Genomic DNA, 54,364 nt, shown 5'->3' with positions numbered 1-54,364 from the left:
GCGCGCAGCCGCTCCACCTCGTGCGCGTGCATCGCGGCGAGTTCCCCGGGCGTGCACCCGACCGCGTTGCCCGAAAGCGCCACGCCCACGGTGACGCAGCCCGCCGCCACGCCTTCGGCGATGCCGGGCGCGGTGTCGTCCACCTTGATCACGGACGCGGGCGGGTAGACGACGAGGTCGATGAAGCACTGGTACATGCAGAGCGGGCCGGGCCGCCCCTCGGGCAGGTCGTCGGCGCAGACGAGATTGTCGGGGGCGTAGCCCTGTTCGGCCGCCTTCGGCAGCACCCGCTCCATGATCGAGCGGGTGTAGCCCGTGGTGGAGCCAATCTTCATGCCGCGCGCCCGCAGGTTTTCGACGGTCTCGACGGTGCCGGGCACGAGGGTGGCGTAATCCGCGACGACCTCCTCGTTCATCGGCACGAAGACCTCGTAGACGCTGTCGACGTCCGCCGCCCGCGGCGCGTGGCCGAAGCGCGCCTGCCACTGATCGGCGATCCCGGGCATCTCCAGCATGGCCCGGACATGGTCCCGCTTCGCCGCGCCCATGGGTGCGCGGGCCTGTGCCACGCTCGCCTCGATCCCGAAGCGGCGGAACGCCTCGACGAAAACGGCCATCGGCGCGAAGGACCCGAAATCGATCGTGGTGCCCGCCCAGTCGAATACCGCCGCCTTGAACCGTGCCATGAATCGCCCCCCTCTCGGCCCGCCCGGCGCGTGCGACGCGCGGCCCTGAACGGCGCATCGCGCGCCACGCCCCTTTTCCTGCAACACTTCGCAGGCCGCCGCCACCATCTCGTGTATCGCCCCGGCATCGAGCGGGCCGATGCCGCCGCCTGATCGACCACCGCCGCCTTGACCCGGGCCCCGCCGGGCCTTGGAGGGTGGCTAGAAGGCGGCACGCCGCCAGGACGCGTGTCGCCGCCGGGCGCAGGGGCGCGGGCGCCACGCCTGCCGGCGCGCACCGGCGCAGCGGAATTGCCGCGTGTGCTGCGCGGTCACGAAAGACGGCCGGCCCGCCACGGGACCAAGCCTTCGCAGGCGCCGCGGGGCGCTTGCCGGCGACGGGGCGGGCCGCGCCCGGCATTCGGGGTGCCCGCGGCCCGGGGTCAGCCGCTGTCGGCCTCCCGTGGTGCGCCGAAACGATGCCGGCCGCGCCCTGCGTTCTTCGCGGCGTAAAGCGCGGCATCGGCGTCGGCGAGCATCCGGGCAGGCTCCGGCCGGGGATAGTCCCCGGACATGACAGAGCCCGCACTGGCCGCGATATGCGCCGCGCGGCCGTCCACGACGATGGGCCTTGCGAGGCGATCGATGATGCGCCGTGCGACACCTGCGACGGCGGCGCGGTCCTTCGGAGCCTCGAGCACGAGCACGAACTCGTCGCCGCCGATGCGCGCGACCGTATCGCGGGCGCGCGTCTCTTCCACCAGGACACGCGCCACGACCTGAAGCACCTGGTCCCCCGCCGGGTGGCCCAGCGTGTCGTTGACGTCCTTGAAATGATCGAGGTCGATCTGCGTGAGCGCGAAACGCACCCCGCCCGCGGCCAAGCGTTCCAGCACATGCTCCAGCGCGCGGCGGTTCTTCAGGCCGGTCAGGGTGTCGGTGAAAGCCTGTTCCTCGGCCGAGATGCGCGCGGCCTGAAGGCGCAGGTTCAGCCTGCGCGACGCCTCCATCGCCGCGGATTTCGCCTCGATCAGGTAGAGCATCTCCACCGCGAGATCGGTGCCCGCGAAATCGGCGCTGGTCAGCGAGAAATCCCGCACCCCGTCGAGGATCGAGATCCCGAAGGACAGGTTGACGACGGCGCCATCGCCGGCCGGCAGGGCCACCAGCACGCCTTTCAGCTTGGTGTGCGGCGCCGCGCAGCGCCGCAGGTGCAGCTTCGTGGAGGCCATGGCCATGAGTTCGTCCATGTCCTGCATGGCGCGCGGGCGGGTCACCTCGAAGAGGTCGAGAAAGCGCCGGCCGGCCAGCGGCGCGTCGGGAAAGAGCTTCGCGAGGGTCGGGCCGGCATGCGCGACGCGCCCCCCGGGGTCGAGCCGCGCGTGCATCGGGCAGAGCGCATCCAGTATCCCGTCCGGAAACCGCATCCGTTTCAGAGCGCTTGCGCGCCGAGGTCGAAGCGCCGCCCCTCGGCGAAGGAGGATTCGTAAAGCGTGATGTCGATGATGTCCTCCTCGTCGGATGCGAGGGCGAGTTCGAGGTAGGCGAGCGCGCCGTAGTCGTCCGCCATGGCGCGCAGAAGCCCGACGAAAACATGCCCGACGCCCGCAGGCCCGCCGCGGCAGGACAGGCGGAACCGGCCGGATCCCCGCTCGGCCAGTTCGAGTTCGGGCAGGTCGAGGTCGGCCACGGCGAGGCGCGCCCGCTCGGGCAGATCGTCCAGCGAATGGAGGAAGTCGAGAAAGCTGTCGCCGCCGAAGCGCATCAGCCGGCGCAGCGCCTCGGTGTTGCGGTGGGAGACGAGGTAGGTTCCCAGATCCTCGAGCAGCGCCTCGCGCGGCTTGTCCAGCACATCCTCCGCCGCGGAGAGAATGCGCGGCGCGAGCGCCGGATCGTAGCTCAGCATCGCCTCGAACCCGGCCATTTCCAGCCCGGCGCGGTGCGCGATCCCGTCCCACCGCGATGCGCCATAGGTGTCGATGATGAACGATTGTATCGCCCGGTTGATCAGACCATGCATTCCGCGTCCCGCGCCGGTGAAACCGCGGCGAGGATGCCGCTCGCGGCTTAAGATTTCCCGAACGCGTTCAATTGTCCGGAACGAGGCGTCGGCCGCCGATCGACAGGGCGCGCGCACCGCTGGGCACGAGCTCGAAACGGCCCTCCCGAAGGGCTTCCAGCGCATCGGCGGGAAGAATGGCGGGTGTGCCGGCGGCAAGATCCCGCGCCGCACCGGCAGGCCGCAACCCGCCGTCGTGAAGGTCGTAGGCGCGCACCTCCACAGGGCCGTCCGCGCTGCGAAGGAAGGCGAGCACCTGCGCGGGCCCCTCGCCCGCGCGCAGCCGCGCGGCCAGCAGCGCGCAGCCCGGCCGGCCCTCGGCGTCGCGCCGGGCGCAGGCGTCCTGCCAGTCGCGCAGCACCGCGGACGGAAGCGCCGCGAGCGCGCCTTGGGGAAGCTCGGCGTCGCCAAGCACCGGCATCACGCCCGCCAGCGCCGCGGCGAGCGCCTCCGCCTCGGCGCGTTCGATCGTTCTCGCGAAGCCGCGCGGTCCCTCCGCCTCCTCTAGCGCGGCAAGCCTTGTCCGGAGCGCCGCACCGTCGCGCTCCTCCGCAAGCGCGGACAGGTGCGCGACCGCCCGCGCGCCGGGTTTTCCCCACTCATGCGCCATCTCCCACAGCGGCACCTCGTCGAGCGGCAGGCGCGCTTGCTGGTACCGGACGAGCTGGCTTTGCGCCGACCACCGCTCGGGCGCGACAAGCGGGGTCAGCCAGAGCGCGCCGATCACCGCGCTTGCGGGCATCAGCACGACGGCTGCGCGCCGAAGCCGTACCGGCCAGTCGCCGCCGGGCAATGCGGCAAGCGCGAAGGCGAGCGTCCAGGCCAAAAGCAGCCCCGCCCCGAACGCCGCGGTCACGCGCGGCGGGGTCCAGCCATAGGACCCGACCCGCTGCGCGATCGACAGCGCCGCGGCGCCGGCCAGGATCGGCAGCAGCAGCGCCAGCATCCGCGTGGCGCCCCGCATCGCGGCGCCCCGCACCTCATCCTGCGGGCCGCGATCCACCGCCCCCGCGACGAGGACCAGGCCCGCCGCCGCCATCGACATCAGCACCGGGGCGGGCGACAGGCCGCCCAGAAGCATCCCGAGCCCCCGCAGCGGCAGGGCGAGCACGAAAACCGCCACCACCGGAAGAAGCGCCGGGACGAGAAGCCGCAGAAGGCGCAAGACAAGCACGGGCGACAGAAGCGCCGCGTAGTCCTCGGCGACGGCAAGGCCGAGCCCGATCGCCGCGCCGCTGAAAATCCACGGCACCGGGTCGATCTCGAGGATCCGGTCGATCGCATCGACGCCCACGAGACCCAGAAGCGCGTCGGACAGGCCGATCACCGCCCAGGCCAGCCCGAGGAACACCGCCGCGGCCGCCGTCCGCATCGCGATCGACCAGACCGCGTCGAAGACCGCCGCGGGATCGCGCCAGCCGCCTGGCGCCGCGAGCCCGGCCAGCGCGACCGGCGCTCCGAAGCCGCCGTAAAGGCCGAGCGCGACGAGCGGATGGCCCGCCCGCAGGGTTTGCGGGACGGAGACGAAACCCAGCGCCGCCCACCACATGAGCGCCGCGGCCGGGACCGCGAGCGCCGCCGCCCCCGCCGCGGCGCGCCGAAATCCCAGCGGGCCGGTGAAGAGCAGCGTGAGCCCGAACCAGCCCGCCGCGGCGATGACCGACACGAGGTGCAGCCGGGGTTCGGCGAAGGCGTCGCGGAAGACGTCGAGCAGAAGCCACCCCGCGACGCCCGCCGCGCCCCCGAGGCCCGCGAGCGCGACGCGCCGGAGGCGCCGGTCAGCCGCCATCGGCACGCCCCAGCAGATCGTCGAGGACCTCCGAGAACAGGGCCACGCCCTCGGCGATGAGCGCGTCGGGGAAATCGTAGCCCGCGTCGTGAAGCGGCGGCTGGTCTGCCCCGGCGCCCAGCAGCAGAAGCGCGCCGGGCGCCGCCGCGCCGAACCGGCCGAAATCCTCGGAAAACCGCATGGGCAGCCCGTCGTCCGAAACCGAGAGGCCTGCGGCCGCCGCGCCGCGCGCGAGGGCCCGGGCCGGTTCCCGCGCGTTCACGCAGGCGGCGAAGACATCCTCCCACCCGACATCGAGGACGAGGCCGTGCCCCGCGGCCGCCGCCTCGGCCAGCGCCCGGGCCTCGTCCACGAGCGTTTGCATCGCGTCGTCATCCCGGGTGCGAAGCGTGGCGAAAAGCTCGGCCCGCCCGGGGGAGATGCCGAAGGCGGGCGCGCCCATCCGCGCATGGGTGAGCGTGACCATGCGAAAGCCCGGGTCCGCGGGGCCTGCCCCGGCGCAAAGCGCGGGCAGTTCTTGCAGCAGGCGCGACAGGGCCGGGGCGGGTGACAGGCCGGTCTCGGGGCTGGAGGCGTGGGCCTCGCGGCCGCGCAGCCTGATCCGCATCCCCCGCGACGCGCAGCAGGCCGGGCCGGGCGCCACCCGGACCGCGCCGCGCGGCAGGCCCGGCAGGTTGTGAAGCGCCACCGCCATGTCCGGCGCGATCTCGGCGAAGCGCGGATCGGCGAGCACGGCCGCCGCCCCCGCGCCCGTCTCCTCGGCGGGCTGAAAGAGAAGGATCGCGCGGCCGCTCGCGGGACGGACCCGGCCGAGACGCCGCGCCAGCCCGGCGAGGATCGCCATGTGCCCGTCATGGCCGCAGAGATGAGCCCGCCCCGAGAATTCCGAGACATGCGGCACGCTGCTTTCCTCGGCGATCGGCAGCGCGTCGAGTTCCGCGCGGACCAGAATCGCGGGGCCCGGCGCCGCCCCAGCCCACGTCGCGGCCACGCCGTGCCCGCCGAGCCCCGTCCATATCCGGTCGGGCCCCTGCGCGGCGAGCATCCGGGCCACGGCCGCGGCGGTCTCCGCCTCCGCGCCCGACAGTTCCGGTCGGCGGTGAAGGGCGCGGCGCCAGTCGGCGAGCGCGCCAAGGTCTTCCGGGCCGAGATCGCTGGGGTGCACGGTCATGGCCGCCACTCCGCCCCGCCCCCGCGGTGGTGTCAAGCCCGGCGGCCGCGCGCCGCCGCCGGGTCAGAAATCGGTGGGCGCGCCGCCCTCGGCCTTGCGGAGGCTGACGAAGGCCTCGAGCTCCTCGCGCACCGCCGCGTCCATCGGCGGGGCCTCGAAGCTGCCGATGATCTCCTTGAAGACGCGGTGCGCGCGCTCGGCGGTCCAGACTGCGCCCGCGGCTTCCCACGCCTCGTAATTCTTCCAGTCCGAGACGAAGGGCTGGTAGAAGGCCGTGGTATAGCGTTCCTGCGTGTGCTGGATACCGAAGAAATGGCCCTGGTCGCCCACCTCCGCCACGGCGTCGAAGGCGATCTCTTCGGGTCCTGTGGCGCAGATCTCGGGCTCCATGTAGCGCTGGATCATCTGCAGGATCTCGCAGTCCATCACGAATTTCTCGGGGCTCGCGATCAGCCCGCCCTCGAGCCAGCCCGCGGCGTGGTAGACCATGTTGGCCCCCGACTGCACCGCCGACCACAGGCTGTTGGAGGTCTCCCACATCGCCTGCCCGTCGGGCACGTTGGCCGCGCAGACGCCCGAGGCGCGCATCGGCAGGCCGTAGAACCGCGCGAGCTGGCCGGTCATCTGGGTGGCCCTCATGTATTCCGGCGTGCCGAAGGCGGGCGCGCCCGACTTCATGTCCACGTTCGAGGTGAAGGTGCCGATCGCCACGCAGGCGCCGGGGCGGATGACCTGCGCCAGAACCACGGCCGAAAGCGCCTCGGCGAGGCTCAGCGACACTGCCCCCGCCATGGTCACCGGCGCCATCGCGCCAGCCAGCGTGAAGGGCGTGACCACGAGGCCCTGATTGCGCCGGGCAAGGCGCATCCAGCCATCCATCATCGGGTGGTCATGCTTCAGGGGCGAGGTCGAGTTGATGTTGGTGTACATCTTCGGCCCGGACTCGAACGCCTCGTGCGAGTGACCGCCGGCGATGCGCACCATCTCCATCACGTCGTCCACCCGCTCGGCGCCCAGCGCATACGCATGCATCGCCTTGTCGGTGAGCGTGAGCTTGTCGAAGAGCACGTCGAGGTGGCGCACCGACGCGTGCAGGTCCACCGGTTCGACGGGATAGCCGCCGGCGAAGTGGATGCAGTTGAAGTACTGCGTGAGCTTCAGCAGGTTGGCGCATTGCTCGCGGGTGCCGGGCACCTTCCGGCCTATCTCCATGTCCCAGTAGTTCGGCGGCGAGGAGACGTTGCCGAAGAGGATGTGCTTGCCGCCCATGGTGATGCGCCGCTCGGGGTTGCGCGGCGTGATGTCCCACTGGCGGGGCGCTCTCGCCACCATCTCCATCACCATGTCGCGGCCCATGCGCACGTTCTGGCCGTTCACCGTGCAGCCCGCCCGGGCGAGAATGTCCACCGCCTCGGGATTGAGGAAGGTGATCCCGATCTCCTCGAGGATGCGCATGGCGCCGTCATGAATGGCCTGAACGCCGTCCTCGCTCAGCGGTTCCGTGGGGCGGTCGATGTTCACGGGCAGCCGCCAGGGCATCTGCTCGATCACGGCGGTGCCGCGTCGTGCAGCGTTGCCCGCGCGCCCGCCGCCGCGGCGGCGGCGCTCGGGCGCGAGGGTCTCGCTGGGTCTGGGCATGCTCGAGGCCATGGGTCCCTCCTGCCGGTGTCCGGGCCAGAAGAAACGCCGCGCGCGGCCCGGTCGTGCCGGTTTGCGACGGATATGGTCGCGATTCTTCATCCCGCTCCGGAATGCGGCGATGCCGTGACGCAAGGGCACCCATCGCGCGGGCGCGTGCCCGGAAACGCCCCCGGACGGGCGCGATCCGATCATCCTTTCGCCGCAACGGGCGGCTATCGTTCAGGTTGGGAATGACCGGGAAAAGGCGCACGGATCGTGACGGTGGTCGTCGGACAGGAAAGGCTCGCTCCGGATTGGCGGCTTCTACGCACTGCCGACGGGCTGGTGCGTATCCTGCGCGATCCGCCCTGCGCGCGCCGGGCCTACGACCCGTTCGGGCCAAGGGGACGCTGCCCGGCAGAGGACATCCTGATGACGCTCTTCGGAGATTTCGTCGTGCCGCTCGGGCCACTTTCGACGGAAGACGAGGTCGTGGTGGGGATGTGGCGGGCGCTGCCCTGCAACGACAACCGCGATCCCGGCACGGGCGCGACAGCGACGCCGTCGCGCCGGCCGCGTCTGAACTAGCCCGCACCCCGTCAGGCGGCCGCCGCGGCGCACGCCGTCAGGCCGTGCCGAGGCCAAGCCACGCCGGCAGATGCCCGATATCGGGCAGAACGGCATCGGCGAGCGGTGCGAGCGACGCCTCGCCCGCCGGCCCGGTCAGCACCGCCACCGTCTGCATGCCCGCCGCGCGCCCGGCATGCAGATCGTGCGGGCTGTCGCCGACCATCACCACCCGCGATGGCGCGACCCCCGCCGCACGCGCGAAGGCGAGAAGCGGCCCCGGCGCGGGCTTGGCGCCATGACCGCTGTCGGCCCCCGCCACGAAGGCGAAGGCCTGCTCCACCCGCGCCGCGGCTAGATGCGCGCGCGCCGAGGCCTCGCTGTCGTTCGTCATGACGCCGAGGGTCATGCCCGCCGCCCCGAGCGCCTGCATCAGCGGCGCGAGCGGCACCGCCTCCGAGAGCGGCGCCTCGGCGGCGCGATCGGCCAGCCAGAGTTCGAGCGCGGCGGGGTCCGCGCCCGGAAGCGCCGCGGCCAGCAGTTCGGCCGCCTCGCGGTTGGTGCCCGCGATCACGGGACTTTCGGGCAGGAAGGCCCCGGCCGTCAGGTCATAGCCCACCGCGCGGGCCAGAACGGTCGCCCGCGCCGGCGCGCCGCCCGACAGCGCGCCGATCACCTGCTCGGCCCAGGGGCCCCAGGTCGCCTCGAATCCGAAGAGCGTGCCGTCCTTGTCGAACAGCACCGCGTCGGCGCGCCGCGCGGTCATGTCCAGTGCACCTGCGTGCCGCCGGGAAGCCGCGCCCGCGCCTCGGCCGGGCGCGTGCAGGGATGGCCGGTGGCCTCGCAGAAGGCGGTCACCCAGAGATCGTCCATCAGCAGGAAGTCGAGGACGGCGGCCAGCGTCTCGGGGCGGTCGGCCTCGCTCCGCAGCGTGTCGGCGTCCAGCCCAGTGGCCCCCATGAACACGCCCAGAAGATCCGCATCGGCGGCAAGCCACGCCAGCGCCTCCGCGGCGAGCGCCTCTGCCGCGTCGTCGCTCATCGCCATGCCGATCCTCCTCCCGAAAGATTTTCTTAACCAGTTTCATAAAGAGTGGGCATCAGGAAAGACAAGCGCGCCGCAACCGCGCGAGGAGCGAGCATGCCGGGCAGATTGCTCATCGTCGAGCCGGAAACAACCCGCCGCATCGCCTTGCGCGCGCGGCTCGCGGGCACCTTCCCCGACCCGGTCCTCGCCGCCGACGCGGACGAGGCGCGCGCGCTCGCACGGGCGGGCGCCCCGGATCTCGCGGTGCTCGGCGCCGGGCTGGCCGGCGCCGAGATCGAGCGCCTTGCCGCCACGCTCCGCACCTTGCCGGGCGAGGCCCCCGCGATCGTGGCGCTGCGGCCCGCCGCCGACGGCGCAGGCCGGCGCGCCGCCCTCGCCGCCGGGCTCGACGACGCCCTCCCGGATCTGCGCGACGGCGCGCTTCTCCTCGCGCGGCTGCGCAGCCTGCTACGCGACCGGGGCGACGGGCTCGCGCCGGAGGTACGCCGCAGCGCCGAGGCGGCGATGGGCTGCGCCGAGGCAGCGGCGGGCTTCGCCCCCGCGCCGCGCATCGCGCACGTCGCCGCCGAAGGGGTGTGCGCACGGGCGCAGGCCGATGCGCTGTCCGCGGCGCTGGGCGTACCGGTCCCGCTCACGCCGGCCGCGGCGCTGCTGACGGCCCAGGGGCCCGCACCCGACGCGGTGCTGATCGGGCTGCCGCCCCACGCCGACGCGGAGCTGGAACTTCTTCCGGCGCTCCGCGCGCAGCACGTCTTGCGCCGCGCCGCCATCGTGGTCCATGGCGGCGACGCGGGCGGTCGCGCCGTCGCGCGCGCGCTCGACCTCGGGGCGCATGACGGAATGCCCGGCCCCTTCGAGGTCGAGGAGCTCGCCCTGCGGCTGCGGGGCAGGTTGGCCGCGAAGCGGCGCGCCGACCAGATGCGCGCGGCGCTCGAGGCCGGTCTTGCCGCGGCCGTCATCGACCCGCTCACCGGCCTGCACAACCGCCGATACGCGGTCCCGCAGCTTGCCCGGATCGCGGCGGCGGCGCGCCAGGAGGATAGGCCCTTCGCCGTGATGATCGCCGATCTCGACCATTTCAAGCAGGTCAACGACCGGCACGGCCACGCCGCCGGCGATGCCGTGCTGACCGAGGTCGCGCAGCGATTGCGCGCCGGGATCGGGGCCGACGCTCTCGCGGCGCGGATCGGCGGCGAGGAGTTCCTGCTGGTGGTGCCGGACATGCAGCGCCACGCGGCCGAGGCCGCGGCACGACGTCTTTGCGCCGCCGTCGCCGAAAGACCCTTCGCGCTGCCCGATGGCCAGGGTGCGGTGCGGGTGACGATCTCCATCGGTCTCGCCGTCGGGCCCGACCCGATGGCGGCGGGACATGCCGAACCCGAAGCGCTGCTCGTCCAGGCCGACCGCGCCCTCTATCGCGCCAAGGCGCGCGGACGGAACTGCGTCCGCCTCGGCCGCCCCGCCGCGTGACGTCCGACGCGCCTCAGGGGCGACCCGCGCCGCCATGGCGGCCGCCGCGCATGGCCTCGGCAAGCCGGTCGGCATAGCGCGCACGCTCTTCCGGGCGCATCGCCGCGATCTTCGCAAGAAGCGCGCGCCGACCGGCGTCCTGTACGAGACTCGCCGCCGCGAACTGGCGGGAGAGGAGCGCCTCGAACCGCTCGACCGAAAAGGGATCGTCCCGAAGGAGCGAAAGCGCCTCGTCAAAACTCGACCGTCGCGCCTCGCGGGTCATGCCGCCGGCCCGCAGGGCCTGCCGGATGTCCCGGCCCACAGCCAGGCGGTCTCTCACCGGCAGTGCCGCGACGTAGGGCCAGCCGCCGTCGCGTGCCATCGGCGCGCGCCCCTCGCCCCGCAGGGCGAAGCCCGCCACCATCCCCACCACGAGGAGATTGAGCGCAAGCGAGCCCACAAGCAGGATCCTCACCCAGAGCGGCGTCCCCGGGCGGCCGTCGCCGCATTGGCTGCCGCGTTCCGCTTCCGACTCGGTCATCGCTCAAAGCTCCTCCAGCGCCAGCTCGAACCCGGCCGCGGGCCCGGGCATCGCCGCGTCGCCGCCCGCGAGGGCGGCGAGGCCACCGTCGAGCGCCCGCGGCGCCGCCACCCCGATCCAGACCCCGGCGAGCGCCGCCGCGGAGAGCCCCGCCGCCGCGGGCCAGCCGCCGAGCGTCCGCCAGATCTCCAGAAGCGGCCCCGGCGCGCGGGCGCGCCGCGAGGCGGGCGCGGAATTCAGCGCCGCGGCATCGGCGCGCACGCGCTCGGAGAGACCCGCGGGCGGCTCGGGCCTCGCGGCCCGCGCGGCGGCGAAATGGCGCTCGAGCAGCGCCTCGGTCTCGCGGTCGATGTCATTCATCGCGGTATCCCAGTGCCTCGCGCCGCCCGGACAGACTGCGGGCGAGCGCTCTCTTGCCCCGGGCGGTCAAGCTTTCCACCGCCTCGGGGCCGATCTCCATGATGCGGGCGATCTCGGCGTTTCCAAGCCCCTCGATATGGCGCAGCACCACCGCCTGGCGCTGGCGCGGCGGGAGCGTGGCGAGCGCGGCCTGAAGCGCCTCGGCGCGCGCCGTCTCCTGCAAGGCCGCCTCGGCGCCCGGCCACGTGTCCGCGGGCTCCGGCACCTGGTCGAGCGCGAGCGCGCCGCCCGGTCCCGGCCGGGCCGTCCGGCGCTGGCGGTCGATGCAGAGATTGGCCGTCACCCGGTAGAGCCATGTCGTCACCTTCGCTTCGCCCGCCCGCCACTCCGGCGCCACCCGCCAGAGCCGGAGCATCGCCTCCTGCGCCACGTCCTCGGCTTCGGCCGCATCGCCCAGAAGGCGGACGGCATGGGCGTAGACCACCGGCAGGAGCCGATCCGTCAGACGGCGCGCGGCCGCCCGGTCGCCCCGGGCGGTCGCGGCCAGCAGCGCCGCGTCGTCCAGTTCCGGGCCAGCGTCCTGAGGCATCGCCATGTCGCTCCGGCGTAGTCGCAAGTCCTGCCCGGCGCAATCGGCGGGAAGCGCGCCCCCCGCCGGATGTGGCCCGCGCCGCCCGGTTCAGGGCCGGCCGACCCCGCCGTGATGCGCCCCGCGCATCCCGCGGATGGCGGCGAACTCCTGCCGCGTGAGCGCGCCGTCGGAATTCGCATCGAGCCGCGTGAACATGCGGTCCGCGCCGCGACGCGCTGCAAGCTCGGCCCGGTCGAGCGCACCGTCGCCGTTCATGTCGAGCCGCGCCACCATGCGCGCGATGCGCTCGGCGCGGCGCCGCTCGGCCGCCGCCTCGAGTTCGGCCGGCGACAGCGTGCCGTCGCCGTCGGCGTCGAGCGCCTCAAAACGGGGCGTCTCCCGGGCGCCGTCTTGCGCGCGCGCCGCGCCGGCCGCGGAGGTCAGGGCGAGGGCTGCCAGCGCGCCGAGAAGGGCGGCGGGGGTCAGGAACGAACGGGTCATGTCTGGTCTCCTTGGTGTCGCGTTTTGGTCAGGACCCGGGTCCTTTGCGTCCGGGGTCGCAGGCTGGTACGACGCGCGGCGCGCGTTCCATCGCCGAATGCCGCCGCAAGGGGGCCGCCGCGAGCGCGGCATCCCGCCGCAAGGACAGGCTGCCGCGTTTCGGGCATGGGCATGGCAGGGCAGTGTGGGCGGCACGCGAGCGAGGTGAGACGATGCAAGATCACACGACCATTCCCGACCCGCGCCCGGCCCTTCCGGCGCTCTGGCGCGGATGGCGGCGGCGCTGCCCGAGCTGCGGCCAGGGCCCGTTGCTTTCGGGTTACCTCGAGGTGCGCAACGCCTGCACCGTCTGCCGCGAGGAGCTGCACCACCATCGCGCGGATGACGGACCCGCCTATCTCACGATCCTCATCGTCGGACACGTGATGGCGCCGCTTCTGCTCATGGTGTTCATGGCGTGGCGGCCCGAGCCGCTGGTTCTCTTCACCATCTTCGCGGTTGGCTGCGTCGGCCTCTCGCTGTATCTCTTGCCGAGACTGAAAGGGATGGTGGTGGCCTTCCAGTGGTCGCGGCTGATGCACGGCTTCGGCGAGGATCCGGCCTGACCCGCCATCCAGGGGGAGCCATGACCGCCGACAGCACGCCGATCCGCGACGCCGCCTCGGTGATCGTCCTGCGCGACCGGGCCACGGAGCCGCGCATCCTGATGGGGCAGCGCGGGGCGGCCGCGGCCTTCATGCCCAACAAGTTCGTCTTTCCCGGCGGCGCGGTCGATCCGCGCGACGCCGAGGTCCCGCTGGCAGAGGGGCTTCACGAGGTCTGCGCCGCGCGGCTGGCCGAGGACGCGGCCCCGAACCTCGGCCCCGCGCTCACCGCGGCGGCCGTGCGCGAACTCTGGGAGGAGACGGGCCTCATCCTGGGCGCGCCCGGACGCTGGCAGGGCACGCCCGGCGTGGACTGGACGGAGTTCGCCGCCACCGGCCACGTGCCCAGCGCGGCGGGGCTCAGCTTCGTCTTCCGCGCGATCACCCCCCCGGGCCGGCCGCGCCGCTTCGACGCGCGCTTCTTCCTCGTGGACGCCGACCGGCTGGCCTCGGACCCCGACGATTTCAGCCGCGCGCAGGACGAACTGAGCCATCTGAAATGGGTGCCGCTCGCCCGCGCGCGGGAGGTGGACCTGCCCTTCATCACCGAGGTGGTCCTCGCCGAGGTGGCCGGGCGGCTCGCCGATCCCGGCCCGCCGCCCTCGGTCCCCTTCTTCCGGAACACCGACGAGGAAAGCCTGTTCCTGCGGCTGCGGGGCAAGAGCCCGCTCGCGGCGGGCTGAGGCGCGTCAGGCGAGGAGGACGAGGCTCACCACCGAGGCCGAGAGCAGCGCGATCCCGGCGAGTTCCGTGCGACTCACTCGCTCGCGGAACACGAGCACGGTGATCGCCAGCGAGAAGATGAGCTCAACCTGCCCCACGGCCTTCACGAGCGCCGCCGTCTGGAGCGTGAAGGCGAGGAACCAGCAGAAGCTGCCCGCCATGCTCGAAAGCCCGACCCAGAGCGCCACGCAGCGCGCGCCCCAGACCGCGGCGAGCTGGCCGGGCTCGCAGGCGCGCAGGTAGAACGCCATCCCGATCATCTGCGCCGCGGTCACGGCCGCCAGCGTGACGCCCGCGCGGAGGAGCGGGTCTTCGCTCGCCACCTCGAGGGTCGCGCCGCGGTAGCAGACGGAGGAGATCGCGAACAGGAACCCCGAGCCCAGCCCGAGCGCCGCGGCGCGGTTGGCCAGGCGCCGCCAGCCGCGCACCACCTCGCCCGGCGCGGCCGAAAGGAGCCAGACGCCGAAGAGCCCGAGCAGGATCGCGGCGAAGGCCGCCCAGGAGATGCGCTCGCCCAGAAGCGCAACCCCCACGACCGCCGTCTGAACGACCTCGGTCTTCTTGAAGGTGATGCCGACAGCGAAGTTCCGCGCCCCGAAGAGCGCGACCACGCAGGCCGTGGCCAGCACTTGCGCGGTGCCGCCGGCCAAGGCGTAGGCCCAGAAAAGCGCGCCGGTTGCAGGAAGGCCGCCGCCGGTGACTGCGAGGTAGGCCGAGAGCGCGAGCGTCACCAGCGGCGCGGAGTAGGCGAAGCGCGCGAAGGTCGCGCCGACGGTGCTGAGCGCCCCCATGCGCAGCACCTTCTGCAGCGTGAAACGCAGGGTCTGGAACGCGGCGGCCAGGAGGGTGACGAGGATCCAGAGCTCCATCGCTTCCTACTGGCGCGGTTTCAGCCCCTTGGCCAGAGCGGATGCGGCACGGGATCCTTGGCGCGGCGGAAGTAGCGCGCGAACACCTCTGCGTAGCTCGCGTAGCGGTAGCTGTCGTTCCGCGCGAGGTAATGCGCGCGATTCGCGGCATAGACCGCGGGAAGCCGGTACCAGGGCACGCGCGGGTGCATGTGGTGCACGACGTGCAGGTTGTTGTTCAGGAACAGCAGGGAAAGCGGCCCGCGATCCTCCACGATCACGGTGCGCGCGCGGGGTTTCTCATGCGCCTGGTGTTCGAGGAAGGTGCGGATCTTCAGGATCGAGAGCGCGCCGTAGACCGAGGCGAGATAGGCCCACCACGGCATCGCCGCGACCGCGCCCATCCAAAAGACGACCAGCGCCACCGCCGGCACGTGCAGGAGCCAGCCGGCCAGCACCCGGCGGTCGCCCGCGCGGATCGCGCGCCAGTCGGTGGCCATGAAGGCCCACTGCCCGATGGCGGGCCCCACCAGAAGCCGCCCGGCGAGCGTGTTGTTGAACGCCAGCAGGCGCTTCTGCCACGCGGGCAGCCGCGCCCAGACCCGCGGATCGCGGTAGTTACTTTCCGGATCGTCGTAGGGGTCGGTGATGATCGCGTCGTTGTGGTGGGCGAGATGCGTGTCCTTGAAGCGCAGGTAGGGCACGACGAGCGTCAGCGCGGGGAAGACCAGCGCCGCGTTCAGAAGCGGATTGCGGAACGGATGGCCGTGCAGCACCTCGTGGCTGAGCGAGGAGTGCAGCGCCCCCGAAAGCGCCACCAGCACGATGCCGAGAGGAAGCCAGAACGCCGCGGCCCAGGTGGTGCCGAGCGCCCAGACGCCGTAGGCACCGACCAGAAGCGCGAGCGTGGGCCACTCCACCCTCCGGGCGGTGCGGGGATGCGCGCGGGCGTCCGGAGGGGCCTTGGCGGAGAGAACGGGCCCCGAAAGGTCCGTCGTCGCCGCCCGGGCATCCGGGCACAGGGCGTCACGTTGCAAGCCGCGTGGTTGCGTCGTCATTCACGTCTCCGATTGTCTGAAACCGCAGAACGAGTATCAGCGGACGATGTGCTGCGGAATTCCGTATATGATTAACAAAACGCCGCGAATGTGATACAAATCACCACATGACGCAGATTATCGACAAACGCCGCCGCGCGGAACAATTCCGCCAACGGCTCCGCCAGGCGATGGACGTCACGCAGACCAGCCAGAGCGCGCTCGCCCGCGCGATCGGCGTGGACCGCTCCACCGTCTCGCAGCTTCTCAAGGAGGGCGGCGCGCGGCTGCCGAACGCGCAGGTGGTCGGCGAATGCGCCGCGGCGCTGCGCGTCTCGGCGGACTGGCTGCTCTCGCTCTCCGACCGGCCCGAAAGCGCGGCCGAGATCATGGCCAACTCACTCACCCTGACAGAGGCGCCCCGGGCGCTCGTGGACGAGCAGATCTTCGCCTGGCATCGCGAGGCGGAGGGCTACAAGATCCGCCACGTTCCCGCCGGGCTGCCCGACATGCTCAAGACCCAAGCGATGCTCGAATGGGAGTATTCGCCCCATCTGGGCCGCACCGCGCAGCAGGCGATCGGCGCCGCGCAGGACCGGCTGGCCTGGATGCGGAGCGCGCAATCGGACTACGAGATCGCGATGCCGCTTTTCGAGATCGACAGCTTCGCCGCCGCCGAAGGGTATTATTCCGGCCTGTCACGAGAGATTCGCCTGGGCCAGATCGACCGTCTGCTGGAGCTCAACGACCAGTTCTATCCGCGGCTGCGAATCTTCCTGTTCGATGCGCGGCGGGTCTATTCCGCGCCGGTCACGGTGTTCGGGCCGATGCTGGCGGTGCTCTATGTCGGGCGGAACTACCTCGCCTTCCGCGACAGCGCGCGGGTGCAGGCCTTCGTGCAGCATTTCGACTGGCTCGTGCGCGAGGCCACGGTCTCGGACCGCGACTTCGCCGCACATCTCGCCCCGCTGCGCGCCGCGCTCGCCTAGACGCGCGACCTTGCAGGGAGGGCTCTTGCCCTTTTCCTTTCGCCCGGCTGCGGGCAAGACTGCGCGGGGAAAGCCAGCAAAGGGAACGGCACGGATGGCGGAACGCATGATCGGGGTGATCGGGGGCTCGGGCCTTTACGAGGTGGAGGGGCTTGCGCAGCCGCACTGGCGCACGGTCGAGACACCCTGGGGCGCGCCCTCGGATTCGGTCCTGACCGGGCGGCTCGACGGCGTGGCCATGGCGTTCCTGCCCCGCCACGGGCGCGGCCACCCACTCGACCCCGCCTCGGTGCCCTATCGCGCCAACGTCGCGGCGATGAAGATGCTGGGCGTGACCGACCTCGTCTCGGTCTCGGCGGTGGGCTCGTTCCGCGAGGCCATGAAGCCCGGCGACTTCGTGATCGTGGACCAGTTCATCGACCGCACGAAGGGCCGGGCGCAAAGCTTTTTCGGCCCCGGCTGCGTGGCCCATGTGAGCCTCGCCCACCCCACCTGTCGCCGGCTGATGGACGCGGCCGAGGCCGCCGCGGCGGCGGCGGGCGCGACCGTGCACCGGGGCGGCACCTACCTCGCCATGGAGGGCCCGCAGTTCTCCACCCTGGCCGAAAGCCGCCTCTACCGCGATGTGTGGGGCGCGGACGTGATCGGGATGACCAACATGCCCGAGGCGCGCCTCGTGCGGGAGGCGGAGCTCTGCTACGCCTCCGTCGCCATGGTCACAGATTACGACAGCTGGCATCCGGACCACGGGGAGGTCGAGGTGACCGAGATCCTGAAGACCGCCGCCGCCAATGCCGAGACCGCGCGCCGCATGCTCGCCGCGCTGCCCGGGCTTCTGGGCCCGCACGCGCCCTGCCCGGAAGGGTGCGACCGGGCGCTCGAACACGCGATCATCACCGCGCGGGACGCCCGCGACTCCGAGATGGTGGGCCGGCTGCGCCCGATCGCGGGCCGGGTGCTGGATTGACACCGCAAGCACGCCGACGCGCGCCGCGCCCCCACATTCCTGCAGGAAGAGTTTCGCATGAACGACGTCAAGGATTACATCCGCACCATCGTGGACTTCCCCCATGAAGGAATTCTCTTTCGCGACGTGACGACGCTGTTCGCCGACCCGCGCGGGTTTCGCATGGCGGTGGATCGGATGCTGCATCCCCATGCCGGCCGGCGCATCGACATGGTCGCGGGCCTCGAGGCACGCGGCTTCATCCTGGGGGGCGCCGTCGCGCACCAGCTCGGCGCGGGTTTCGTGCCGATCCGCAAGAAGGGCAAGCTTCCGGCCGCCACGATCTCGGAAAGCTACACGCTCGAATACGGCGAAGCGGTGATGGAAGTGCACGACGACGCGATCGCGCCCGGCCAGTCTGTGCTGATCGTCGACGATCTGCTGGCCACCGGCGGCACCGCCGAGGCCGGCATCCGCCTCGTGGAGCGGTTGGGCGGCGACATCGTCGGCTGCGCCTTCGTGATCGAACTGCCGGAACTTGGCGGACGCCGCAAGCTCGAGGCGCTGGGCATGGACGTGCACGCGCTTTGCGCGTTCGAGGGCGCTTGAGACCCCCAGGGCCGCATGCGCCGCCACAAATTCGTGAGGCGCGCGCAAGTCGGCTCGACAGGCCGCGGGGACCGCGATAGCCAGCTAAGCAACCCGTCCAAGATCGTGCGAGTGCCGTGACAATCCTGCCTGCCCTGGCTCGTCTTTGCCTTCTCGTCACCGCGCTTGGCCTTGCGGGGTGCGCCGCACCGCGCGAGGGCCCGCCGCCCCCCGGCACCGCCGCCGAGATCGATGAGCTGCGCCTGGGGCTTCTGGCGCTCGGCCCCGACGTCGACCCCGAGGAGGCCGCCCGCGCGGCGCGGCTGACCTATGACACGACGCATCGCCTCGCCCTCGAATACCGGATCGTGGATCCGCCCCTCGTGCACAACGCGAAGGTGAATGCGGGTCTTAAACCGCGCGGCCTTTGCTGGCACTGGTCGGTGGATCTGGGCGCGCGGCTCGAGCAGGAGAACTTCGAGACGCTCGAGGTGCATTACGCCATCGCCAACGCCTTCAACCCCTTCCGGATCGAGCACAGCACGGCCATCCTCAGCAGCCGCGGCGACAGCATGTATGACGGCATCGTCGTGGATCCGTGGCGCAAGGGCGGCGTTCTCTTCTGGTCGCCGATCGCGGAGGATGTCCGCTACGACTGGCAGCCGCGCATGGAGGTGTTCGCGCGCAAGCGCGCGGTGCAGGACCGGCGCGAGGAGCTTACCGCGCGCGAAAGCTTCTGAGGCAGGCGCGCGTCAGGCCCGCAGAACGGCGCCCGGATTCATGATGCCCATCGGATCGAGCGCCGCCTTGATCGCGCGCATGGCCGAAAGCTTGGCCGGGTCGGCGTAGCGTTCCAGATCCTCGACCTTGAGGCGCCCGACGCCGTGCTCGGCACTAACCGACCCGCCGAGCGCGTGCACCAGGTCGTGCACGCAGCGCTTGATGTCGTCGCGCCGGGCCGCGTCATCCGCGCGCCCCTGCCCCGCGACGGGAAAGACGTTGTAGTGCAGGTTGCCATCGCCCACATGGCCGAAGCAGTTGAGGCGGAACGCCCCGATCTTCGCCAGCGCGGGGCCCGCGCGGTCGATGAGTTCGGGGATCGCGGCCAGCGGCACGGAGATGTCGTGGCTCGAGATCGCGCCGATGTGGCGGTTGGCCTCGGGTATGCGCTCGCGCACCGCCCAGAACTCGGCGCGCTGCGCCTCGGACTGCGCCACGATCCCGTCATCCGACAGACCCGCCTCGAGCGCGTGTTCGAAAAGCGTCTCCAGTGCCCCGGCGGGGTCGAGCCCGCGCGGCAGCCCCACCTCGATCAGCACCGACCATTCCGGCGGCTCCGGCCAGGGCAGGCGCGTCTCGGGCATGGTCTCGGCCAGGAAGTCGAAGCCCTGCCGGTGCATCAGTTCGAAGGCGCTGATCCCGTCGCCGAGCTGGTCGCGGGCCAGCGCGAGCAGCCCAAGCGCGGCCGCGGGGCTTTTCACGGCCAGAAGCGCCGTGCCTTCGCCCGCCGGGCGCGGGTGCAGCGCGAGCGAGGCTGCGGTGATCACGCCGAGCGTGCCCTCGGAGCCGATCAGCAGGTCGCGCAGATCGTAGCCCGCGTTGTCCTTCCTGAGCGGCGTGAGGCCGTGCCAGAGCGAACCGTCGGGCAGCACCGCCTCGAGGCCGAGGCAGAGCGCCCGGGCGTTGCCGTAGCGCAGCGTGTTGACGCCGCCCGCGTTGGTGGCCAGAAGCCCGCCGATGCGCGCACTGCCTTCCGAGGCGAGCGAGAGTGGGAAAAGCCGCCCGGCGCCGGCCGCGGCGGCCTGCACGTCGGCGAGGATCGCGCCCGCCTCGGCCACGAGGACGTTCTCTTCCGGCGTGACCGAGCGGATCGCGGTCATCCGCTCCAGCGACAGGATGACCGGGGCGGGGCCCTCCGGCGCGATCTGCCCGCCCACCAGCCCGGTGCCGCCGCCATAGGGCAGGACCGGCACCCGCGCCTCCGCGGCGGCGCGGATCACGGCCGCGACCTCCTCGGCGCTGGCGGGGCGCACCAGCACGCCGCCCTGCCCCTGCCAGCGTCCGCGGGGCTCTTCGAGATAGCCCGGCGCGAGCGGGCCGATCGCGCCCGCCCCCAGCCGTGCGGAAAGGCGTTCCGCGAAGCCGGCGTCGGCGGAGACGAGATGGGGCTGGCCGTCCGCCATCACTCGTCCCGCAGCCAGGCGGGCTGGAGGAACACGACGGTGGGCCGGTCCGGAAGCGTGGCGAGGCTGATGTCGATGTAGGGCGCGCCCTGATCCACGATGGCGAATTCGTCGGCCATGCCCGCGCGGAACGCGCCCAGCGATTGGCCCGAGAACCAGTGCATCGGCAGCACGACCGAAGACCGCAGGCGCTTCAGCGTGGCGATCATGTCCGACAGCCGAAGCGTATAGCCCCCGTCCACCGGCGCCATCACGACATCGAGCCGTCCGAGCGCGGCGAACTGTTCGTCGGTGGGAACGTGGTGCAGGTGCCCCAGATGCCCGATGCAGAGCCCCGCCACCTCGAAGACGAAGATCGAATTGCCTTTGGGTTCGTCGGCCCCGCCGAAGCCCGAGCGGATGTCAGTGGACACGTTGCGCACCAGCATCTCGCCGAGATCGAGGTGATGGTCGACTCCTTCCCCGAACGCCTCCCCCCAGCCGCGCAGCACATGGGGGATCGCCGGGTCGGGGTTGGCCGTCCAGTGCGTTTCATGGGCGTGGTTCATCGTCACGACATCGGGAATGAGCGCGGTGTTCCCGATGAATCCGGTGTAGTCCGTGACCGCCGTAAGCCCGCCATGGGTACGCAGCAGAAAGGAGGCGTGCGCGATGAAATGCAGCCGCACCGTGTTTTCTGGCAAGGGCTCGGTATGGGACGCCGTGCCGCCTGCCGCGTGGGTGCCCTCGTGGGCGCGCCAGAGGCGTTCGGGCCCGGCGGCCGAAGCGCGGTGCAGGTAGTGTAGCCCCGGCGCCTGCTCGGCGACGGCGATGCAGTGGCTGGCGCGGCGCTCCTGCGCGGCGGCCGGCAGGGCGAAAAGGACGAGCGCGACGGCAACGGCAATCCGGATCATCAGGGCACCTCCTGATTGAAACGATAGCACGGATGGCGCGATCCTCCATCCGAAGGTGTCCCTCGGCCCGGCCGGTCCGCGGGCGCCGCGCGGCCCGGGACCGCCGTGTCCGCGCAGCGCCCGTTCATCCCGCATCCGTCCGGCCCCGGCGATCGGCGCGCAGCGCCGCGTAAAGCACATGGGTGCGCCATCGCCCGGCGATCTGAAGATAGCTCTGCGCGACACCCTCGTATTTGAAGCCCGCGCTTTCCAGAAGCCCGCGCGAGGCGACGTTCTCGGGCAGGCAGGCGGCCTCGATCCGGCTGAGGTCGAGCCGGTCGAAGGCGTGGTGGACCACCGCGTCGATCGCCTCGCGCATGTAGCCCTGCCGCGCGTAAGGCGCGCCCGTCCAGTAGCCCAGCGTCCCCGACTGCGACGGCCCGCGCCGGATGTTGTCGAGCGTGATCGCCCCCACGAGGACCTGATCGTCGCGCCGGATCATGAAGAGCGGCACCCCGGTGCCGCCCGAGACCGCGCGGCTGGCCCAGTAGACCCGGTTGGTGAAGGCCTTGCGCGAGAGGTGGTCCGTGGCCCAGGCGGGTTCCCAGGGCGCGAGGAAAGCTTCGCTGTTGCGGCGCAGCGTGGTCCAGTTGCGGAAATCGGCATGCTGGGGCGGGCGCAGGGTCAGCCGCTCGGTCTCGAGCCGCACCGTACGCCGCGCAAGAAGCATCACGCCGCCCGTCGCGCCTGCAATTCGTCGAGGCCGGGCGCGCCCGAGACGGGCCCGTAAAGCGTGAGCGCGGCGCGCGACCCGGTGACGAGCCGCGCACCGAAATCGCGCACGTCACCGGTGGTGACCGCATCGACCCGCGCCACGGTGTCCTCGACCGTGGGCACCTCGCCCCAGATCTGCACCATGCGTGCGAGGCGCTCGGCACGGTTCGACGGGCTTTCGAGGCCCATCAGCAACCCCGCCTTCATCTGCGCGCGCGCCCGCGCCACCTCGTCCGGGGTCATGTCGTCGGCGGCGCGCTTCATCTCGTCGAGTGTGATCCGCGCGAGCCCCCCAAGCTGGTCGCCGCCGGTGCCAGCATAGATCGTCATCATGCCGGTGTCGGCATAGGCGCCGGCCTGGGCGAAGATCGTGTAGCAGAGGCCGCGCCGCTCGCGCAGTTCCTGAAACAGGCGGCTCGACATGCCGCCGCCGAGTGCGACGGAATAGACCTGCGCGGCGTAGACCTCCGGATCGGTCTGCGCAGGGCTTTCGAAGGCCAGGGCGAGATGCGCCTGCTCGAGCGGTTTTTCGCAGCGCATTTCGCCGCCGCGGAACTCGGCGCCGGCGGGCGCGGGCGCCGCGCGCGGGACGAGATGCCCGAACCGGTCCCCGGCCGCGCGCAGCAGCCAGTCATGGTCGATATCCCCCGCCGCGGCGAGGATCATGCGCCCGGGCCCGTAATGCTCGGCCACGAACCGCGCGAGGTCCTCGCGCCCGAAACGGCCCACCTTCTCGGCGGGGCCGAGGATCGGCCGCCCGATGGGCTGGCCGGGATAGGCCACTTCCTGAAGCCAGTCGAAGATGATGTCGTCGGGCGTGTCGAGCGCCTGGCCGATTTCCTGAAGGATCACGCCGCGCTCGAGCTCGATCTCGCGCTCCTCGAAGCGCGGCGCGAGCAGGATGTCGGAAATGAGGTCGAGCGCCAGCGGCACGTCCTCGCCCAGAACCCGTGCGTAGTAGGCCGTGGCCTCGCGCGAGGTATAGGCGTTGATGTAGCCGCCCACGTCCTCGATCGCCTCGGCGATCTGCAGCGCCGTGCGCCGCTCCGTGCCCTTGAAGGCCATGTGCTCGAGGAAATGGGCGATGCCGTTCTGCTCCTCCCGCTCGTCGCGCCCGCCGGCGCAGACCCAGATGCCGATGGCGGCGGATTGCAGCCCGGGCATGTGTTCGGAAACCACGCGCAGGCCGTTGGGCAATGTGTCGAGTCGGGTCGTCAATTCCGGATACGCTCTCTTACGATGTCTTCCAGCGCGGCGAGGTCGTTGGGCGCCTCGGTCACGCGTTCGTCAAGCTCATAAAGGTTCGCCATGCGCGGGGGAAGCCCCGGGCGGATCCCGGTGGCCTTTTCCACCGCGTCGGGAAACTTCGCCGGGTGCGCCGTGGCGAGCGTGACCATCGCGGTGCCGGGATTCCGCAGCTCTTCGGCGACCTTCACCCCCACCGCGGAATGGGGGCAGAGAAGCTCCCCGGTCCGGCCGAGCGTGCGCTCGATCGTCTCGAGCGTCTCCGCCTCGGTGGCGCGGCCCGAGGCGAAGACCTCGCGCAAGCGCTGGAGCGCGCCCTGGCTGACCGCAAAGCCGCCCTCGGTCTTCAGCTCGTCCATCAGCGCGGCAACCGCACGACCGTCGCGGTCATAGGCGTCGAAGAGCGCGCGCTCGAAGTTCGAACTCACCTGGATGTCCATGGACGGGCTGACCGAGGGGATCACCGCCTCGGTGCGATACTCGCCGGCGGCGAGGCAGCGGTGCAGGATGTCGTTCTGGTTGGTGGCGACGACCAGGCGCTCGATCGGCAGCCCCATGGCGCGGGCCACCCAGCCCGCGAAGACGTCGCCGAAATTCCCGGTGGGCACCGTGAAGCTGACGGGGCGGCCGGGCGCGCCGAGGCTGGCCGCGGCGGAGAAGTAGTAGACGACCTGCGCGAGGACCCGCGCCCAGTTGATCGAGTTGACGGCGCCCAGCCGCACCGCGTCGCGGAAGGCGAAATCGTTGAACATGTCCTTCACGCGCGCCTGGCAGGCGTCGAAGTCGCCGTCGAGCGCGATCGCGTGGACGTTCTCTTCCACCGGCGTGGTCATTTGCCGGCGCTGCACCTCCGACACCCGGCCGTTCGGGAAAAGGATGAAGACATCCACCGCCTCGAGCCCGCGGAACGCCTCGATCGCCGCGCTGCCGGTGTCGCCGCTCGTCGCGCCCACGATGGTCACCCGTTCGCCCCGGCGCTGCAGCGCCGATTCGAAGAGCTGCCCGATGAGCTGCATCGCGAAGTCCTTGAAGGCCAGCGTGGGCCCGTGGAAGAGTTCGAGCAGGAAATGGTTCGGCGCCAGCTGCTTGAGCGGCGCGCGTGCCGCGTGGCCGAAGCCCGCATAGGCACGCGATGCAAGCTCGGCGAAGGCGTCCTCGGTGAAGCTTTCCGAGAGGAAGGGATACATGACGCGCACCGCCGCCTCCTCGTAGGGAAGCCCCGCCAGCGCGGCGATGTCGCCCTCGGCCATGCGCGGGATGGCCTCGGGCACGTAAAGCCCGCCGTCGCGCGCAAGCCCCGTCAGCATCGTGTCCTCGAAGCCAAGAACGGGCGCCTGCCCCCGCGTGGAAACGTATCTCATGACCGGGTGTCCCTCCGTCCCGTCCTGCCGAGCGTGCGCCAGACAAGAAACATGCTCATCGCCGCCCAGACCGCCGCCAGCCCGAACCAGGTGACCGCGTATTCGAGGTGATCGTTCGGGATGCCGGCAGTGTCCACCGGCAGCGGCGTCAGGCCCGGCGCCGAAAGCGACGTTTCCCGCACCACGACGAGCACCGGCTCGGTTCCGAGCGCCTCCGCCATCCGGGGCACGTCGCGCGCGAACCAGATGTTCGCATCGAGGTCGGGCTCCGGCGTGAAGCCGTCCACCTCGTCGGGCCAGTGCAGGTTGCCGACGATATCGGCCGCGCCGGTCGGGCGATCGGCCTCCTTGGCCTCGTTGCGCACGTAGCCCCGATCGACCATCACGCGCCGCCCGGCCTCGGTCGAAAGCGGCGCGATCACGCGAAAGCCCGCCCCCTCGGCCCGCGTGGAGACGAGGACGTGCAGCTCGTCCTCGCCGATCTCGCCCGACACCGCGACGGGCAGGTAGCGGTCCGCCTCGGGATCCGGCTCGGCCGGCAGCGGCACGGGCTCCGCCGCGATCCGGGCCTCGATGTCGGCGAGCACGCCCTCCTTCCACGCCAGCCGCTGGACCTGCCAGACGCCGAGCGCGATCAGGACGGCGGTGCCGAGGATGCCGATGAGCAGCGGGCCGAGGATACGGCGCATGACGAACTCTCCCGGAACGGATCGGGGCGCGCGACCCCTGCCCGCGCGCCCCGTCTTGAACCTGCCCGCGACCGGATTTGCAACCGGACGCGGCACCTTTCGGCCCGCCGCGGGTCAGATGCCCCAGATGTAGACGGCGAAGAAGAGGAACAGCCAGACCACGTCGACGAAGTGCCAGTACCAGGCCGCCGCCTCGAAGCCCATGTGGTTCTCGGCGGTGAAATGCCCGGCCCGCACCCGCAGGTAGCACACGAACAGGAAGATCGTGCCGATGATCACGTGCAGGCCGTGGAATCCCGTGGCCATGAAGAAGTTCGAGAAGAACTTGTCCCCGCCGAAGGTCCAGTCCTGCTCGACGAGCAGGTAACGGTACTCGTAGGCCTGAAGCGCGGTGAAGGCGACGCCCAGGATCACGGCGATCAGAAGCCCGTTCGCCACGTCCTTGCGGGGCCCGTTGTGCACCAGCGCGTGGTGCGCCCAGGTGACCGCGGTCCCGGACAGCAGAAGCACGAGCGTGTTGATGAGCGGCAGGTGGAACGCATCCACCTGATAGAATTCCGGCGGGACGTAGCTGGAGCCCGCGTATTCGTTCATCGGGTAGATCGCGTGCTTGAAGAAGCTCCAGAACCAGGCCGCGAAGAACATCACCTCCGACATGATGAAGAGGATGAAGCCGTAGCGCAGCCCGATGAGCACCACCGGCGTGTGGTCGCCCTGCAGGTTCTCGGCCACCGTGTCGGCCCACCACGCATACATGACGTAAAGCACCAGGGCGAAGCCGATCAGTGCCATCCACGGGCCGCTGCCGTGCATCCACAGAACGGCCCCGAACAGCATCACGAAAGCCCCGACCGCGCCGAGGAACGGCCAGATGGAGGGGTTCAGGATGTGGTAGTCGTGGTTTTTCTCATGCGCCATTACGGGTCCCTCGCTGGAGCGCTTACTTCACTGTCGTCGCGTCCGGCTGCGTCAGCGCGGCCTGGGTGGTCGCGTCGGGCAGCGGAATCTCGTGGAACGTATAAGAGAGCGTGATGTGCGGCAAATGCTTGGCGTCGCGGTCGTCGACGATGTCGGGGTCCACGAAGAAGGTCACCGGCATCTCCACCCTCTCGCCGGGTTGCAGCACCTGCTCCTCGAAGCAGAAGCAGTCGATCTTGGCGAAGAACCCGCCCGCCTCGAAGGGCGCCACGTTGTAGCTTGCCGTGCCGGCCACCGGACGGTCTGTCGGGTTGTAGGCCTCGTAGAAGGCCAGCCCCGTCTCGCCGATGCGCACCTCCATGCTGCGCTGCACCGGGCGGAACTCCCACGGCATGTCGCGGGCCTTTGACGCGTCGAACCGAACGGTGATCGTCTGATCGAGGATCACGTCAGAATCGGCACCTGCCCGGCTCGTCTCCCCGCCATAGCCCGTGACCCGGCAGAAGAGATCGTAAAGCGGTACCGACGCCCATGCCATCGCGCCCATGAAGAGAAGCGCCGAGCAGACCTGCACGACCGTCCGGGTCTTGGGCTCGAGCGCGGCGAATGGATTGCGCAGGCTCATCCGTATCCCTCCTCCAGCTTGGGCGGTTCGTACTCGCCCTCCGACACCTTCGCGACCGTCACTGCGAAAACGATGACGACGAGCGCGGCGAGCGCGAGGCCCACGCCGAGATTGCGCCCGAGACGGCGCTTGTGCAGGTCGTGCGTCCGGCTCAGAGCCATGCCCACACCCCCAGCCGTGTCAGCCCGGCATCGACGAGGATCGCGCCGAAATGCGCGAAGAGATAGATCAGCGACAGCCGGAAGAAGCGCTTCTCCACCGCGTAGGAATCCGCCTCGGCCGTCGCCTCGTCGCGCTGCCAGATGCGCCACGCCCCGACAAGGAACATCGCGTTCAGCACCACCGCGGCGGCGAGGTAGACCGGCCCGCCGATCGGCGTCGCCGCCACCCAGAGCGCCAGCGCGGCCAGCGCCACGGTATAGGCGAAGATGTGCCGCCGCGTCGACCGCCGGCCATGGGTCACGGTCAGCATGGGCACGCCCGCGTCGTCGTAGTCGGACCGCATGAAAAGCGCGAGCGCCCAGAAATGCGGCGGCGTCCACATGAAGATCAGCGCGAACATCAGCCACGGCTCTAGGCTCGTGCCGCCCGTCGCCACGGCCCAGCCGATCACGGGCGGAAAGGCGCCCGCCGCCCCGCCGATGACGATGTTCTGCGGCGTCGAACGCTTCAGCCACATCGTGTAGACGACCGCGTAGAAGAAGATCGTGAAGGCGAGCAGACCGGCGGCGAGCCAGTTCGCCGCGAGACCGAGCAGCCCCACCGACAGCCCCGACAGACCGAGCCCGACCGCAAGCGCCTCGTCGGGGGTCACGAGCCCGGCCGGCACGGGGCGCCGGCGGGTGCGGCGCATCACGGCGTCGATGTCGGCGTCCCACCACATGTTGAGCGCGCCCGAGGCGCCCGCACCGACCGCGATGAAAACGATCGCCGCGAAGCCGATCACCGGATGCACGCCGCCCGGCGCGGCCAGCAATCCGACGAGCGCGGTGAACACCACCAGCGACATCACGCGCGGCTTCAGCAGCGCGAAATAGTCGCCGAAGCCCGCTTCCTGCGGTCCGCTCGCACTCTGGAGGCTGACGTCGGTCATGGTCTTCCTTCGATGGCGGCGGGCCGCGCAGGGCCCGCCTGTCGAGACGTGCGTCGGCTTACTCCGCCGCGGCCACGTCGTAGGCCGCGGGCTGTCCCGCGTATTCCGCCCGCGCGCCGTCGAGCCACTGCTCGTAGGCCTCGGGGCTCACGACCTTCACCGTGATCGGCATGTAGGCGTGGTCCTTGCCGCAAAGCTCGGAGCACTGGCCGAAGTAGACGCCCTCCTTCTCGGCGTTGAACCACAGCTCGGCCAGGCGGCCGGGAACGGCGTCCTGCTTCACGCCGAAGGCGGGGATCGTCCAGGAATGGATCACGTCGGCGGCGGTCACCTGCATCACGACGGTCGCGCCGCTCGGGACCACGACGGCCGTGTCCGTGGCCAGAAGGTACTCGCTCTGGCTGTAGCCGTACTCCTCGAGCTGGTCGCGCTGCAGCATGAAGCTGTCGAAAGCGAAGCCCTCGTCGACGTATTCGTACCCCCAGAACCACTGGTAGCCGGTCACCTTGATGGTGATGTCGGCCTCGGGAATCTCCTGCTGCTTGAAGAGCACGGGCAGCGAGAAGGACCCGATGAATACCAGAATCACGATCGGCACGACGGTCCAGGCGACCTCGATCGGCGTGTTGTGGGTGAACTTGGCGGGCTCGGGGTTGCGGCGGCGATTGTAGCGCACGATCGAGACCGCCAGCAGCGCGGTGACGAACAGCACGATCGCGGTGATGATCACCATGAGCATCCCGTCGAGCCACTGCAGGTCGCGTGCGAGCTCGGTCGCCGCGGGCTGGAACCCGGTGGCGCGGTCCACCGGGCGGCCGATGATCTCCAGCCCTTCGGTGGCGGCGTTCATGTCCTGCGCGGCTGCGGGAAGGGCGGTCATCGCAGTCAGAGCGGCGGAAAATGTCTTGATCGGTCGCATGAATCACCCTGATCGTTGGCTGGCACTGGTCCCGGCTGGCGGGTCGGTGGGTGCCGGTTGTCTCGCGGCTGGTAGAAACCATATTCCGAAAGACAGATAAAGCACCATCCTTGCGGCAAAGGGCCGCTTTTTTTGATCTGGATCAAATCCGAGGACCGTAAGCCAATGTCGCATAGCGCTTTCCGCCCCTTCGATACGCATCTCGACCGCGACGCGACGCTCGCCGCGCTTCGCGCCGCCACGGACGGCGCCGATGACGGCGAGATCTTCCTCGAACGGGCCAGAAGCGAAAGCCTCGTCTTCGACGACGGCCGCCTGCGCAGCGCCTCCTACGACGCGTCCGAAGGATTCGGGCTGCGCGCGGTGCGGGGCGAGGTCACAGGCTATGGCCACGCCACCGAGATCAGCGCCGCGGCGCTCGACCGCGCCGCGGAAACCGCGCGGCTTGCGGTCGGCGCGGGCGGCGGCACCTGGTCGGAGCCGCCCGCGGCCACGAACCGGCACCTATATTCCGACATCGACCCGATCGCCGGCGCCGAGTTTCCCGTGAAGGTCGAGACGCTCCGCGCCATCGACGACTACCTGCGCGCGGCCGACCCGCGCGTGGTGCAGGTGACCGCGAACGTGGCCGCCGCCTGCCAGGAGGTCGAGATCCTGCGCCCCGACGGGACCCATGTGCGAGACGTGCGGCCGATGGCGCGCCTCAACGTCTCCGTTATCCTCGAGGAGAACGGCCGCCGCGAAGCGGGCAGCGCCGGCGGCGGTGGCCGCATCGGCCTCGAGTCGCTCATCGACCCCGCGGCCTGGCGCGAGCGCGCCGACGAGGCGCTTCGGATCGCGCGGGTCAACCTGCGCGCCGAGCCCGCGCCGGCAGGCGTCATGGACATCGTTCTCGGCCCCGGCTGGCCCGGCATCCTGCTGCACGAGGCGGTGGGCCACGGACTCGAGGGCGACTTCAACCGCAAGGGCAGTTCGGCCTTCGCCGGGCTGATGGGAAGCCAGGTGGCGGCGAAGGGCGTCACCGTCATCGATGACGGCACGCTTCCCGATCGCCGCGGCTCGATCACCGTGGACGACGAGGGCACGCCCAGCGCCCGGAACGTGCTGATCGAGGACGGTGTCCTCGTGGGCTTCCTCCAGGATCGGCAGAACGCGCGGCTGATGGGCGTCGCGCCCACCGGGAACGGCCGCCGCCAGAGCTTCGCCCACGCGCCGATGCCCCGCATGACCAACACGATCATGGAAGGCGGCGATGCCGACCCAGAAGCGATGATCGCCGAGTTGAAGGACGGCATCTACGCCGTGGGCTTCGGCGGTGGCCAGGTCGACATCACCAACGGCAAGTTCGTCTTCTCCTGCACCGAGGCCTACCGGGTGAAGAACGGCAAGATCGGCGCGCCGGTGAAGGGCGCCACGCTGATCGGCGACGGCGCGACGGCGCTGCGCAACGTGCGCGCGGTCGGCAACGACATGGCGCTCGACCCGGGCATCGGCACCTGCGGCAAGGACGGGCAGTGGGTGCCCGTGGGCGTGGGCCAGCCGAGCGTGACGATCGGCGGGCTGACCGTGGGTGGCGCGCAGGCGGGGTGATCGACTCCGCCCGCTGGCCGGCGCTGCGCACGAAACCGGTCGCGCGGCCGCCCCTGCAACGGCTCGCCGCCGCTGCGCTCGCCGCATGGATCGCGCCGCCGGCGGCCGGTGCGGCGCTGCTGGTGCTGGGCAACCTTTTGCCGCCGGGGCCCGGCCCGACGGCTCTGAGCGTCGAGGGCTTCTTTCTCGTGTCGTCGGTGCGACTGTCCTGGGCGGGCCTCCTGGCCGGCGTGCCGCTGTCAGTGCTGGCGCTGCGCGCGGGGTTGGCCGGCTGGGCCGTGGCGCTGGGGGCCGGTGCGGCGCTGGGTGTGGGCGCAGACCTTGCGGTCGGGCTCGAGCCCGGGATCGTGCTGCCCGGTTCGGTCATGGCAGCCGCCGCCTACTGGCTGACGCTGCGCGGGGCGGTCGGGCCGGACCGGATGAGACCCGAGGACCGCTGACGCCGCGACCAGAGTTTACGCGCCGTTAACCCTCGAGGGCCTACAAGCGATTCTGCAAGACGGCGGAGCGGCGATGGCCGGAACATCAGTTTCTTCCACTCACCCCCCACTCCCACACACCATGGAAGACGACGTGGTCACGTGGCTTCGCCTCTTGCGCTCGCGGCGGGTGGGGCCGACCACGTTCCACAGGCTCATGGCGGAGCACGGCTCGGCGGCGGCCGCGCTTGACGCGCTGCCTGGGATCGCCCGCGCCGCCGGGATCGAACACTACCAGCCCTGCCCCCCCGGCGTCGCGCAGGCCGAACTTGCGGCAGGGCACGCGGCCGGCGCGCGGCTCCTGCGCTTCGGACAACCGGGTTATCCGACCGCGCTCGCCGATCTGCCGGATGCGCCGCCCGCGCTCTGGGCGGTCGGACGCCCCGACAGCCTCGCGCGGCCGCTCGTCGCACTCGTGGGGGCGCGAAACGCCTCCTCGCTCGGCACGCGGATGGCCCGCGCGCTGGCGCGCGGCCTGGGCGAGGCGGGCTATGCCGTGGTCTCGGGCCTTGCCCGCGGGGTCGACACCGCCGCGCATCACGCCGCGCTGGAAACCGGCACGATCGCCGTGCTGGCAGGCGGCGTCGACGTAGCCTACCCTGCCGAAAACGCGGAGCTTTTCCAGATGATCGGGCGGCAGGGGCTGCGGCTTTCGGAACAGCCCCCCGCCCGGGTCCCGCAAGCGCGCCACTTCCCCGCGCGCAACCGCATCGTTTCGGGGCTGGCGCGCGCGGTCGTCGTGGTGGAGGCGGCGGCGCGATCGGGCAGCCTGATCACCGCGCGCGCCGCGCTCGACCAGGGGCGTGAGGTTCTGGCCGTGCCCGGCCACCCGTTCGACGCGCGCGCCGCGGGCTGCAACATGCTGATCCGCGACGGGGCGCGGCTGGTGCGCCGGGCCGAGGACGTGATCGAGGCGATAGGGCTGCCCGGGGACCACCCGACCGGCCAGCCGGACCTGCCCCTGGCGCCGCCCGCGGCCAGGACACCGCCGGAGGCGGAAGGGTCGCCGCCCGCGGCGCCGCGTTGCGGTGCCCCGCGAGGGATCGCATCGCTCCGGGACGAGATACTGGACAGGCTGGGCCCGTCCCCGCTGGCCGAGGATCAGCTTGTGCGCGACCTCGCGCGGCCCGCGGCCGAGGTCGCCCCCGCGCTTCTGGAGCTCGAACTCGACGGCCGGATCGCGCGGCGGCCGGGCGGCCTTCTCACCCGGACCTGACGGGCCCGGCGGGCGGCAGGGCCGCGCGGCGCCGATTGACTCGAGGGGCTTGCACGCCAAGTGTTGCGCGTCCATATCCCGGCACAAACCGCAGGAGCCGCCCCCCAGCATGCCCGTCGTCGTCGTCGAATCCCCGGCCAAGGCCAAGACCATCAACAAGTATCTGGGCGACGACTATACCGTTCTGGCCTCCTACGGGCATGTCCGAGACCTGCCGCCCAAGGACGGATCGGTGGATCCCGAGCACGGCTTCGACATGAAATGGGAGGTGGCGAGCGACAGCCAGAAGCATGTCCGCGCCATCGCCGAGGCGCTCAAGGACGACCCCGAACTCATCCTCGCCACCGACCCCGACCGCGAGGGCGAGGCGATCTCCTGGCACCTCGAGGAGGCGCTCAGGAAGCGCCGTGCCCTCAAAAAGGACACGCCAGTGCGCCGCGTCGTCTTCAACGCGATCACCAAGTCGGCCGTCACCGAGGCGATGAAGAACCCGCGCGACATCGACGCCCCGCTGGTCGAGGCCTATCTCGCGCGCCGGGCGCTCGACTACCTCGTGGGGTTCAACCTCTCCCCCGTGCTGTGGCGCAAGCTGCCCGGCGCGAAATCGGCGGGCCGCGTGCAGTCGGTCTGCCTGCGCCTCATCGTCGAGCGCGAGATGGAGATCGAGGCGTTCCGGCCCCGCGAATACTGGACGGTGACGGCCGAACTCGCCACGCCGCGCGGCCAGACCTACGCGGCGCGACTTACCGTGCTGGGAGGCAAGAAGCTCGACAAGTTCGACGTCGCGGACGCCACGCAGGCCGAACTTGCGGTGCAGGCGATCACCTCGCGGGATCTCGCCGTCAGCTCTGTCGAGGCCAAGCCCGCCACCCGCAACCCTGCGCCCCCCTTCATGACCTCCACGCTCCAGCAGGAGGCCAGCCGCAAGTTCGGCATGGGCGCGCGCCAGACGATGAGCACGGCGCAACGGCTCTACGAGGCCGGGCACATCACCTACATGCGAACCGACGGGATCGACATGGCACCCGAGGCGGTACACGCGGCGCGGGACGCGATCGCGGACCGTTTCGGCGCGGACTACGTCCCGAAATCGCCCCGCATGTACAAGAACAAGGCGAAGAACGCGCAGGAAGCGCACGAGTGCATCCGCCCCACCGACATGACGAAGGATGCCGCGGCGCTACGCCTCTCCGACGCCGACCAGCGCAAGCTCTACGACCTGATCTGGAAGCGCACGCTCGCCTGCCAGATGGAGGCCGCGCGGCTGGAGCGGACGACCGTCGAGATCGGCAGCCGCGACGGCCAGGTGGGCCTGCGCGCCACGGGCCAGGTCGTGCTTTTCGACGGTTTTCTCAAGATCTACGAGGAAGGCCGCGACGACGCCGAGGACGAAGACGGCAACCGCCTGCCGCAGATCTCCGAGGGCGAGGCGGCCGAGAAGCGCGACATCAAGCCCGAACAGCATTTCACCCAGCCCCCGCCGCGTTACACCGAGGCGACGCTGGTGAAGAAGATGGAGGAGCTGGGCATCGGCCGGCCCTCGACCTATGCCTCCATCGTCACCACGATCCAGGACCGGGGCTATGTCCGCAAGGACAAGAACCGGCTTCTCCCCGAGGACAAGGGGCGGCTCGTGACCGCCTTCCTCGTCAATTACTTCCGCAAATACGTCGGCTACGACTTCACCGCCAAGCTCGAGGACGAGCTCGACGATGTGAGCGCGGGCGAGCGGGACTGGAAGGACGTTCTGGACCGGTTCTGGCGCGATTTCTCCGCGGCGCTGGCCGAAACGTCGGACCTGCGCATCTCGGAGGTGCTCGACAAGATCGACGAGGTGCTCGCGCCCCATCTCTACCCGCCGCAGGAGGACGGGGGCGACCCGCGCGCCTGCCCCATCTGCGGCAACGGGCGGCTTTCCATGCGCACCTCGCGGGCGGGCGGCGCCTTCATCGGCTGCTCGAACTACCCCGAGTGCCGCTTCACGCGCCCCTTCGGCCCGCCGGGCATGGAGGACGGCGACGAGATCGGCCCCGACGGCAAGTTGCTGGGCCATGACGCGGGCGACGCGATCACGCTGCGAAAGGGTCGGTTCGGGCCCTACGTGCAGCGCGGCGAAGCGAGCGAGGCGCAGCCCAAGCCGCCGCGCGCCTCGCTGCCCAAGGGGTGGGAGCCGTCTGAGATCGACCTGGAAAAGGCGCTCCTTCTGCTCAGCCTTCCGCGCGAGGTCGGTCCCCATCCCGACGACGGCGAGATGATCGAGGCCGGGATCGGACGCTACGGGCCCTTCGTGAAGCACGGCAAGAAATACGCCAACCTTACCAGCGTCGAGGAGGTCTTCGAAATCGGCCAGAATCGCGCCGTCGAGGTTCTGGCCCAGAAGAAGACGCGCGGGGCGAGCACCGCCAAGCCGCTCAAGGAGCTGGGCGAGCACCCCGAGAACGGCGGGCCCATCGCCGTGATGGATGGCCGCTACGGCCCTTACGTGAAATGGGAGAAGGTGAACGCGACGCTGCCCAAGGGCACCGATCCCGCCGACGTGACGCTCGACATGGCGGTGAAGCTCGTGGCCGAGAAGGCTGCGAAGAAGGGCGGCGGCAAGACGGCGGCGAAGAAGCCCGTCTCCGCCAAAAAATCCGGCGGCGCGAAGAAATCCGGCACGGCGAAGAAATCCGCCGCGTCGGGCGGCGGCTCCACGGCGCGCCGCAAGGCTGCGGGCGGCTGAAACCGGTTCCCGGCCCGCGACGGGCCCCGCTGCGCCGTTGACACTCCGCGGACGCGCGGCCACAACTCGCCGCGATATTCGGCCATCAGGGAGACCGGCATGAACAAGGTCTATGGCAGCGCCGCCGAGGCGCTCGACGGGCTCTTGCACGACGGGATGTTCATCGCGGCGGGCGGCTTCGGCCTCTGCGGCATCCCCGAGTTGCTCTTGCAGGCGATCAAGGAGGCGGGCACGAAGGATCTGACCTTCGCCTCGAACAATGCCGGGGTGGACGATTTCGGCATCGGCATCCTGCTTCAGACCCGGCAGGTGAAAAAGATGATCTCCTCCTACGTGGGCGAGAACGCGGAATTCATGCGGCAGTACCTGTCCGGAGAGCTGGAGCTGGAGTTCAACCCGCAAGGCACGCTGGCCGAGCGGATGCGCGCGGGCGGCGCGGGCATCGCCGGATTCTACACCAAGACCGGCTACGGCACGCAGATCGGCGAGGGCAAGGAGGTGAAGGAGTTCGGCGGCGAGCCCTACATCCTCGAGCGCGGCATCTTCGCCGACCTGTCCATCGTCAAGGCGTGGAAGGCCGACACCACCGGAAACGCGATCTTCCGCAAGACCGCCCGCAACTTCAACCCGCCGGCCGCGATGTGCGGCAAGGTCTGCGTCATGGAGGTCGAGGAGATCGTGGAGCCGGGCGAGCTCGACCCCGACGGCATCCACCTGCCCGGCATCTACGTGCATCGCCTGATCCAGGGCGATCACGAGAAGCGCATCGAACAGCGGACGGTCCGCAAGAAAGAGGAGGCGCCGGCATGACCCTCAGGGCCAGCGATATCGAGAAGCTTCTGGCCGACAGCGCCAGCTCGGAGGTCTTCATCGAGATGGAGGACGCCGAGGTCGAGATGGACACCGGTCACGGCAACCTCGAAAATCTCGCGAAAGCGCACGGTTACCGCCTCGGCGACCGGATCCATCAGGACGGCCGGAGCGGCCGCATGTTCCACCTCTACCCGGAGAAGAGCTGATGCCCTGGGACCGCGATCAGATGGCCGAGCGGGCCGCTCGGGAACTCGAGGACGGGATGTATGTCAACCTAGGCATCGGCATCCCGACGCTGGTGTCGAACTACATCCCCGAGGGCGTGCAGGTCACGCTCCAGTCGGAGAACGGGATGCTCGGCATGGGCCCCTTTCCGGTCGAAGGCACGGAGGATCCCGATCTCATCAACGCCGGCAAGCAGACGATCACCGAACTGCCGCACACCGCCTATTTCGACAGCGCGACCAGCTTCGGCATGATCCGGGGCGGCAAGATCGCGATGGCGATCCTGGGCGCGATGGAGGTTTCGGAGGAGGGCGACCTCGCCAACTGGATGATCCCCGGCAAGCTGGTGAAGGGCATGGGCGGGGCCATGGACCTGGTGGCGGGCGTGAAGCGCGTCGTCGTGGTCATGGATCACACCAACAAGGCCGGCGCCGCGAAGATCCTCAAGGAATGCACCCTGCCGCTGACGGGCAAGGGCGTCGTGGACCGGATCATCACGAATCTCGGCGTGCTCGACGTGGCGCACAAGGGGCTTCACATCGTCGAGACCGCGCCCGGCGTGACGCGGGAGGAGATCATCGCCAAGACCGAGGCGGCGATCGTCTGAGGCGCGCGATCCCGCGCGGGGCCGGCGCCGCCTGCCCTGCGCGCGGCGCGCGCGGGCTAGTTGCCGTTCGCAGCGACGTTCGTCGCGAAGACGCAGCCGTCGCTGAGGAACATGGGCGGGGTGATGCACAGGCCGCGCGCCACCTCGTAGGCGGCCAGCACCTTCGGCACGTAGTCGCGCGTCTCGGCGAAGGGGGGCACGCCCGCGTGGTCGTCCACCGCGCCCTCGCCCGCGTTGTAGCCTGCCAGCACCAGCATCGGGTCGCCGTCGAAACGGCGCATAAGCCAGTCCAGATAGGCGACCCCGCCGTCAATGTTCTGCGCCGTGTCGAAACTGTCCGTCACGCCGAAGCGCGCGGCGGTCGCCGGGATAAGCTGCATCAGCCCTTGTGCGCCCGCACGGCTCACCGCGTCGGCGCGCCCGCCCGATTCCACCGAGATCACGGCCAGCACGAGGGCGGGCGACACCTGGGTTCCGGCGGTGGCCCGCAGGATCGCCGCGCCATGGGCGCGCGCGATCTTCTGCAGGCTTTGCAGGCGCGGCGCGCGCACCGCCCCGTCGCCCGAGGCACGCCCGAGGGCGGCAAGCGCCGCGTCGAGCCGGCCCGGCCCGCCCTGCGCCCGGCCCGGAGAGACGGCCTCCCAGAACCATGCGTGGCGCCCGGCGTCGGGCGGCGTCGCACCCTCACCGGGCGTGGGTGTCCGCGCGCGCGGCTCGCGCGGCTCGAGCGGCCCCCAGGCGCGTTCCATGTCCTCCGGCGTGATCTGGACGGTCACGCGCGGCCGCTCCCCGGGGGCCGGCGGCTTCACGAACCGGGGCGACACCCCGGGCTCCTCGGGCGCGGTCTCGGCGGTGGCCATGCCGGCCAGCGCCATGGCGGCGACGGCGATCAGCCTGCCTCGCATGGGGGTCGCTCCTGCTCTGCCTCGCCGGCGCCTGGCGCGCCGGTCATCGTGTTTTTCTCCGCTCCGCCACGCATCGCGTGCGGCCAGAACCACCCTACACGCCCTGGCGCCCGCATCCGTGAGCGGGAACCGCGACCGGCTGACATTTCTTCTAATTGTGCCAGTTGCGCCTCAGTCGAACCACATTTCGAGGCGATTCATTACCTCAGCCGACACGGGGCAACGCTGCCAAACAGACCAGCCCGCAGGCTCCGGACGGTGCAAAGTGAAACGCGACGATGTCATCGCAATATGGAGACGAGACAATGATGAACTTCCTCAAGACCTTCCGCAAGGACGAAGCCGGCGCCGTGACCGTGGACTGGGTCGTGCTGACCGCAGCCGTCGTGGCCCTCGCCATCGCCGCCTACGGCGCCATCAACGAGAACGCGTTCAACCTGGCTCAGACCGCAGCAGGCGACGTCGCCAGCTCGACCCCGACCTACGGCGGCGGTAGCTAAGTCGCACGAACGGATGGCCCTGCGGGGCCGCAAAAGCCCGGCGCTCCAGCGCCGGGCTTTCTTCTTTGGCCCACGGGCAGACGGACGAAGGTCATGCCGTGCGGAGGTCACCCGGCTTCGGCACGTGGGATCGGGCCGCGGCGCCTGGCAGCCAGACAGCTCGCCCCATGCCCCGGATGACGTGACATGCCCGAAACGATCCTTTTCCGGACCAGGGCCAATCCCCGCATCGCGGCGGATCTCCCCGGAAAGGACCGAAAATTCGTGCCGGTGCAACGCCCCGCGCGCTCGCGCGGGCACATTTCAAACCATTCACGCCAAAAATGCGCCCGAATTTTCACGTCTACTCTACGTCAACCGTAACGGGGGCGGCGGATCGAAAGGCTGCTGAAATTTGCGAAGCGGTGGTCGCCGAGCAACGCTTCGAACCGGAGATTTGATGATGCTTTATTTCCTGAAGACCTTCCGAAAGAGGGACGACGGCGCCGTCACCGTGGACTGGGTGGTCCTGACCGCGGCGGTCGTGGCCCTTGCCGTCGTCGCCTATGTGAACATCAACGACAATGCGATGACCCTCAGCACGGCCACCGCGAACCAGATCCCGACGGATCTCAAGGAATATTGAGTCCGCCGCACGCGGCAGCCGCGCCCCATATGGGGCAGGCGCGGCGCGGGCGGCCCGGCTTGCCCCGCCACGGGATGGGCACGCTCGCCGGGGCCCGACGCCCGCGGTCGCGCGTTTTCCCGCGGTTTTCCCAGAAATCGACACAATCTGGCGGCACGATCCGATCGAAGACTTCGCGTGCCGTGACAATCGGCAATTTTTCGTGGGCGCCGCGGCCCCGCACAAGCAGTGAGGATATGACATGCGACTCGTATTCGGCCTCGTGCTGATCCTCGGCCTCGCCCTGGCGGGCGGGGCGGTCTTCATGGCCAAGAACTACATCGAAGGATACCAGACGGCGCTGGCGCAGGAGCGCGCGGCCCGTCCCGCGCCGGTGCCCACGGAGGAGGTGTTCGTCGCGGCCCGCGCGCTGAAATACGGAGAGATCCTCACGCCCGAGGACGTGCGCACGGTCGCGTGGCCCAAGGCCGCCCTGCCCGAGGGCGTCTTCCTTGCGAGCGCGGGATCGCTTTTCGACGAGGGCGAGGACCGCCCGCGCACCGTGACCCGCGCCATGGAAGAGAACGAGGCGATCCTTGCCGTGAAAGTCACCGAGCCCGGCGAAGCGGCCGGGCTGACCACGCGCCTGCCCCGCGGGATGCGGGCCTTCGCGATCAAGGTGGACGTGGCCTCGGGCGTTTCGGGCTTCCTGCGCCCGGGCGACCGCGTGGACATCTACTGGACCGGCCGGGCGGTCGGCTCCGGCGGCGGCGACATGACGAAGCTCATCGAGACCGGTGTCGAACTCATCGCGGTGGACCAGAGCGCGGACAGCGCCGAGATCTCGGATACGACCATCGCGCGGACGGTGACGGTGGCGGCATGGCCGCAGCAGGTGGCGGCGCTGGCGCAGGCGCAGTCGACCGGGCGCCTCGCGCTGTCGCTCGTCGGCGTCAACGACGACACCGTCGCCGAGGCGATCGAGGTGGACCAGATGGAACTTCTCGGCATCGAAAAGCCCGAGCCGACCATGCAGAAGACCCCCGAGAAGGAGGTGTGCACGGTCCGGACGCGCCGTGGCAACGAGGTCGTCGAAATCCCGATCCCCTGCACAAACTGAAACAGTTTCAATCTGTTGCGGATCGCCCGCACGCGCAAAGCGTGCGGGCGATCTTGCATTCTCGGTGCACGTGTTGCCACTTGTCCACATAAGCTGCAAAGGCGAACCCTTTGATTCTTGATTGAAATCGGAAAATGGGCCACGGTCGGTTCAAAGGCGGCGACGAGACCGCTCCATCCCCGTGATCCGAGAGGCAGGTCACATGCAATTTAACCGAGTCGTCACGGCCGCCATGCTTGGTCTGGCCGCCGCCGCAGCAAATCCCCCCGCACCGGCCGCCGCCGAGACCGTCCGCGTGATTCGCGAAGGCACGTCTTCGCGCCTCGACGTCGCGGTCAGCCGCGCCGTGGTCGTCGAAAGCGACGTGCCCTTTGCGGAGCTGTCGATCGCCAATCCGCAGATCGCCGACATCTCGTCTCTGAGCGACCGCACGATCTACGTGCTCGGCCGCGCGCCCGGTGTCACGACGCTGTCGCTGTTCGACGCGGCCGGGCAGCTCATCACCAACGTGGACGTCCGCGTCGCCGCGGACGTGACCGAGTTCAAGGAACGCCTTCAGCAGATCCTGCCGGGCGAGCGAATCGAGGTGCGCACCGCGAATGACGGTATCGTGCTCTCGGGCACGGTCTCCTCTTCCCAGAGGCTTCAGCGCGCCCTCGACCTGGCCGAACGCTACGCGCCCGACCGCGTCTCCAACCTGATGAGCGTGGGCGGTGTTCAGCAGGTCATGCTCAAGGTGCGGTTCGCCGAGATGCAGCGCTCCGTGTCCAAGTCGCTGAGCAGCTCGGTCGCCCTCGGCGGCGCGGCGTTCGACGACGAGCTGGGCATCCAGTCCGGCACCAACACCGCAATTCCCTTCGGGGGCCAGCAAAGCACGCTGAACGGCAACCTGCCGGCGTCCAACTCCAACAACGGCGCCATCCTCTTCGGGTTCGACGTGGGCTCGGTCGAGGTCGGCATCCTGCTCGAGGCTCTGGAGTCGAAGGGCATGGTGCGTACGCTCGCGGAGCCCAACCTCACCGCCCTGTCCGGGCAGGAGGCCCAGTTCCTCGCCGGTGGCGAATACCCGGTGCCGATCGCCCAGGACGACGGCAACGTGACGGTGGAATTCAAGCCCTTCGGCATCGAGCTCAACTTCACGCCCCGGGTCGTGGACGGGGATCTCATCAACCTCGAGCTGGAAGCGGCGGTCTCGGCCATCGATCCGGCCAACGGCATCTCGATCGACGCCTTCCGCATCGACGCGTTCCGCCGCCGCGAAGCGTCCACCACGGTGGAGATGCGCGACGGCGAGAGCTTTGCCATCGCGGGACTGCTTCAGGACGATTTCCGCGACCTGAACGGCCAGGTGCCGTGGCTGGGCGACATCCCGGTTCTGGGCGCGCTCTTTCGCAGCGCCGAGTATCAGCGCGAGCAGTCCGAGCTTGTGATCATCGTGACGCCGCATCTCGTGTCGCCGACGCGCGGCGAGGCGCTCGCGTTGCCGACCGACCGCGTCACGCCGCCGACGGAGCGGGACCTCTTCCTCTTCGGGCGCGTCGCGAGCGAGCGTAACGCCAACATGCGCGGCGGCGCGGGCGAGGTCGCACGGCAGGATTTCAGCGGGTCCTACGGCTACGTGATGGACTGAGGCACGGGACAGCGAACAGGAGATCGCGCCATGATGAAGTATCTCGCCCCGATCGGACTGGTGGCGCTTGGCGCCTGTTCCGATCCCGGGAACCCGGGCACCCGCGCCTTCGACAGGCCCGCCGGCGCCATCACCGACGCACAGGGCGGGTTTGGCGCGGCCACGATGAACAACAAGCTGGTGATGACCGGCCAGCAAAGCGCGGCGACGAACCTCGCCAACCGCTTCGCGGAGGCCGTGCCGACAACGGTGAATTTCGCCTTCGACAGCGCGGTGCTCGACGCCGACGCGCAGCAGACCCTGCGCGCGCAGGCCGACTTCATCCGCCAGTTCCCCGAATTGCGCTTCCGCGTCTACGGCCATACCGACCTGGTCGGAAGCGCGGCCTACAACAAGCAGCTCGGCCTGCGCCGGGCGCAGGCCGTCGTGGGATATTTCGCGAGCCTCGGCATCTCGCGCGACCGGCTGGAGGCGGTGGCCTCCTTCGGCGAGACGCAGCCGCTGATCCCGACGCCGGGCCGCGAGCGGCTGAATCGGCGCACGGTCACCGAGGTCTCGGGCTTCTACGAGCGCCACCCCAGCGTGCTGGACGGCAAATACGCGCAGGTTGTCTACCGCGAATACGTCGCGAGCGCGGTGCCGACATCGGGCCTCGAAGGGACCACTGCGGGCGATCTGTAAACAAACCCAGGGGCGAGGGCCGACCGTCGCCGCGGATCGAACAAATACGATCTTTCGGCCCTAATCTTGCCCAACTTCTCAGACACTTTCCCTCTAACGGGTTGGTGGGCCACCCCAAAGCCGGGACAGGCCCGAGCTTCCGGGGCCGTGCGATCCATGCGCGGACCCTGCCGCCCAAGGCTGCACGACTGCATCTGCGGCACAAGGCAAAGGACGAGAGGCGATGACGAGTAACGCGACGCTGCAAACCGAGCCAAGTCCGATCCTGGCCTGCACGGTAAGCCGGGATGTCCAGCATTTCGACCTTCTGATCGAGGACATGGAAGCGGTTCTGGGAGAGGCGTGGGGCGATCTCGGCTTCGCGGAGGCGCTGACCTTCTTCTCGCAGCCCGAGGCCGGCGCGCTCGAGTTCGTGGCGCTCGCCATCGACGAGGAGGACGAGCGCAACCTCGACCTTCTGGCCGAGGTCATCACCGCCGCCGCCAAGCACAAGATCAAGGTGGTCGTGATCGCCGAGGACGTCACGCCGGCGGCGCTGCACCAGCTTCTGCGCCAGGGCGCGGACGAATTCGTGCCCTATCCCCTTCCCGAAGGAGAGCTTGCCGCCGCGGTGCGCCGGCTGCGCACGCCGCCGCCCGCCGCGCAGGCCGCGGCGAGCCCGCTTGCGGAAAGTGGCGAAGGCGACGGCGTGATCCTCGCGGTGCACGGCCTCGCGGGCGGTGTCGGCGCCACGACCTTCGCGGTCAATCTGGGCTGGGAGCTCGCCAACGTGGTCAAGGAAGATCCGCCGCGTGTCTGCGTGATCGACCTCGACCTGCAATTCGGCACGGTCGCCACCTACCTCGACCTACCCCGCCGCGAGGCCGTGCTGGAACTCATCTCCGACATCGAGGCGATGGACGCCGAGGCCTTCGGGCAGGCGCTCATGTCCTTCGAGGATCGCATGCAGGTGCTCACCTCCCCGTCGGAACTGGTGCCTCTCGACCTGATGGGGCCGCCCGACGTGGAAAAGCTGCTGAACACCGCGGCGCGGCATTTCGATTTCGTGCTGGTGGACATGCCCTCCACCGTGACGCAATGGACCGAGACGGTCCTGAGCGCCGCGCATGTGTATTTCGCGCTGATCGAGCTCGACATGCGCTCGGCCCAGAACGCGCTGCGCCTGAAGCGGGCGCTGCAGGCCGAGGAGCTGCCCTTCGAGAAGCTGCGCTTCGGGCTCAACCGCGCGCCCAAGTTCACCGACCTCAACGGCAAGTCTCGCGTGAAGCGGATGGCCGAATCGCTCGGAATCTCCATCGAGCTTCAGCTTCCCGACGGCGGGCGCCCGGTGATGCAGAGCGGCGACCACGGGCTTCCGCTGGCCAGTTCCGCCGCGAAGAACCCGCTCCGCCGCGAAATCGCGAAGCTCGCGCAGTCGCTCTACGACATCGGCCAGTCGAACGCCGAAGCCGCCGCCTGACGCACCCGAAGGAGCCCCCATGTTTTCGCGCTACAAGAAGCCCGGTCAGGAACCGGCCCAGAAGCCCGGCGGTGGCAGCCCCAAGGTCGCCGAGATCCCGCGCGCCCAGCCCGTCGACCAGCCTGCGGTCATCCGCAAGCCGATGCCCTACCGGCCCGCGCAGGCGGGTCCGCAGGACAAGGAAAAGAAGCGCAAGGAGAAGATGGGCGAGATCAAGCTCGACCTGCATCGCGAGCTGCTCGACAACCTGAACCTCGCCGCGCTGGAGCACGCCACCGAGGCCGATCTTCGCGCCGAGATCTCGGACATCGCCGGCGAATACCTTCAGGAACGCGGCATCGTCCTGAATCGCGACGATCGTGCCACCCTCACCCAGGAACTCTACGACGAGGTCCGCGGCCTCGGCCCGCTCGAGACGCTTCTCCAGGACGACAGCGTCAACGACATCCTCGTGAACGGCCCGCACCAGATCTTCGTGGAGCGCAACGGCCGGCTCGAGATGTCCGACGTCACCTTCAAGGACGAGCGTCACCTGCTGCGAATCATCGACAAGATCGTTTCGGCGGTGGGCCGCCGCGTCGACGAGTCCAACCCCTACGTCGACGCCCGCCTGGCGGATGGCTCGCGCTTCAACGCGATGGTTCCGCCCGTGGCGGTGGACGGCTCGCTCGTCTCGATCCGGAAATTCAAGAAAGAGAAGCTCGGGATCGACGACCTGATCCGCTTCGGCGCCTTCAACGAGGAGATGGCCGCCTACCTTCAGGCCGCGGTGGCCTGCCGGCTCAACATCATCGTGTCGGGCGGTACCGGCTCGGGCAAGACGACGACGCTCAACGCGCTGTCGAGCTTCATCGACGACGCCGAACGGATCCTGACGATCGAGGACACCGCCGAACTCCAGCTGCAGCAGACGCATGTGGGCCGGATGGAAAGCCGCCCGCCCAACGTCGAGGGCAAGGGCGCCGTCACGCAGCGCGACTGTCTGAAGAACGCGCTCCGGATGCGCCCCGACCGGATCATCGTCGGCGAGACGCGCGGCGAGGAGGTCATCGACATGCTGCAGGCCATGAACACCGGCCACGACGGCTCGATGACGACGATCCACGCCAACAACGCCCGCGATGCGGTCTCGCGTCTGGAGAACATGATCGCGATGGCCGGCATCGAGATGCCGCTGAAGGCGATGCGCAGCCAGATCGCCAGCGCCGTGCATCTGATCGTGCAGGCGAGCCGCCTGCAGGACGGCTCGCGCCGGATGGTGTCCATCACCGAGGTCACCGGCATGGAGGGCGACGTGATCGCCATGCAGGAGGTCTTCCGCTACCAGCGCGTGGGCCTGACGCCCGAAAACAAGATCATCGGACACTTTACCGCGACCGGCGTGCGCAGCCACTACGCCGAGCGTTTCCGGATGTGGGGCTACGACCTGCCGCCGGCCATCTTCGACCCTGTGGCGGCGGAGTAAGCCATGGAAGTCTCGGCAGAACCACTCATCTACGGCGCGATCTTCGTAAGCGTCCTCGTGCTTGTCGAGGGGATCTACCTGACCGTTTTCGGCAAGTCGATCAGCCTCAACAACCGGGTCAATCGCCGGCTCGAGATGCTTCAGTCCGGCGGGCGGCGCGAGGAGGTGCTGGCAAAGCTCCGCAAGGAGATGGACCAGCACATGCGCTCGCGCTCCGTGCCGCTCTATTCGCTGCTCGCGGACCGGGCGCAGAAGGCCGCCATCGCCTTCACGCCGAAGCAACTCATCCTGATCATGGTGGCGCTGACCATGGTGGCGTTCATCGGCCTTTCGGTCGCCACCGAGACGGGCCTTGCGGTGCGCCTCGTGACCGCGGTCGCCATGGGCGTGGGCGGCGTCTATTTCTGGGTGAACTCCAAGGCGAAGAAGCGGATCGCGATGATCGAGGAGCAGCTCCCCGACGCGGTGGAGCTGATGGTGCGCTCGCTGCGCGTCGGCCATCCCTTCTCCTCGGCCATCTCGATCGTCTCAAAGGAGATCGCGGACCCGCTGGCCACCGAATTCGGCGTGATCGCGGACGAGGCCGCCTATGGCCGGGACGTGGGCGAGGCGCTGCGCCACATGGCCGAGCGCCTCGACATCCAGGACCTCCGGTTCCTGTCGGTCGCCGTCACGATCCAGCAGCAGTCGGGCGGCAACCTGGCCGAGATCCTCGCTGGCCTCGCCCAGGTGATCCGGGCGCGCTTCCGCCTCTTCCGTCGCGTCAAGGCGATCACGGCCGAGGCGCAATGGTCGGGCAAGTTCCTCTCGGCCTTCCCGATCGTCGCGCTGATCGCGATCAACATCCTCGACCCCAACTACTACGACGAGGTCCTGGACCACCCGTGGTTCGTGCCGGCCTGCTTCCTGGTGGGCATCTTCCTCACGGCGAACCTTTTCGTCATGCGCATGCTGATCAACATCAAGGTCTGAGTCCATGAACCCTCTCGCGCCCATCAACGACGTCCTGATCGAAATGCTGGGTCCGCTCGGCCCGATGATCGCGGTGGGCGGCCTCGGCCTGCTGCTCGTGCTTCTCACCGTTCCCTTCATGCTGAACGTGAAGAAGGATCCGCTGGACAAGCTGAAGGATGCGACCCGCGAGAAGCGCGACACCGACCGCGAGAATCAGGCCGCGCTGCGGCAGCGCGAGAAGGGCGAGAAACTCAAGCGCTATGCCAACTTCCTGGAGCCCCAGGACGCGAAGGAACTCTCGGCGATCAAGCTAAAGCTTCTGCGCGCGGGCTACCGCTCGCGCGAGGCGGTGCGCATCTTTCACTTCGCCCAGATGGCGTTCGGCCTGTTCGGCCTCGTCCTCGGGGTCGCCTACCTGCTCGCCTTCGGGGACGCCGATAACACGAGCCCGCAGCAGCTCGCCTTGTACGTGCTCGGCCCTGGCGCGGCGGGTTACCTGCTGCCGAAATACTGGGTCACGCGGCGCGTCGAGGAGCGCAAGGAGGAAATCACCGACGGCTTTCCCGATTCTCTCGACATGCTTCTCGTCTGCGTCGAGGCCGGGCAGTCCCTTAACCAGGCGATCATCCGGGTCGCCAGGGAATTGCGGGCCTCCTTCCCCTCGCTTGCCGACGAATACGAGATCGTCAGCCACGAGATGAAGGCGGGCAAGGACAAGGCGCAGGTTCTCACCGACATGGGCGAGCGCTGCGGCGTCCAGGACGTGTCGAGCTTCGTCACGGTGCTGATCCAGAGCCAGACCTTCGGCACGTCGATTTCCGAAGCGCTCCGGGTCTACGCCGCCGAGATGCGCGACAAACGGGTGATGCGCGCCGAGGAAAAAGCGAATAAGCTGCCGACCAAGATGACGCTCACGACCATGATGCTCACCGTGCCGCCGCTTCTGATCATCCTCATCGGCCCCTCGGCCATCGGCATCGCGAAGCTGGGCGAGATGTCCGGCAACTAGCGATGAGGCGGGCGGGGGCGCTTCCGACGATATCGCTGACGCTCGCCCTCGGCGCCTGCTCCGTCCTGCCCGGTGCGCCCGACGAGGCCACCCCCTTCGCCCCTGCCATCGATCCGCGCGGCGAGGCCGTCGACGGGCTGGTGGTCGGCCACCGCCTGATGGAGGCCGGAGAATACGAGCTTGCCCTCGATGCGTTCCGGCGCGCGGGGGCGCGCGACGGCCTCACGCCCGAGGTGCTGAGCGCGCTCGGATCGGCCAATCTCGGGTTGGGGCGCCTCAATCAGGCCGAAACGCTCCTGCGGCGCGCGACCGACAGCGGCGACGCATGGCCCGAGGTCTGGAACAATCTCGGCGTGGTGCTGCTGGAACGCGGAAAGACGGCCGAGGCGGTACAGATCCTGCGAAAGGCCTACGCGCTCGACGATGGCGAAAGTGACGCGATTCGCGACAATCTGCGACTTGCGCTCGCAAAACTCGACGAAACCGCGTATGCTGTGGACGCTGAGCAGCAAAATTACAAGCTGGTGCGCCGCGGAAGCAGCGAATACCTGATCCGCCGCGTACCTTGAGAGGCAAGAGCAGCAAAAGGACGCAGGCAAATGCGCCACCCCATCTTCGTGTCCCTCTGCCTGGCGGGGGCCGTCGCCCTGTCCGGCTGCGCGGGGACGAACGGCAATGCCGTGGACCGCAAGCTGGCCGATCTCAACGTCGTCGATGAAAGCAACCTCAACGACGTGATGCTGACATCCGCCGACCCGGGCGAGGCGGTGAACTATTTCCAGAGGGCCAGCGCCGCCGAGCCGGAGCGGATCGACCTCTTGCGCGGTCTCGCCACATCGCTCGTGCGCGCCAAGCGCAACACCGAGGCCGTCCCGGCCTGGGAAAAGGTGGCGGCCCACGAGGAGGCCACCGACGAGGACAGCGTCGCGTTCGCCGACGCGCTGATCCGGGCGGACCAGTGGGGACGCGCCGGCGAGGTGCTCGACTCGATCCCGCCCACGCACGAGACGTTCCGGCGCTACCGCCTCGAAGCGATGATCGCCGACAGCGAGAAGGACTGGAAGAAGGCCGACAGTTTCTACGAAACGGCGGTGGGGCTGACCACACAACCCGCGAACGTGATGAACAACTGGGGCTTCTCGAAACTCTCGCGCGGCGATTACGCGGGGGCCGAGCGGCTCTTTCTCGAGGCGATCCGGCAGGACGAAAAACTTTTCACCGCCAAGAACAATCTCGTCATGGCCCGGGGCGCACAGGGCAACTACACCCTCCCCGTCATCCCGATGAGCCAGGTGGAGCGCGCCCAGCTGCTGCATACCCTCGGGCTCGCCGCGGTGAAGCGTGGCGATACCGAGACCGGCAAGGGCATCTTCCGCGAGGCCATCGAGACCCATCCGCAGCACTTCGAGGCCGCCGCAAGAAGCCTGGCGGCGCTCGAAGGCAACACCCGCGGCTGACCGGGACGGCCCGCAGATGCTGCAGATCAGCGCCGCGTCAGCGCAGTGGTTCCTGCCCTTCGTGGTGCCGGTCTGCCTTTATGTCTGCTGGTCGGACATGCGCGCCATGAAGATCCCCAACCGGGCGGTGCTGGCCCTGCTGGGCATCTTCCTCGCCGTGGGGCTCGTGGCGCTGCCACTTGCGGAGTACCCTTGGCGGCTCGTGCAACTTGCCGTGGTGCTGGCGCTCGGGATCGTGCTGAACGCGGCCGGCGTCATGGGCGCGGGGGACGCCAAGTTCGCCGCCGCCGCCGCGCCCTTCATTCATCCCGGCGACATGCGGTTCCTGATCGCGCTCTTCGCGGCGGTCCTGCTGGCCGCCTTCGTGTCGCACCGCCTCGTTCGCGCGACGCCGCTGCGCCGCCTCGCGCCGGACTGGGAAAGCTGGACCCGCGGGCGCGACTTCCCCATGGGCCTCGCCCTGGGCGGCACGCTCGCGGCCTATCTGGCGCTCGGCGCCGTGTGGGGCAGCTGAGAGGAGGGGACGGCACGAAATGCCACGAAAACGCCACCGTTATTCCCTGTCGCGCCCGCGATCCGGACGCATCTTCGCCGCCGTGCAGGCAAAACCGGGGGACCGCCGATGAACATGCAACCCGCCGCGAGCACGAGAGTGGAACCGCCACCGCCGCCCAGGCGCCTGGACGAGATGGAACTTCCGCTCGTGATGATGCGCGACATCCTGCTCAAGACGATGTTCCGCAAGAACCTCGACCTCGCCTCCGATCTCGCCCGCGCGGTCTGCCTTCCGGTGAACGTCACGCAGGAACTCGTGGACCTCGCGCGCCAGCAGAAGCTGGTCGAGGCGACCGGCACGCTGAGCGCCAATGCCGGCAACGAGATGGGCTACCAGCTGACCGATGCCGGGAAGTCCCGCGCGCTCGACGCGCTCTCGCAGTCGGAATATTTCGGTGCCATGCCGGTGCCGCTTCAGGCCTACCGCGAGCAGATGCGCCGCCAGTCGATCCGCGACATCCAGATCACCCGCGCCCAGCTCGTCAACGCGATGGGGCACCTCGTTCTGCCCGAGGATCTGCTCGACCATCTCGGCCCCGCGGTCAGCTCGGGCCGGTCGATCCTGATGTACGGGCCGCCGGGCAACGGGAAATCGTCGATCTCGAACGGCATCCGCGACGCGATGGGCGACAAGATCTACGTGCCCCGCGCGATCGAATACGCGGGCCAGGTGATCACCGTCTATGACCCGATCGTGCACTCCGCCGCCGAGGAGGAAGTGGACGACCCGACGAGCCTGCGCCGCAGACGCACCTTCGATACGCGCTACGTGCGCTGCGAGCGGCCCACGGTGATCACGGGGGGCGAGCTTTCGCTTTCCATGCTCGATCTCGTCTACAATCCCACAGCGCGGACCTATCAGGCGCCGCTTCAGCTGAAGGCCTCGGGCGGCATCTTCATCGTCGACGACCTCGGCCGCCAGGCCGATCCGCCCCAGGCGCTCGTGAACCGCTGGATCGTGCCGCTCGAGGAATCGAAAGACATCCTCGCGTTGCAGTCGGGCGAGAAGTTCGAGGTGCCTTTCGACACGCTGGTGATCTTTTCGACGAACTTCCACCCGAACGAGATCTTCGACCAGGCCGCGCTGCGCCGGATCTTCTTCAAGATCAAGGTGGACGGACCGACGCAGGAGAATTTCCTGAAGATCTTCGCGCTCGTGGCGCGCAAGAAGAAGATGCCGCTCGACGAGGACGCGCTCATCCACCTGCTTCAGAACAAGTATCCGACGATCGGGAACGTCTACGCCAACTACCAGCCGATCTTCCTGATCGACCAGATGATCTCGATCTGCGAGTTCGAGGGCATCCCCTACCAGATGTCGCCCGAACTCGTCGACCGGGCCTGGGCCAACATGTTCGTGCGGGACGAGAAGATCGTGAAGTGAGCCGCCCGGCCCGGGCGGGCGGAAAATTCTTCGAAGAATTTTCTCAAGAGTTTTCGAAAACTCTTGGGCCCTTCCCTATCTGTCGCGCATGACCGCCCTGCCCGCCCCGTTTGCCCAATGGTTCGCCGCCCGTGGCTGGCAGGCGCATCCCCACCAGCTGGAGCTGCTGGCGCGCAAGGACGCGCGCGCGCTCCTGCTCGTGGCGCCGACGGGTGGCGGCAAGACGCTCGCGGGCTTCCTGCCCTCGCTCGCAGAGCTCGCTGACGGGACGCATCGCGGTCTTCACACGCTCTACGTCTCGCCGCTCAAGGCGCTCGCCGCCGACATCCGCCGCAACCTCGCCCGGCCGATCGAGGAGATGGGGCTGCCGGTGCGCGTGGAAGACCGCACCGGCGACACCGCCCAGAGCCGGCGCACGCGCCAGCGCGCGGACCCGCCGCACATCCTGCTGACGACGCCCGAAAGCCTGGCGCTCCTGACCTCCTACGAGGATGCGCCGCGGATCTTCGCCGGGCTCGAGCGGGTCGTCGTCGACGAGATCCACGCGATCGCCGAATCGAAGCGCGGCGACCAGCTGGCGCTCGCCCTCGCCCGCCTGCAGACGCTGCGTCCGGGGCTGCGCCGCGTCGGGCTTTCCGCGACGGTGGAGGATCCGCCCGCACTGGCCCGCTTTCTCGCGCCCCATCCCGTCCCCTGCGACGTGCTCGCGGCCGATCCGGGCCCCGCGCCCGACATCGCCATGCTGGACACGGCGCAGGCGCCGCCCTGGGCCGGCGGCGGCGGGGTCTACGCCGTGGGCGACGTCCTGCGGGAGATCCGACGCCACCGCACCACGCTCGTCTTCCACAACACCCGCGCGCAGGCGGAGATCTTCTTCCGCGCGCTCTGGATGGCCAATGACGACGGGCTTCCCATCGGCATCCATCACGGCAGCCTCGACCGCGCCCAGCGCGAGCGGGTGGAGACGGCGATGGCGGCGGGCGAGCTCCGCGCCGTGGTCTGCACCGGCTCGCTCGATCTCGGGATCGACTGGGGCGACGTGGACCTCGTCATCCAGGTGGGCGGGCCGAAGAACGTCAAGCGCCTCGTGCAGCGGATCGGGCGCGCGAACCACCGCTACAACGCGCCGTCGAAGGCGCGTCTCGTGCCCGCCAACCGCTTCGAGGTGGTGGAATGCGTGGCCGCGCTCGAGGCGGTGCGCGCGGGCGAGCTCGACGGGGCGCCGCGCGGCCCGGGCCCCCTCGACGTGCTCTGCCAGCACATCCTGCTGACGGCCTGCGCGGGACCCTTCGATGCCGACGCGCTTTTCGCCGAGCTGCGCCGCGCCGGACCCTACGCGGATCTTGCACGGACGGATTTCGAAGCCTGCCTCGATTTCGCGGCGACCGGCGGCTACGCGCTGCGCGCCTATGACCGCTGGCAACGGCTTCGGCAGGGGCCGGACGGGCGCTGGGCGCTGCGCGACCCGCGCACCGCACGGCGCATCCGCATGAACGCGGGCACCATCCAGGACGCGGAGCTTCTGAAGGTGCGGATGCGCGGGCGCGGCCCGTCGCTGGGCGAGGTGGAAGAGGCCTTCGCTGCGACCCTGACGCCGGGGGATACCTTTCTCATCGGCGGGCGCGTGGTGCGCTACGAGGGGCTGCGCGAACTGACGCTGGAGGTCTCGAACGCCGCCACCGGCACGCCCAGGATCGCCGTGTTCGGCGGCACGAAATTCGCCACCTCCACGCAGCTTTCCGAACGCATCCTGCGCCTTTTCGCCGCCGGGCGCTGGCCGCAGCTTCCCGCCCACACGGCGGAGTGGCTGGCGCTTCAGCGCGAGGTCTCGCGCCTGCCGGAACCCGGGCGCCTACTGGTCGAGACCTTCCCGCACGAGGGGCGCGCCCATCTCGTCGCCTACGGCTTCGCGGGGCGGAACGCCCAGCAGACGCTCGGGCTTCTCCTCACCAAGCGGATGGAAGAGGATGGCCTTGCGCCGCTCGGCTTCGTGGCCACCGACTACGCCACGCTGATCTGGGGGCTCGAGGCGGTGGCCGACCCCGCGCCGCTCTTCGATCCCGACGCGCTCGAGCGGGGCCTGGCGCGCTGGCTTGCCGCGAACGCGGTGATGAAGCGGACGTTCCGCGCCTCGGCGACCATCGCGGGCCTCATCGAGCGCAACATGCCCGGCCAGCGCAAGACGGGACGGCAGGCCACCTTCTCCTCCGACATCCTCTACGACACGCTGCTCAAATACGACCCCGATCATCTGCTCATGCGCATCACGCGCGACGAGGCGATGCGGGGGCTCGTGGATTTCGGGCGCCTGCGCGCCATGACCGAACGCGTGGCCGGGCGGATCGACCACGTCGCGCTGAACCGTCTCAGCCCGCTCTCGGCGCCGCTCTTCCTGGAGCCGGGGCGCGTGCCGGTGGAGGGGGCGGGGCGCGAGCGCCTGCTCGAGGAGGCCGCGGCGCAGCTGATGGAAGACGCGGGCCTCCCGCCCTGAGGCGCCCGGGCGCGCGCACCTGGCCGCGTCTCTCCCCTTGCCTCGCGCGCTGAAACGGGGCAGGGAACAATGCATGAACGGGTACGCCTTCACCCTCGCCGGCGCGGCGCTTGAGGCGCTGGGCTCCGGCGCGCTCTGGTGGCCGGCGCGGCGGCTCCTCTGCGTCTCCGACCTCCATCTGGGCAAGGCCGAGCGGGTGGCGCGGCGCGGGGGTCCGACGCTTCCACCCTACGAGACGCAGGACACGCTCGACCGGCTCGCCGCCGATCTGGCCGCGACGGGGGCCGCGACGGTGATCTGCCTCGGCGACAGTTTCGACGACGACGACGCGGCCGCCGCCCTGCCCGAAGAGGTGCTGCTGCGGATCGCGCGGATGCAGGCGGGGCGGCGCTGGATCTGGATCGCCGGCAACCACGATCCGGGGCCGGTGACGCTGGGGGGCGCCCATCTCGTGGACGCCGCCGAGCCGCCGCTCGTCTTCCGCCACATCGCGGGGCCCGGTGCGGAGGGCGAGGTCTCGGGGCACTACCACCCGAAGGCGAGCCTTTCGGGGCGCGGCGCGCGCATCACGCGGCCGGCCTTCCTGATCGACACGCACCGCGCGATCCTGCCCGCCTACGGCACCTACACGGGCGGTCTGCGCACGGACGCGGATGCGCTGCAGGCGCTGATGGGGCCGGACGCCCGCGCGGTACTGACGGGGGCGCGGCCCGTGGCGGTGCCCATGCGTCATGGGCGCGCCCGGCCCCGCCCGCTTGCCACATTGGGCCGCGGCGGGCGAAACTGAGCGCGCACTGCAAGGGAGCCTGAGAGCCGATGCCCGATCCCGCCCCGACCCCGCCGCTCGGGCCCGCGCGCGAGGCCAGCATCCGTGAAAGCTTCGCCGCGCAGAGCATGATGACGACGCTCGACGCGCGTCTCGTGCGTCTTTCCGAAGGCGCGGCGGTGATCGAGGCCCCGGTGGTAGAGGGCGCGCGCCAGCAGCACGGCTATGCCCACGCGGCGCTTCCCTTCGCCATCGGCGACAGCGCGGCGGGCTACGCCGCGCTCACGCTCATGCCCGAGGGCGCGGAGGTGCTGACCGCGGAGATCAAGATCAACCTGCTCGCCCCGGCGCGCGGCCCGCTGCTGACGGCGACGGGGCGCGTCGTGCGCGCCGGGCGCCGCCTCAGCGTGGTGAGCGCCGAGGTCTGGGACGCAGAGACGCAGGTGGCGCTCCTGCAGGGCACGATGGTCGCGGTCGCGCCCCGCGGGCAGGGCTAGGCTTCAGGCGGTCAGGCCCTCGGGCTCGGGCAGCCCGTTGGCGCGGCAGCAGGCCGTGAGCGTGTTGGCGAGGAGGCAGGCGATGGTCATCGGGCCGACGCCGCCCGGCACCGGCGTGATGGCGCCCGCGACCGCCGCGCAGCTCTCGAAATCGCAGTCGCCCACGAGGCGCGTCTTGCCCTCGCCCTTTTCGGGTGCGTCCACGCGGTTGATGCCCACGTCGATCACCGTGGCGCCGGGCTTGATCCAGTCGCCCTCGACCATCTCGGGCCGGCCCACCGCCGCCACCACGATGTCGGCGCGTCGCACCACCCCGGGCAGGTCGCGGGTGCGCGAATGGGCGACGGTGACGGTGCAGCTGTCGCCGAGAAGCAGCTGCGCCATGGGCTTGCCCACGATGTTCGAGCGCCCGATCACCACCGCCTCCAGCCCCGAGAG

The 54,364-nt window shown here is 70.1% G+C and carries 58 protein-coding genes (2 of these 58 cut by a window edge); 31 read left to right on the top strand and 27 right to left on the bottom strand.

Annotated elements, in window-relative coordinates; all coding sequences use genetic code 11:
* The 6 genes from phnX to AB6A69_RS04245 form a co-directional block, all read right to left on the bottom strand.
* A protein-coding gene (phnX, locus tag AB6A69_RS04270) for a phosphonoacetaldehyde hydrolase (RefSeq protein ID WP_371059843.1) crosses the window boundary here: on the bottom strand, positions 1-686 show its 5' portion. It extends 97 nt beyond the left edge of the window; the window shows 686 of its 783 coding nt (coding positions 1-686); its start codon is at positions 684-686; its stop codon lies off the left edge, out of view.
* A gap of 422 nt (positions 687-1,108) precedes the next feature.
* On the bottom strand, positions 1,109-2,092 hold the full coding sequence (locus tag AB6A69_RS04265; protein ID WP_371059842.1) for a diguanylate cyclase domain-containing protein: 984 nt from the start codon (positions 2,090-2,092) through the stop codon (positions 1,109-1,111).
* A 5-nt stretch (positions 2,093-2,097) separates the two neighbouring features.
* Complete coding sequence (locus tag AB6A69_RS04260; RefSeq protein WP_371036978.1) at positions 2,098-2,685, bottom strand: heme NO-binding domain-containing protein; 588 nt, start codon at positions 2,683-2,685, stop codon at positions 2,098-2,100.
* Positions 2,686-2,752: 67 nt separating this feature from the next.
* Entirely contained in the window at positions 2,753-4,513 is a 1,761-nt protein-coding gene (locus AB6A69_RS04255) for a hypothetical protein (protein ID WP_371059840.1), read from the bottom strand.
* On the bottom strand, positions 4,503-5,684 hold the full coding sequence (locus AB6A69_RS04250) for an amidohydrolase (protein WP_371059838.1): 1,182 nt from the start codon (positions 5,682-5,684) through the stop codon (positions 4,503-4,505). The genes AB6A69_RS04255 and AB6A69_RS04250 overlap by 11 nt, the downstream gene beginning before the upstream one ends.
* A gap of 63 nt (positions 5,685-5,747) precedes the next feature.
* The gene (locus tag AB6A69_RS04245) at positions 5,748-7,322 is read right to left on the bottom strand and encodes a trimethylamine methyltransferase family protein (RefSeq protein ID WP_371059837.1); all 1,575 of its coding nucleotides are present in this window, start codon (positions 7,320-7,322) and stop codon (positions 5,748-5,750) included.
* Positions 7,323-7,580: 258 nt separating this feature from the next.
* Here AB6A69_RS04245 and AB6A69_RS04240 point away from each other — a divergent pair, with 258 nt between their 5' ends.
* A complete protein-coding gene (locus AB6A69_RS04240; protein ID WP_371059836.1) occupies positions 7,581-7,892 on the top strand; it encodes a hypothetical protein in 312 nt (103 codons plus the stop codon).
* A gap of 37 nt (positions 7,893-7,929) precedes the next feature.
* Here the strand turns inward: AB6A69_RS04240 and AB6A69_RS04235 are convergent, their stop codons facing one another.
* Both AB6A69_RS04235 and AB6A69_RS04230 read right to left on the bottom strand, forming a co-directional pair.
* A complete protein-coding gene (locus AB6A69_RS04235) occupies positions 7,930-8,637 on the bottom strand; it encodes an HAD family hydrolase (protein ID WP_371059835.1) in 708 nt (235 codons plus the stop codon).
* Entirely contained in the window at positions 8,634-8,918 is a 285-nt protein-coding gene (locus tag AB6A69_RS04230; RefSeq protein ID WP_371036984.1) for a DUF3572 domain-containing protein, read from the bottom strand. Before AB6A69_RS04230 ends, AB6A69_RS04235 begins: the two co-directional genes overlap by 4 nt.
* Before the next feature lie 93 nt (positions 8,919-9,011).
* Here AB6A69_RS04230 and AB6A69_RS04225 point away from each other — a divergent pair, with 93 nt between their 5' ends.
* Positions 9,012-10,388, top strand: coding sequence for a diguanylate cyclase (locus tag AB6A69_RS04225; RefSeq protein WP_371059834.1), 1,377 nt, complete (start codon positions 9,012-9,014; stop codon positions 10,386-10,388).
* A gap of 13 nt (positions 10,389-10,401) precedes the next feature.
* Here the strand turns inward: AB6A69_RS04225 and AB6A69_RS04220 are convergent, their stop codons facing one another.
* From AB6A69_RS04220 to AB6A69_RS04205, 4 genes are all read right to left on the bottom strand, one after another.
* Positions 10,402-10,911: a periplasmic heavy metal sensor gene (locus AB6A69_RS04220; protein ID WP_371059832.1), complete on the bottom strand. Its 510-nt coding sequence runs from the start codon at positions 10,909-10,911 to the stop codon at positions 10,402-10,404.
* Positions 10,912-10,914: 3 nt separating this feature from the next.
* The gene (locus AB6A69_RS04215) at positions 10,915-11,271 is read right to left on the bottom strand and encodes a hypothetical protein (RefSeq protein ID WP_371059831.1); all 357 of its coding nucleotides are present in this window, start codon (positions 11,269-11,271) and stop codon (positions 10,915-10,917) included.
* Positions 11,264-11,866 carry an RNA polymerase sigma factor gene (locus tag AB6A69_RS04210; RefSeq protein WP_371059830.1) on the bottom strand — a complete coding sequence of 201 codons (603 nt, stop codon included), beginning with the start codon at positions 11,864-11,866 and terminating at the stop codon, positions 11,264-11,266. The genes AB6A69_RS04215 and AB6A69_RS04210 overlap by 8 nt, the downstream gene beginning before the upstream one ends.
* A gap of 84 nt (positions 11,867-11,950) precedes the next feature.
* Positions 11,951-12,343: a hypothetical protein gene (locus AB6A69_RS04205; RefSeq protein ID WP_371059828.1), complete on the bottom strand. Its 393-nt coding sequence runs from the start codon at positions 12,341-12,343 to the stop codon at positions 11,951-11,953.
* 212 nt (positions 12,344-12,555) lie between these two features.
* Between AB6A69_RS04205 and AB6A69_RS04200 the strand changes: the two genes are divergently transcribed.
* Both AB6A69_RS04200 and AB6A69_RS04195 read left to right on the top strand, forming a co-directional pair.
* Complete coding sequence (locus tag AB6A69_RS04200; RefSeq protein WP_371056288.1) at positions 12,556-12,948, top strand: DUF983 domain-containing protein; 393 nt, start codon at positions 12,556-12,558, stop codon at positions 12,946-12,948.
* Between the two features lie 20 nt (positions 12,949-12,968).
* Positions 12,969-13,670: an NUDIX domain-containing protein gene (locus AB6A69_RS04195; RefSeq protein ID WP_371059827.1), complete on the top strand. Its 702-nt coding sequence runs from the start codon at positions 12,969-12,971 to the stop codon at positions 13,668-13,670.
* A gap of 6 nt (positions 13,671-13,676) precedes the next feature.
* Here AB6A69_RS04195 and AB6A69_RS04190 read toward each other — a convergent pair whose 3' ends face one another.
* A complete protein-coding gene (locus AB6A69_RS04190; protein ID WP_371059826.1) occupies positions 13,677-14,579 on the bottom strand; it encodes an EamA/RhaT family transporter in 903 nt (300 codons plus the stop codon).
* Positions 14,580-14,599: 20 nt separating this feature from the next.
* On the bottom strand, positions 14,600-15,478 hold the full coding sequence (locus AB6A69_RS04185) for a fatty acid desaturase (protein WP_371059825.1): 879 nt from the start codon (positions 15,476-15,478) through the stop codon (positions 14,600-14,602).
* Between the two features lie 245 nt (positions 15,479-15,723).
* Between AB6A69_RS04185 and AB6A69_RS04180 the strand changes: the two genes are divergently transcribed.
* The 4 genes from AB6A69_RS04180 to AB6A69_RS04165 all read left to right on the top strand — a co-directional run bounded on the left by AB6A69_RS04180 (position 15,724) and on the right by AB6A69_RS04165 (position 18,858).
* The gene (locus tag AB6A69_RS04180) at positions 15,724-16,584 is read left to right on the top strand and encodes a helix-turn-helix domain-containing protein (RefSeq protein WP_371036994.1); all 861 of its coding nucleotides are present in this window, start codon (positions 15,724-15,726) and stop codon (positions 16,582-16,584) included.
* 94 nt (positions 16,585-16,678) lie between these two features.
* A complete protein-coding gene (locus AB6A69_RS04175; RefSeq protein WP_371059824.1) occupies positions 16,679-17,551 on the top strand; it encodes an S-methyl-5'-thioadenosine phosphorylase in 873 nt (290 codons plus the stop codon).
* A 57-nt stretch (positions 17,552-17,608) separates the two neighbouring features.
* Positions 17,609-18,139, top strand: a complete 531-nt coding sequence (locus AB6A69_RS04170; RefSeq protein WP_371056283.1) for an adenine phosphoribosyltransferase — start codon at positions 17,609-17,611, stop codon at positions 18,137-18,139.
* A 116-nt stretch (positions 18,140-18,255) separates the two neighbouring features.
* Positions 18,256-18,858: a hypothetical protein gene (locus tag AB6A69_RS04165; RefSeq protein WP_371059822.1), complete on the top strand. Its 603-nt coding sequence runs from the start codon at positions 18,256-18,258 to the stop codon at positions 18,856-18,858.
* A 12-nt stretch (positions 18,859-18,870) separates the two neighbouring features.
* Here AB6A69_RS04165 and AB6A69_RS04160 read toward each other — a convergent pair whose 3' ends face one another.
* From AB6A69_RS04160 to coxB, 11 genes are all read right to left on the bottom strand, one after another.
* On the bottom strand, positions 18,871-20,301 hold the full coding sequence (locus AB6A69_RS04160) for an FAD-binding oxidoreductase (protein WP_371059821.1): 1,431 nt from the start codon (positions 20,299-20,301) through the stop codon (positions 18,871-18,873).
* Positions 20,301-21,194, bottom strand: a complete 894-nt coding sequence (locus tag AB6A69_RS04155; protein ID WP_371059819.1) for an MBL fold metallo-hydrolase — start codon at positions 21,192-21,194, stop codon at positions 20,301-20,303. The genes AB6A69_RS04160 and AB6A69_RS04155 overlap by 1 nt, the downstream gene beginning before the upstream one ends.
* Before the next feature lie 124 nt (positions 21,195-21,318).
* Positions 21,319-21,903 (bottom strand): GNAT family N-acetyltransferase, encoded by a 585-nt coding sequence (locus AB6A69_RS04150; RefSeq protein ID WP_371037243.1) that lies wholly within the window; start codon positions 21,901-21,903, stop codon positions 21,319-21,321.
* Positions 21,903-23,165: a M16 family metallopeptidase gene (locus AB6A69_RS04145; RefSeq protein WP_371059818.1), complete on the bottom strand. Its 1,263-nt coding sequence runs from the start codon at positions 23,163-23,165 to the stop codon at positions 21,903-21,905. The genes AB6A69_RS04150 and AB6A69_RS04145 overlap by 1 nt, the downstream gene beginning before the upstream one ends.
* Complete coding sequence (gene thrC / locus AB6A69_RS04140; RefSeq protein ID WP_371059817.1) at positions 23,162-24,553, bottom strand: threonine synthase; 1,392 nt, start codon at positions 24,551-24,553, stop codon at positions 23,162-23,164. Before thrC ends, AB6A69_RS04145 begins: the two co-directional genes overlap by 4 nt.
* Positions 24,550-25,242, bottom strand: a complete 693-nt coding sequence (locus AB6A69_RS04135) for an SURF1 family protein (RefSeq protein WP_371059816.1) — start codon at positions 25,240-25,242, stop codon at positions 24,550-24,552. Before AB6A69_RS04135 ends, thrC begins: the two co-directional genes overlap by 4 nt.
* Positions 25,243-25,356: 114 nt before the next feature.
* A complete protein-coding gene (locus AB6A69_RS04130; protein WP_371037003.1) occupies positions 25,357-26,160 on the bottom strand; it encodes a cytochrome c oxidase subunit 3 in 804 nt (267 codons plus the stop codon).
* 22 nt (positions 26,161-26,182) lie between these two features.
* A complete protein-coding gene (locus AB6A69_RS04125) occupies positions 26,183-26,785 on the bottom strand; it encodes a cytochrome c oxidase assembly protein (protein WP_371059815.1) in 603 nt (200 codons plus the stop codon).
* Positions 26,782-26,946: a hypothetical protein gene (locus tag AB6A69_RS04120; RefSeq protein WP_371059814.1), complete on the bottom strand. Its 165-nt coding sequence runs from the start codon at positions 26,944-26,946 to the stop codon at positions 26,782-26,784. Before AB6A69_RS04120 ends, AB6A69_RS04125 begins: the two co-directional genes overlap by 4 nt.
* On the bottom strand, positions 26,937-27,878 hold the full coding sequence (cyoE, locus tag AB6A69_RS04115; protein WP_371059812.1) for a heme o synthase: 942 nt from the start codon (positions 27,876-27,878) through the stop codon (positions 26,937-26,939). The genes AB6A69_RS04120 and cyoE overlap by 10 nt, the downstream gene beginning before the upstream one ends.
* Positions 27,879-27,936: 58 nt before the next feature.
* Positions 27,937-28,758: a cytochrome c oxidase subunit II gene (gene coxB, locus AB6A69_RS04110; RefSeq protein ID WP_371059811.1), complete on the bottom strand. Its 822-nt coding sequence runs from the start codon at positions 28,756-28,758 to the stop codon at positions 27,937-27,939.
* A 204-nt stretch (positions 28,759-28,962) separates the two neighbouring features.
* Between coxB and tldD the strand changes: the two genes are divergently transcribed.
* The 7 genes from tldD to AB6A69_RS04075 all read left to right on the top strand — a co-directional run bounded on the left by tldD (position 28,963) and on the right by AB6A69_RS04075 (position 36,449).
* Positions 28,963-30,387 (top strand): metalloprotease TldD, encoded by a 1,425-nt coding sequence (gene tldD / locus AB6A69_RS04105; protein ID WP_371059809.1) that lies wholly within the window; start codon positions 28,963-28,965, stop codon positions 30,385-30,387.
* On the top strand, positions 30,384-30,827 hold the full coding sequence (locus tag AB6A69_RS04100) for a hypothetical protein (protein ID WP_371059808.1): 444 nt from the start codon (positions 30,384-30,386) through the stop codon (positions 30,825-30,827). Before tldD ends, AB6A69_RS04100 begins: the two co-directional genes overlap by 4 nt.
* A 73-nt stretch (positions 30,828-30,900) precedes the next feature.
* Positions 30,901-32,082, top strand: a complete 1,182-nt coding sequence (dprA, locus tag AB6A69_RS04095; protein WP_371059807.1) for a DNA-processing protein DprA — start codon at positions 30,901-30,903, stop codon at positions 32,080-32,082.
* 109 nt (positions 32,083-32,191) lie between these two features.
* A complete protein-coding gene (topA, locus tag AB6A69_RS04090; protein ID WP_371059805.1) occupies positions 32,192-34,804 on the top strand; it encodes a type I DNA topoisomerase in 2,613 nt (870 codons plus the stop codon).
* Positions 34,805-34,903: 99 nt separating this feature from the next.
* Positions 34,904-35,614 carry a CoA transferase subunit A gene (locus AB6A69_RS04085; RefSeq protein WP_371037012.1) on the top strand — a complete coding sequence of 237 codons (711 nt, stop codon included), beginning with the start codon at positions 34,904-34,906 and terminating at the stop codon, positions 35,612-35,614.
* Complete coding sequence (locus AB6A69_RS04080; protein WP_371037013.1) at positions 35,611-35,823, top strand: hypothetical protein; 213 nt, start codon at positions 35,611-35,613, stop codon at positions 35,821-35,823. Before AB6A69_RS04085 ends, AB6A69_RS04080 begins: the two co-directional genes overlap by 4 nt.
* Positions 35,823-36,449: a 3-oxoacid CoA-transferase subunit B gene (locus AB6A69_RS04075; RefSeq protein WP_371056273.1), complete on the top strand. Its 627-nt coding sequence runs from the start codon at positions 35,823-35,825 to the stop codon at positions 36,447-36,449. The genes AB6A69_RS04080 and AB6A69_RS04075 overlap by 1 nt, the downstream gene beginning before the upstream one ends.
* A 56-nt stretch (positions 36,450-36,505) precedes the next feature.
* Here AB6A69_RS04075 and AB6A69_RS04070 read toward each other — a convergent pair whose 3' ends face one another.
* A complete protein-coding gene (locus AB6A69_RS04070) occupies positions 36,506-37,354 on the bottom strand; it encodes a lytic transglycosylase domain-containing protein (RefSeq protein WP_371059803.1) in 849 nt (282 codons plus the stop codon).
* A gap of 305 nt (positions 37,355-37,659) precedes the next feature.
* Between AB6A69_RS04070 and AB6A69_RS04065 the strand changes: the two genes are divergently transcribed.
* The 16 genes from AB6A69_RS04065 to AB6A69_RS03990 all read left to right on the top strand — a co-directional run bounded on the left by AB6A69_RS04065 (position 37,660) and on the right by AB6A69_RS03990 (position 53,926).
* On the top strand, positions 37,660-37,854 hold the full coding sequence (locus AB6A69_RS04065; protein WP_371059802.1) for a hypothetical protein: 195 nt from the start codon (positions 37,660-37,662) through the stop codon (positions 37,852-37,854).
* 439 nt (positions 37,855-38,293) lie between these two features.
* Positions 38,294-38,479: a hypothetical protein gene (locus AB6A69_RS04060; RefSeq protein WP_371056270.1), complete on the top strand. Its 186-nt coding sequence runs from the start codon at positions 38,294-38,296 to the stop codon at positions 38,477-38,479.
* Positions 38,480-38,720: 241 nt separating this feature from the next.
* Entirely contained in the window at positions 38,721-39,578 is an 858-nt protein-coding gene (cpaB, locus tag AB6A69_RS04055) for a Flp pilus assembly protein CpaB (protein WP_371059801.1), read from the top strand.
* A 202-nt stretch (positions 39,579-39,780) separates the two neighbouring features.
* On the top strand, positions 39,781-41,208 hold the full coding sequence (locus AB6A69_RS04050; protein WP_371056268.1) for a type II and III secretion system protein family protein: 1,428 nt from the start codon (positions 39,781-39,783) through the stop codon (positions 41,206-41,208).
* 33 nt (positions 41,209-41,241) lie between these two features.
* Positions 41,242-41,889, top strand: coding sequence for an OmpA family protein (locus AB6A69_RS04045; RefSeq protein WP_371060038.1), 648 nt, complete (start codon positions 41,242-41,244; stop codon positions 41,887-41,889).
* 223 nt (positions 41,890-42,112) lie between these two features.
* A complete protein-coding gene (locus AB6A69_RS04040) occupies positions 42,113-43,348 on the top strand; it encodes a CpaE family protein (RefSeq protein WP_371056267.1) in 1,236 nt (411 codons plus the stop codon).
* 19 nt (positions 43,349-43,367) lie between these two features.
* Entirely contained in the window at positions 43,368-44,813 is a 1,446-nt protein-coding gene (locus AB6A69_RS04035; protein ID WP_371056266.1) for a CpaF family protein, read from the top strand.
* A 3-nt stretch (positions 44,814-44,816) separates the two neighbouring features.
* Entirely contained in the window at positions 44,817-45,785 is a 969-nt protein-coding gene (locus AB6A69_RS04030) for a type II secretion system F family protein (RefSeq protein ID WP_371037022.1), read from the top strand.
* Between the two features lie 4 nt (positions 45,786-45,789).
* Positions 45,790-46,776 (top strand): type II secretion system F family protein, encoded by a 987-nt coding sequence (locus AB6A69_RS04025; RefSeq protein ID WP_371037023.1) that lies wholly within the window; start codon positions 45,790-45,792, stop codon positions 46,774-46,776.
* A gap of 2 nt (positions 46,777-46,778) precedes the next feature.
* The gene (locus tag AB6A69_RS04020; RefSeq protein ID WP_371059800.1) at positions 46,779-47,345 is read left to right on the top strand and encodes a tetratricopeptide repeat protein; all 567 of its coding nucleotides are present in this window, start codon (positions 46,779-46,781) and stop codon (positions 47,343-47,345) included.
* Between the two features lie 30 nt (positions 47,346-47,375).
* On the top strand, positions 47,376-48,233 hold the full coding sequence (locus AB6A69_RS04015) for a tetratricopeptide repeat protein (RefSeq protein WP_371059799.1): 858 nt from the start codon (positions 47,376-47,378) through the stop codon (positions 48,231-48,233).
* Positions 48,234-48,249: 16 nt separating this feature from the next.
* Positions 48,250-48,747, top strand: a complete 498-nt coding sequence (locus AB6A69_RS04010) for a prepilin peptidase (protein WP_371059798.1) — start codon at positions 48,250-48,252, stop codon at positions 48,745-48,747.
* Between the two features lie 108 nt (positions 48,748-48,855).
* Positions 48,856-50,172: an ATPase gene (locus tag AB6A69_RS04005; RefSeq protein WP_371037027.1), complete on the top strand. Its 1,317-nt coding sequence runs from the start codon at positions 48,856-48,858 to the stop codon at positions 50,170-50,172.
* 88 nt (positions 50,173-50,260) lie between these two features.
* Complete coding sequence (locus AB6A69_RS04000; protein WP_371059797.1) at positions 50,261-52,663, top strand: ligase-associated DNA damage response DEXH box helicase; 2,403 nt, start codon at positions 50,261-50,263, stop codon at positions 52,661-52,663.
* 73 nt (positions 52,664-52,736) lie between these two features.
* The gene (gene pdeM / locus AB6A69_RS03995) at positions 52,737-53,450 is read left to right on the top strand and encodes a ligase-associated DNA damage response endonuclease PdeM (RefSeq protein ID WP_371037029.1); all 714 of its coding nucleotides are present in this window, start codon (positions 52,737-52,739) and stop codon (positions 53,448-53,450) included.
* A 29-nt stretch (positions 53,451-53,479) separates the two neighbouring features.
* Complete coding sequence (locus AB6A69_RS03990) at positions 53,480-53,926, top strand: PaaI family thioesterase (protein WP_371059796.1); 447 nt, start codon at positions 53,480-53,482, stop codon at positions 53,924-53,926.
* A 3-nt stretch (positions 53,927-53,929) separates the two neighbouring features.
* On the opposite strand, the gene folD is transcribed toward AB6A69_RS03990, so the two are convergent.
* Positions 53,930-54,364 carry the end of a bifunctional methylenetetrahydrofolate dehydrogenase/methenyltetrahydrofolate cyclohydrolase FolD gene (gene folD, locus AB6A69_RS03985; RefSeq protein WP_371059794.1) on the bottom strand. 468 nt of this gene lie beyond the right edge of the window, so the window shows 435 of its 903 coding nt (coding positions 469-903); its start codon lies beyond the right edge, outside the window; its stop codon occupies positions 53,930-53,932.

The organism is Rhodosalinus sp. 5P4 (genome assembly GCF_041365695.1).
Classification (GTDB): domain Bacteria; phylum Pseudomonadota; class Alphaproteobacteria; order Rhodobacterales; family Rhodobacteraceae; genus Rhodosalinus.
The sequence above is the reverse complement of the archived record's forward strand: the minus strand, read 5'-3'. Positions and strand labels throughout refer to the sequence as shown.

Excerpts from the sequence above, each read along its gene's own strand:
- AB6A69_RS04265 (WP_371059842.1), bottom strand. The coding sequence starts at position 2,092 with ATGCGGTTTCCGGACGGGATACTGGATGCGCTCTGCCCGATGCACGCG.
- AB6A69_RS04235 (WP_371059835.1), bottom strand. The coding sequence starts at position 8,637 with ATGACCGCGCGGCGCGCCGACGCGGTGCTGTTCGACAAGGACGGCACG.
- AB6A69_RS04030 (WP_371037022.1), top strand. The coding sequence starts at position 44,817 with ATGGAAGTCTCGGCAGAACCACTCATCTACGGCGCGATCTTCGTAAGC.
- thrC (WP_371059817.1), bottom strand. The coding sequence starts at position 24,553 with ATGAGATACGTTTCCACGCGGGGGCAGGCGCCCGTTCTTGGCTTCGAG.
- dprA (WP_371059807.1), top strand. The coding sequence starts at position 30,901 with ATGGCCGGAACATCAGTTTCTTCCACTCACCCCCCACTCCCACACACC.
- AB6A69_RS04025 (WP_371037023.1), top strand. The coding sequence starts at position 45,790 with ATGAACCCTCTCGCGCCCATCAACGACGTCCTGATCGAAATGCTGGGT.
- AB6A69_RS04200 (WP_371056288.1), top strand. The coding sequence starts at position 12,556 with ATGCAAGATCACACGACCATTCCCGACCCGCGCCCGGCCCTTCCGGCG.
- pdeM (WP_371037029.1), top strand. The coding sequence starts at position 52,737 with ATGAACGGGTACGCCTTCACCCTCGCCGGCGCGGCGCTTGAGGCGCTG.
- AB6A69_RS04155 (WP_371059819.1), bottom strand. The coding sequence starts at position 21,194 with ATGATCCGGATTGCCGTTGCCGTCGCGCTCGTCCTTTTCGCCCTGCCG.
- AB6A69_RS03990 (WP_371059796.1), top strand. The coding sequence starts at position 53,480 with ATGCCCGATCCCGCCCCGACCCCGCCGCTCGGGCCCGCGCGCGAGGCC.
- AB6A69_RS04070 (WP_371059803.1), bottom strand. The coding sequence starts at position 37,354 with ATGCGAGGCAGGCTGATCGCCGTCGCCGCCATGGCGCTGGCCGGCATG.
- AB6A69_RS04050 (WP_371056268.1), top strand. The coding sequence starts at position 39,781 with ATGCAATTTAACCGAGTCGTCACGGCCGCCATGCTTGGTCTGGCCGCC.
- AB6A69_RS04015 (WP_371059799.1), top strand. The coding sequence starts at position 47,376 with ATGCGCCACCCCATCTTCGTGTCCCTCTGCCTGGCGGGGGCCGTCGCC.
- AB6A69_RS04245 (WP_371059837.1), bottom strand. The coding sequence starts at position 7,322 with ATGCCCAGACCCAGCGAGACCCTCGCGCCCGAGCGCCGCCGCCGCGGC.
- AB6A69_RS04065 (WP_371059802.1), top strand. The coding sequence starts at position 37,660 with ATGATGAACTTCCTCAAGACCTTCCGCAAGGACGAAGCCGGCGCCGTG.
- AB6A69_RS04210 (WP_371059830.1), bottom strand. The coding sequence starts at position 11,866 with ATGGCGATGCCTCAGGACGCTGGCCCGGAACTGGACGACGCGGCGCTG.
- AB6A69_RS04180 (WP_371036994.1), top strand. The coding sequence starts at position 15,724 with ATGACGCAGATTATCGACAAACGCCGCCGCGCGGAACAATTCCGCCAA.
- AB6A69_RS04220 (WP_371059832.1), bottom strand. The coding sequence starts at position 10,911 with ATGACCGAGTCGGAAGCGGAACGCGGCAGCCAATGCGGCGACGGCCGC.
- AB6A69_RS04160 (WP_371059821.1), bottom strand. The coding sequence starts at position 20,301 with ATGGCGGACGGCCAGCCCCATCTCGTCTCCGCCGACGCCGGCTTCGCG.
- AB6A69_RS04215 (WP_371059831.1), bottom strand. The coding sequence starts at position 11,271 with ATGAATGACATCGACCGCGAGACCGAGGCGCTGCTCGAGCGCCATTTC.
- AB6A69_RS04135 (WP_371059816.1), bottom strand. The coding sequence starts at position 25,242 with ATGCGCCGTATCCTCGGCCCGCTGCTCATCGGCATCCTCGGCACCGCC.
- AB6A69_RS04250 (WP_371059838.1), bottom strand. The coding sequence starts at position 5,684 with ATGACCGTGCACCCCAGCGATCTCGGCCCGGAAGACCTTGGCGCGCTC.
- AB6A69_RS04170 (WP_371056283.1), top strand. The coding sequence starts at position 17,609 with ATGAACGACGTCAAGGATTACATCCGCACCATCGTGGACTTCCCCCAT.
- AB6A69_RS04060 (WP_371056270.1), top strand. The coding sequence starts at position 38,294 with ATGATGCTTTATTTCCTGAAGACCTTCCGAAAGAGGGACGACGGCGCC.
- cyoE (WP_371059812.1), bottom strand. The coding sequence starts at position 27,878 with ATGACCGACGTCAGCCTCCAGAGTGCGAGCGGACCGCAGGAAGCGGGC.
- topA (WP_371059805.1), top strand. The coding sequence starts at position 32,192 with ATGCCCGTCGTCGTCGTCGAATCCCCGGCCAAGGCCAAGACCATCAAC.
- AB6A69_RS04075 (WP_371056273.1), top strand. The coding sequence starts at position 35,823 with ATGCCCTGGGACCGCGATCAGATGGCCGAGCGGGCCGCTCGGGAACTC.
- AB6A69_RS04020 (WP_371059800.1), top strand. The coding sequence starts at position 46,779 with ATGAGGCGGGCGGGGGCGCTTCCGACGATATCGCTGACGCTCGCCCTC.
- AB6A69_RS04125 (WP_371059815.1), bottom strand. The coding sequence starts at position 26,785 with ATGAGCCTGCGCAATCCATTCGCCGCGCTCGAGCCCAAGACCCGGACG.
- AB6A69_RS04000 (WP_371059797.1), top strand. The coding sequence starts at position 50,261 with ATGACCGCCCTGCCCGCCCCGTTTGCCCAATGGTTCGCCGCCCGTGGC.
- AB6A69_RS04120 (WP_371059814.1), bottom strand. The coding sequence starts at position 26,946 with ATGGCTCTGAGCCGGACGCACGACCTGCACAAGCGCCGTCTCGGGCGC.
- AB6A69_RS04010 (WP_371059798.1), top strand. The coding sequence starts at position 48,250 with ATGCTGCAGATCAGCGCCGCGTCAGCGCAGTGGTTCCTGCCCTTCGTG.
- AB6A69_RS04150 (WP_371037243.1), bottom strand. The coding sequence starts at position 21,903 with ATGCTTCTTGCGCGGCGTACGGTGCGGCTCGAGACCGAGCGGCTGACC.
- AB6A69_RS04175 (WP_371059824.1), top strand. The coding sequence starts at position 16,679 with ATGGCGGAACGCATGATCGGGGTGATCGGGGGCTCGGGCCTTTACGAG.
- AB6A69_RS04085 (WP_371037012.1), top strand. The coding sequence starts at position 34,904 with ATGAACAAGGTCTATGGCAGCGCCGCCGAGGCGCTCGACGGGCTCTTG.
- AB6A69_RS04260 (WP_371036978.1), bottom strand. The coding sequence starts at position 2,685 with ATGCATGGTCTGATCAACCGGGCGATACAATCGTTCATCATCGACACC.
- AB6A69_RS04255 (WP_371059840.1), bottom strand. The coding sequence starts at position 4,513 with ATGGCGGCTGACCGGCGCCTCCGGCGCGTCGCGCTCGCGGGCCTCGGG.
- coxB (WP_371059811.1), bottom strand. The coding sequence starts at position 28,758 with ATGACCGCCCTTCCCGCAGCCGCGCAGGACATGAACGCCGCCACCGAA.
- cpaB (WP_371059801.1), top strand. The coding sequence starts at position 38,721 with ATGCGACTCGTATTCGGCCTCGTGCTGATCCTCGGCCTCGCCCTGGCG.
- AB6A69_RS04035 (WP_371056266.1), top strand. The coding sequence starts at position 43,368 with ATGTTTTCGCGCTACAAGAAGCCCGGTCAGGAACCGGCCCAGAAGCCC.
- AB6A69_RS04040 (WP_371056267.1), top strand. The coding sequence starts at position 42,113 with ATGACGAGTAACGCGACGCTGCAAACCGAGCCAAGTCCGATCCTGGCC.
- AB6A69_RS04225 (WP_371059834.1), top strand. The coding sequence starts at position 9,012 with ATGCCGGGCAGATTGCTCATCGTCGAGCCGGAAACAACCCGCCGCATC.
- tldD (WP_371059809.1), top strand. The coding sequence starts at position 28,963 with ATGTCGCATAGCGCTTTCCGCCCCTTCGATACGCATCTCGACCGCGAC.
- AB6A69_RS04130 (WP_371037003.1), bottom strand. The coding sequence starts at position 26,160 with ATGGCGCATGAGAAAAACCACGACTACCACATCCTGAACCCCTCCATC.
- AB6A69_RS04205 (WP_371059828.1), bottom strand. The coding sequence starts at position 12,343 with ATGACCCGTTCGTTCCTGACCCCCGCCGCCCTTCTCGGCGCGCTGGCA.
- AB6A69_RS04080 (WP_371037013.1), top strand. The coding sequence starts at position 35,611 with ATGACCCTCAGGGCCAGCGATATCGAGAAGCTTCTGGCCGACAGCGCC.
- AB6A69_RS04230 (WP_371036984.1), bottom strand. The coding sequence starts at position 8,918 with ATGGCGATGAGCGACGACGCGGCAGAGGCGCTCGCCGCGGAGGCGCTG.
- AB6A69_RS04045 (WP_371060038.1), top strand. The coding sequence starts at position 41,242 with ATGAAGTATCTCGCCCCGATCGGACTGGTGGCGCTTGGCGCCTGTTCC.
- AB6A69_RS04195 (WP_371059827.1), top strand. The coding sequence starts at position 12,969 with ATGACCGCCGACAGCACGCCGATCCGCGACGCCGCCTCGGTGATCGTC.
- AB6A69_RS04005 (WP_371037027.1), top strand. The coding sequence starts at position 48,856 with ATGAACATGCAACCCGCCGCGAGCACGAGAGTGGAACCGCCACCGCCG.
- AB6A69_RS04190 (WP_371059826.1), bottom strand. The coding sequence starts at position 14,579 with ATGGAGCTCTGGATCCTCGTCACCCTCCTGGCCGCCGCGTTCCAGACC.